Source organism: Streptomyces sp. NPDC053426 (assembly GCF_055585405.1).
Map to the genome: position 1 here is coordinate 112,877 of NZ_JBVJKE010000014.1, position 57,671 is coordinate 170,547.

Annotated in this window: 36 protein-coding genes and 2 pseudogenes (2 of these 38 running past the window's edge); 25 read left to right on the forward strand and 13 right to left on the reverse strand. The window is 73.7% G+C overall.

All coding sequences use genetic code 11. The features are described from left to right. Nucleotides 1–1,488, forward strand: the 3' portion of a protein-coding gene (locus ACZ62B_RS27110) for a galactose-binding domain-containing protein (RefSeq protein WP_469692350.1). Its footprint begins 564 nt before the window's first position; only the last 1,488 of its 2,052 coding nucleotides appear in the window; its start codon lies beyond the left edge, outside the window; its stop codon occupies nucleotides 1,486–1,488. An 8-nt stretch (nucleotides 1,489–1,496) separates the two neighbouring features. Here the strand turns inward: ACZ62B_RS27110 and ACZ62B_RS27115 are convergent, their stop codons facing one another. Both ACZ62B_RS27115 and ACZ62B_RS27120 read right to left on the reverse strand, forming a co-directional pair. After that, nucleotides 1,497–3,077, reverse strand: coding sequence for a glycerol-3-phosphate dehydrogenase/oxidase (locus ACZ62B_RS27115; RefSeq protein WP_469692352.1), 1,581 nt, complete (start codon nucleotides 3,075–3,077; stop codon nucleotides 1,497–1,499). Beyond that, nucleotides 3,074–3,682 (reverse strand): TetR/AcrR family transcriptional regulator, encoded by a 609-nt coding sequence (locus ACZ62B_RS27120; RefSeq protein WP_344560171.1) that lies wholly within the window; start codon nucleotides 3,680–3,682, stop codon nucleotides 3,074–3,076. Before ACZ62B_RS27120 ends, ACZ62B_RS27115 begins: the two co-directional genes overlap by 4 nt. 82 nt (nucleotides 3,683–3,764) lie before the next feature. Between ACZ62B_RS27120 and ACZ62B_RS27125 the strand changes: the two genes are divergently transcribed. Both ACZ62B_RS27125 and ACZ62B_RS27130 read left to right on the forward strand, forming a co-directional pair. Further along, entirely contained in the window at nucleotides 3,765–5,357 is a 1,593-nt protein-coding gene (locus tag ACZ62B_RS27125; protein WP_468723629.1) for an FAD-binding oxidoreductase, read from the forward strand. 55 nt (nucleotides 5,358–5,412) lie between these two features. Beyond that, the gene (locus ACZ62B_RS27130) at nucleotides 5,413–6,294 is read left to right on the forward strand and encodes a YegS/Rv2252/BmrU family lipid kinase (RefSeq protein WP_468723631.1); all 882 of its coding nucleotides are present in this window, start codon (nucleotides 5,413–5,415) and stop codon (nucleotides 6,292–6,294) included. Between the two features lie 7 nt (nucleotides 6,295–6,301). Here the strand turns inward: ACZ62B_RS27130 and ACZ62B_RS27135 are convergent, their stop codons facing one another. Beyond that, the gene (locus tag ACZ62B_RS27135) at nucleotides 6,302–6,733 is read right to left on the reverse strand and encodes a hypothetical protein (protein WP_469692354.1); all 432 of its coding nucleotides are present in this window, start codon (nucleotides 6,731–6,733) and stop codon (nucleotides 6,302–6,304) included. 87 nt (nucleotides 6,734–6,820) lie between these two features. On the opposite strand from ACZ62B_RS27135, the gene ACZ62B_RS27140 reads away from it, so the two are divergent. From ACZ62B_RS27140 to ACZ62B_RS27170, 7 genes are all read left to right on the forward strand, one after another. Then, complete coding sequence (locus ACZ62B_RS27140; RefSeq protein WP_344560434.1) at nucleotides 6,821–7,501, forward strand: helix-turn-helix transcriptional regulator; 681 nt, start codon at nucleotides 6,821–6,823, stop codon at nucleotides 7,499–7,501. A 22-nt stretch (nucleotides 7,502–7,523) separates the two neighbouring features. Beyond that, nucleotides 7,524–8,117, forward strand: a complete 594-nt coding sequence (locus tag ACZ62B_RS27145; protein ID WP_344560175.1) for a DUF488 domain-containing protein — start codon at nucleotides 7,524–7,526, stop codon at nucleotides 8,115–8,117. Between the two features lie 61 nt (nucleotides 8,118–8,178). Continuing rightward, a complete protein-coding gene (locus ACZ62B_RS27150; protein WP_468888823.1) occupies nucleotides 8,179–8,616 on the forward strand; it encodes a Fur family transcriptional regulator in 438 nt (145 codons plus the stop codon). 33 nt (nucleotides 8,617–8,649) lie between these two features. Further along, entirely contained in the window at nucleotides 8,650–10,881 is a 2,232-nt protein-coding gene (katG, locus tag ACZ62B_RS27155; protein WP_344560177.1) for a catalase/peroxidase HPI, read from the forward strand. Nucleotides 10,882–10,996: 115 nt separating this feature from the next. Continuing rightward, complete coding sequence (locus tag ACZ62B_RS27160) at nucleotides 10,997–11,962, forward strand: YihY/virulence factor BrkB family protein (RefSeq protein ID WP_344560178.1); 966 nt, start codon at nucleotides 10,997–10,999, stop codon at nucleotides 11,960–11,962. A gap of 149 nt (nucleotides 11,963–12,111) precedes the next feature. Beyond that, nucleotides 12,112–12,600 (forward strand): hypothetical protein, encoded by a 489-nt coding sequence (locus ACZ62B_RS27165; protein WP_344560179.1) that lies wholly within the window; start codon nucleotides 12,112–12,114, stop codon nucleotides 12,598–12,600. Nucleotides 12,601–12,906: 306 nt separating this feature from the next. Beyond that, nucleotides 12,907–14,562 (forward strand): glucuronyl esterase domain-containing protein, encoded by a 1,656-nt coding sequence (locus ACZ62B_RS27170; RefSeq protein WP_469692357.1) that lies wholly within the window; start codon nucleotides 12,907–12,909, stop codon nucleotides 14,560–14,562. A gap of 63 nt (nucleotides 14,563–14,625) precedes the next feature. On the opposite strand, the gene ACZ62B_RS27175 is transcribed toward ACZ62B_RS27170, so the two are convergent. Further along, on the reverse strand, nucleotides 14,626–15,048 hold the full coding sequence (locus ACZ62B_RS27175; RefSeq protein WP_344560181.1) for a DUF350 domain-containing protein: 423 nt from the start codon (nucleotides 15,046–15,048) through the stop codon (nucleotides 14,626–14,628). Nucleotides 15,049–15,355: 307 nt separating this feature from the next. Between ACZ62B_RS27175 and ACZ62B_RS27180 the strand changes: the two genes are divergently transcribed. Next, nucleotides 15,356–15,712 (forward strand): hypothetical protein, encoded by a 357-nt coding sequence (locus ACZ62B_RS27180; RefSeq protein WP_344560182.1) that lies wholly within the window; start codon nucleotides 15,356–15,358, stop codon nucleotides 15,710–15,712. A gap of 168 nt (nucleotides 15,713–15,880) precedes the next feature. Next, on the forward strand, nucleotides 15,881–17,113 hold the full coding sequence (locus ACZ62B_RS27185) for a ricin-type beta-trefoil lectin domain protein (protein ID WP_469692359.1): 1,233 nt from the start codon (nucleotides 15,881–15,883) through the stop codon (nucleotides 17,111–17,113). A gap of 72 nt (nucleotides 17,114–17,185) precedes the next feature. Here ACZ62B_RS27185 and ACZ62B_RS27190 read toward each other — a convergent pair whose 3' ends face one another. Further along, complete coding sequence (locus ACZ62B_RS27190) at nucleotides 17,186–21,154, reverse strand: metallophosphoesterase (protein ID WP_469692360.1); 3,969 nt, start codon at nucleotides 21,152–21,154, stop codon at nucleotides 17,186–17,188. 140 nt (nucleotides 21,155–21,294) lie between these two features. Continuing rightward, nucleotides 21,295–22,356, reverse strand: coding sequence for an acyltransferase family protein (locus ACZ62B_RS27195; protein ID WP_469692362.1), 1,062 nt, complete (start codon nucleotides 22,354–22,356; stop codon nucleotides 21,295–21,297). A 159-nt stretch (nucleotides 22,357–22,515) separates the two neighbouring features. On the opposite strand from ACZ62B_RS27195, the gene ACZ62B_RS27200 reads away from it, so the two are divergent. Then, the gene (locus ACZ62B_RS27200) at nucleotides 22,516–23,067 is read left to right on the forward strand and encodes a tellurite resistance TerB family protein (RefSeq protein WP_344560186.1); all 552 of its coding nucleotides are present in this window, start codon (nucleotides 22,516–22,518) and stop codon (nucleotides 23,065–23,067) included. Here ACZ62B_RS27200 and ACZ62B_RS27205 read toward each other — a convergent pair. Beyond that, nucleotides 23,044–34,851 (reverse strand): amino acid adenylation domain-containing protein, encoded by an 11,808-nt coding sequence (locus ACZ62B_RS27205; protein ID WP_469692364.1) that lies wholly within the window; start codon nucleotides 34,849–34,851, stop codon nucleotides 23,044–23,046. The genes ACZ62B_RS27200 and ACZ62B_RS27205 overlap by 24 nt on opposite strands. A gap of 131 nt (nucleotides 34,852–34,982) precedes the next feature. On the opposite strand from ACZ62B_RS27205, the gene ACZ62B_RS27210 reads away from it, so the two are divergent. Together ACZ62B_RS27210 and ACZ62B_RS27215 are read left to right on the forward strand one after the other, a co-directional pair. Then, a complete protein-coding gene (locus ACZ62B_RS27210; protein WP_344560188.1) occupies nucleotides 34,983–36,434 on the forward strand; it encodes a WGR domain-containing protein in 1,452 nt (483 codons plus the stop codon). Between the two features lie 134 nt (nucleotides 36,435–36,568). After that, nucleotides 36,569–37,294 (forward strand): FAD binding domain-containing protein, encoded by a 726-nt coding sequence (locus ACZ62B_RS27215; protein ID WP_344560189.1) that lies wholly within the window; start codon nucleotides 36,569–36,571, stop codon nucleotides 37,292–37,294. A 65-nt stretch (nucleotides 37,295–37,359) separates the two neighbouring features. On the opposite strand, the pseudogene ACZ62B_RS27220 reads toward ACZ62B_RS27215, so the two are convergent. Together ACZ62B_RS27220 and ACZ62B_RS27225 are read right to left on the reverse strand one after the other, a co-directional pair. Continuing rightward, a pseudogene (locus ACZ62B_RS27220) lies at nucleotides 37,360–37,539 on the reverse strand (hydrogenase expression/formation protein HypE); the annotation flags it as partial. Next, nucleotides 37,530–37,838: pseudogene (locus tag ACZ62B_RS27225) on the reverse strand (hydrogenase formation protein HypD); the annotation flags it as partial. The pseudogenes ACZ62B_RS27225 and ACZ62B_RS27220, both read right to left, overlap by 10 nt. Nucleotides 37,839–38,178: 340 nt before the next feature. Between ACZ62B_RS27225 and ACZ62B_RS27230 the strand changes: the two are divergent. Continuing rightward, the gene (locus ACZ62B_RS27230; RefSeq protein WP_469692367.1) at nucleotides 38,179–38,565 is read left to right on the forward strand and encodes a hypothetical protein; all 387 of its coding nucleotides are present in this window, start codon (nucleotides 38,179–38,181) and stop codon (nucleotides 38,563–38,565) included. Between the two features lie 39 nt (nucleotides 38,566–38,604). On the opposite strand, the gene ACZ62B_RS27235 is transcribed toward ACZ62B_RS27230, so the two are convergent. Next, on the reverse strand, nucleotides 38,605–40,083 hold the full coding sequence (locus tag ACZ62B_RS27235; protein WP_468725719.1) for a glutamate-cysteine ligase family protein: 1,479 nt from the start codon (nucleotides 40,081–40,083) through the stop codon (nucleotides 38,605–38,607). A 486-nt stretch (nucleotides 40,084–40,569) separates the two neighbouring features. On the opposite strand from ACZ62B_RS27235, the gene ACZ62B_RS27240 reads away from it, so the two are divergent. After that, nucleotides 40,570–41,013, forward strand: a complete 444-nt coding sequence (locus ACZ62B_RS27240) for a DNA-binding protein (protein ID WP_344560191.1) — start codon at nucleotides 40,570–40,572, stop codon at nucleotides 41,011–41,013. Here ACZ62B_RS27240 and ACZ62B_RS27245 read toward each other — a convergent pair. Beyond that, nucleotides 40,971–41,684 (reverse strand): lysophospholipid acyltransferase family protein, encoded by a 714-nt coding sequence (locus ACZ62B_RS27245; protein ID WP_468884416.1) that lies wholly within the window; start codon nucleotides 41,682–41,684, stop codon nucleotides 40,971–40,973. The two genes, ACZ62B_RS27240 and ACZ62B_RS27245, sit on opposite strands and share 43 nt — an antisense overlap. A 205-nt stretch (nucleotides 41,685–41,889) precedes the next feature. Here ACZ62B_RS27245 and ACZ62B_RS27250 point away from each other — a divergent pair, with 205 nt between their 5' ends. From ACZ62B_RS27250 to ACZ62B_RS27270, 5 genes are all read left to right on the forward strand, one after another. Further along, the gene (locus ACZ62B_RS27250) at nucleotides 41,890–42,084 is read left to right on the forward strand and encodes a DUF2795 domain-containing protein (RefSeq protein ID WP_469692369.1); all 195 of its coding nucleotides are present in this window, start codon (nucleotides 41,890–41,892) and stop codon (nucleotides 42,082–42,084) included. Nucleotides 42,085–42,154: 70 nt separating this feature from the next. Continuing rightward, nucleotides 42,155–42,568, forward strand: a complete 414-nt coding sequence (locus ACZ62B_RS27255) for an SRPBCC family protein (RefSeq protein WP_344560194.1) — start codon at nucleotides 42,155–42,157, stop codon at nucleotides 42,566–42,568. Between the two features lie 28 nt (nucleotides 42,569–42,596). Then, complete coding sequence (locus ACZ62B_RS27260; protein ID WP_469692370.1) at nucleotides 42,597–43,136, forward strand: (2Fe-2S)-binding protein; 540 nt, start codon at nucleotides 42,597–42,599, stop codon at nucleotides 43,134–43,136. Beyond that, nucleotides 43,137–44,156, forward strand: a complete 1,020-nt coding sequence (locus ACZ62B_RS27265; protein ID WP_344560196.1) for an FAD binding domain-containing protein — start codon at nucleotides 43,137–43,139, stop codon at nucleotides 44,154–44,156. Beyond that, a complete protein-coding gene (locus tag ACZ62B_RS27270) occupies nucleotides 44,153–46,282 on the forward strand; it encodes a xanthine dehydrogenase family protein molybdopterin-binding subunit (protein ID WP_469692372.1) in 2,130 nt (709 codons plus the stop codon). Before ACZ62B_RS27265 ends, ACZ62B_RS27270 begins: the two co-directional genes overlap by 4 nt. Here ACZ62B_RS27270 and ACZ62B_RS27275 read toward each other — a convergent pair. Together ACZ62B_RS27275 and ACZ62B_RS27280 are read right to left on the reverse strand one after the other, a co-directional pair. Then, a complete protein-coding gene (locus ACZ62B_RS27275) occupies nucleotides 46,260–47,093 on the reverse strand; it encodes a pentapeptide repeat-containing protein (RefSeq protein ID WP_344560198.1) in 834 nt (277 codons plus the stop codon). The genes ACZ62B_RS27270 and ACZ62B_RS27275 overlap by 23 nt on opposite strands. Nucleotides 47,094–47,160: 67 nt before the next feature. Next, nucleotides 47,161–48,108 carry a methionyl-tRNA formyltransferase gene (locus ACZ62B_RS27280; protein WP_469692374.1) on the reverse strand — a complete coding sequence of 316 codons (948 nt, stop codon included), beginning with the start codon at nucleotides 48,106–48,108 and terminating at the stop codon, nucleotides 47,161–47,163. Between the two features lie 255 nt (nucleotides 48,109–48,363). Between ACZ62B_RS27280 and ACZ62B_RS27285 the strand changes: the two genes are divergently transcribed. The 3 genes from ACZ62B_RS27285 to ACZ62B_RS27295 all read left to right on the forward strand — a co-directional run. Beyond that, complete coding sequence (locus ACZ62B_RS27285) at nucleotides 48,364–49,713, forward strand: lysine N(6)-hydroxylase/L-ornithine N(5)-oxygenase family protein (RefSeq protein WP_469692376.1); 1,350 nt, start codon at nucleotides 48,364–48,366, stop codon at nucleotides 49,711–49,713. A gap of 97 nt (nucleotides 49,714–49,810) precedes the next feature. Further along, entirely contained in the window at nucleotides 49,811–50,866 is a 1,056-nt protein-coding gene (locus ACZ62B_RS27290) for an iron-siderophore ABC transporter substrate-binding protein (RefSeq protein ID WP_469692378.1), read from the forward strand. 102 nt (nucleotides 50,867–50,968) lie between these two features. Beyond that, nucleotides 50,969–57,671, forward strand: the beginning of a protein-coding gene (locus ACZ62B_RS27295) for an amino acid adenylation domain-containing protein (protein WP_469692379.1). Its footprint extends 7,439 nt past the window's final position; the window shows 6,703 of its 14,142 coding nt (coding positions 1–6,703); it begins with the start codon at nucleotides 50,969–50,971; the stop codon falls past the right edge of the window.

The following is a 57,671-nucleotide window of genomic DNA, read 5'->3' on the forward strand; positions in this document are numbered from 1 at the left end:
ACCTCCATCCGGCTGCAGGCGAAGCTGACGTACGACATGCAGGCCTACATCGACGGGATGTACGGCGGGCCGGGCAAGGGCTGGTTCCGGATCGTCACCGACAGCGCGCAGGCCCGTGACGTCATCGCGCAGGGCAAGCTCGCGGTCGTCCTCGGCGTCGAGACCTCCGAACCGTTCGGCTGCAAGCAGGTCCTGGACATCGCGCAGTGCGACAGGGCCGACATCGACGCCGGACTGGACGAGCTGTACGCACTCGGCGTGCGCAGCATGTTCCTGTGCCACAAGTTCGACAACGCGCTGTGCGGCGTGCGCTTCGACGAGGGCGCGCTCGGCACGGCGATCAACGTCGGGCAGTTCCTGTCCACCGGCACCTTCTGGCAGACCGAGACGTGCGCCGGGCCCCAGCACGACAACCCCATCGGTCTGGCGTCCGCGCCCCAGGCCGAGCAGAAGCTCCCCGCGGGCGTCGAGGTCCCGTCGTACGACGAGGACGCCCGGTGCAACGTGCGCGGGCTCACCGAACTCGGCGAGTACGCCGTGCGCGGCATGATGGAACGCAACATGATGCTCGAGATCGACCACATGAGCGTCAAGGCGACCGGGCGGGTGCTCGACATCTTCGAGGCCGCGTCCTACCCCGGCGTGATCTCGTCGCACAGCTGGATGGACCTGGACTGGACCGAGCGGGTCTACGGCCTCGGCGGGTTCGTCGCCCAGTACATGCACGGCTCGGAGGGCTTCGTCGCGGAGGCGGACCGCACCGAGGCGCTGCGCGACGAGTACGGCGTCGGCTACGGCTACGGCACGGACATGAACGGCGTCGGCGGCTGGCCGGCCCCGCGCGGCGCGGACGCGCCCGACGCCGTCACCTACCCCTTCCGCAGCGTCGACGGCGGCTCCGTGCTCGACCGGCAGACCACCGGCGAACGCACCTGGGACCTGAACACCGACGGAGCCGCGCACTACGGCCTGGTCCCCGACTGGATCGAGGACATCCGGCGCGTCGGCGGGCAGCACGTGGTGGACGACCTCTTCGAGGGCGCCGAGTCCTACCTCGACACCTGGGGCGCCTCCGAGCGGCACCGGGCCGGGGTGAACCTCGCCGACGGCGCCCCGGCCACGGCCAGTTCGGCGGAGTGGAACCCGTTCACCAGCTACGCGCCCGGCCGGGCCGTGGACGGCGACCGGGGCACCCGCTGGGCCAGTGACTGGAGCGACGACCAGTGGCTGCGCGTCGACCTCGGCGCCACCCACCAGGTCGGGCGCGTCACCCTGGACTGGGAACGCGCGTACGGCACGTCGTACCGCGTCGACCTCTCCACCGACGGCACCAACTGGCGCACCGCCTGGTCCACCACCTCCGGCGACGGCGGCCTGGACACGGCCGTGTTCACCCCCGCGCCGGCCCGCTACCTCCGCGTGCGGTTCCTGGACCGGGGGACCGAGTGGGGGTACTCGGTCCGCGAGGTCGGCGTCCACGGCCGCTGACGCGGAGCTCAGCCGCCCTGCGACAACGCCCCGTCGACGAGCTCGCGCACCGCGTCGAGCGCCGTGGCCCGGTCGGCGGGGACCAGTCCGATGCGGGTACGGCGGTCGAGCAGGTCCTCCTCGTCGAGCGCACCCTCGTGGCGCAGGGACCAGAGCAGCTCGGCGCCGGTGACCGGATACCCGGGCAGCACCGGCTCGCCCAGCCGGGCATCCCGCGCGCCGAGCGCGTGCACGGCCGGTGCCTCGGTGCCGTACCGCCGGACGAGACGGCGGGGCGCGGGCAGTTCGGCGAGCACGTGCGGCGGCGCGGCGCCCACCAGGGGCAGGGACGCGGTGGGGGACGGGCCGGCCGGCAGCCCCCGGACGCGGACGGCGGTGTCGACGGCGTCCTCGGCCATCCGCCGGTACGTGGTGAGCTTGCCGCCGACGACGGTGACGACGCCCTCGGACGAGGTGAGCACCGCGTGGCGCCGTGAGAGGTCGGCGGTCCTCGGTGCCGTACCGGAGTGTGCCGCCGTCGTGTCCAGCAGCGGCCGCAGTCCGGCGAAGGCGCCGACCACGTCGGTACGGCGGACCGGCGCGTGCAGGACGGAGCACAGGACGTCGAGGAGGAAGCCGATGTCCGTCTCGGGCGCCCGGGGGACGTCGGGGATGTCGCCGTCCACGGGATCGTCGGTGAGGCCGACGTAGACCCGGCCGTCGTCCTGGGGCAGCACGAGGACGAAGCGGCTGCTCTCCCCGGGGATCGGGATGTGCAGTCCCGCGGGCAGGGGGCCGAGGCTCTCGGGGCGCAGGACGAGGTGGGTGCCCCGGGAGGGCCGTATCCGGACGCCGTCGACGAGTCCGCCCGCCCAGACGCCGGACGCGTTGATCACCGCGCGGGCGCGGATCCCGCCCTCCTCGCCGGTGAGTTCGTCACGGACGCGGGCGCCCGTCGAGGTCAGCTCCAGGGCCCGGACCCGGGTCAGGATCCGGGCGCCGCGCCCCGCGGCCGTACGGGCGAGGGCGGTCACCAGGCGGGCGTCGTCGGTGAGCCGGCCGTCCCAGGACAGCAGGCCGCCGCGCAGACCGTCGCGCCGCAGCGCGGGCGCGAGATGACGGGTCTCCACCGCGGAGAGCCGGCGCGGCGGGGGCAGGGTGGCCCGCGCCGTGCGGGCGGCCAGGCGCAGTGTGTCCCCGGCCCGGAACCCGGCCCGCGCCAGGGCGGCCTGAGCGCGCGAGACCAGCGGGGTGAGGGGCAGTACGAACGGCTGGGCCCCTACGAGGTGGGGCGCGGTGCGCTCCATCAGCACCCCGCGTTCGACCGCGCTCTCGTGGGCGACGTCGAGCCGTCCGGAGGCGAGGTAGCGCAGTCCGCCGTGGATGAGCTTGCTGCTGAAGCGGGAGGTGCCGAAGGCCAGGTCGTGGGCGTCGACGGCGACCACATCCAGCCCGCGGGCCGCGGCGTCCAGGGCGGCCCCCGCGCCCGTGGCGCCGAGGCCGACGACCAGCACGTCGACGACGGGTCCGCCCACGGAGTCGGCCAGTTCACGCGCGCGCCGGCCGGCGGACAGGGAGAAGGCCGAGGCGGGGCCACCGGGGGAGTTCATGGTGTGAGGGTCCTCTCCAGGATGTCGCGCAGCTCGCCGAGGAAGGCCTCGGAGGCGAGCTCGGGGTCGTCCTCGTCGGTCATGGTCCGCAGGGACAGGGTGAAGGACTGCACGATCAGCAGCACCGACCGCGCCTGCCGTCCGGGATGGACGGCGCGCACCGAGCCGTCGGCGTGTCCCTCGCGCAGCGAACCCGTCAGCAGTTCCAGCAGGGCATCCTGGCTCGCCCCGCGACGGTCCAGCACATAGGGCAGGAGCAGTTCGGGGTCCACGTCGAGGATCTTCCGGAAGAGGGGATGGGCGCCGAAGGCGCGGACCGCCGCCACCAGCCCCTCGGTGATCAGGTCGCGGGCGGGCACTCCCGGCTCGCGTTCGGGGATCGCCCCGGTGGCCACCGCGATCCACTCCCGGGTCATCAGGTCACCGACCAGCGACCGCACGTCGGGCCACCGCCGGTACAGCGTCATCCGGGAGACCCCGGCGCGGCGGGCCACGTCGGTGAGCGTGGTGCGACGGACCCCGACGGCCAGGACGCAGTCCCGCACCGCGTCGAGCACCGCGTCGTTGTCCGAACCGCCGGAACCGTTGTGACGAATAGGCGTCATGTGTCACAGTGTAACGCCACGGCGGCCGTCGGGCGACCTCGACGGCCCCGCTCATTCCGACCGACCGGTGAGGACGACAGCCATGGACATGCTGTGGAGCGGCTGGGGGGACCCGGCCGAGGCGACGCCGCTGCCCGACACGGTGATCGGGCTGTTGCGCGATCTGCTCGGCGTGAAGCCGCGCGAGGCCGGACCCGTCGCCCTCGAGGACCTGACCGTCCCGGAGAGCCCGCTGGCACCGGCCGCCCGCCGCGCCCTGACCGCGGCCCTGGGCGGCGGGGCCCATGTGCGCACCGACGCCGAGACGCGCATCCGGCACACGCGCGGCAAGTCCACCCCCGACCTGCTGCGCATCCGCGAGGGCGACCTCGCCGCCGTCCCGGCCGCCGTACTCCTGCCCGGCGGCCACGACGAGGTGCTCGCCGTCCTGCGGGTGTGCGCCGAACACGGCCTGCCACTGGTGCCGTTCGGCGGCGGCACCTCCGTCGTCGGCGGCCTCGCCCCGGAACCGCGCGGCGCCTTCGTCGCCCTGGACCTGCGGCGCATGGACGGTCTGCTCGCCCTCGACCCGGTCTCCCGCACCGCCACCCTGGGGCCCGGCCTCCGGGCCCCGCGGGCCGAGGCGCTCCTCGCCGGACACGGCTTCACCCTCGGCCACTTCCCCCAGTCCTACGAGTGGGCCACCATCGGGGGCTTCGCCGCCACCCGCTCCAGCGGCCAGGCGTCCGCCGGCTACGGTCGCTTCGACGAGATGGTGCTCTCCCTCACCCTCGCCACCCCCGAGGGCACCCTCGACACCGGCCGCGCCCCGCGCTCGGCCGCCGGACCCGACCTGCGCCAGCTCGTCCTCGGCTCGGAGGGCGCGTTCGGCGTCATCACCTCCGTGACCGTACGCGTCCGGCCCGTCCCGCGGACCCGCGTCCACGAGGGCTGGCACTTCCCCTCGTTCGAGGAGGGGACCACCGCCCTGCGCCGGCTCGCCCAGGACGGACCGCGGCCCACCGTGCTGCGCCTGTCCGACGAGACCGAGACGCTGATCGGCCTGGCGGACCCGGACGCGATCGGCTCCGGCGCGCGACAGGCCACCGGCTGCACGGCGATCGCGGGGTACGAAGGCACGGAGGAGGACACGGAGTACCGCAGGGAGCGCGCGGCGGCCGTCCTGCGCGCGTGCGGCGGCACCCCCCTGGGCGAGGAGCCGGGCCGGCGCTGGGCACACGGCCGCTACTCGGCCCCGTACCTGCGCGACGCGCTCCTGGACGCCGGGGCCTTCGCGGAGACGCTGGAGACGGCGGCCTTCTGGTCCCGCCTCCCCGGGCTGTACGCCTCCGTCCGCGACGCGCTCACCGCCACCCTCACCGAAGCCGGCACCCCGCCGCTGGTCATGTGCCACATCTCGCACGTCTACGAGAACGGCGCCTCGCTCTACTTCACCGTGGTCTCCGCCCAGGGCGAGGACCCCGTGGCGCACTGGGCCCGCGCCAAGCACGCCGCGGGCGAGGCGATCCTCGCCGCCGGCGGCACGATCAGCCACCACCACGGGGTGGGCACCGACCACCGGGACTGGTACGTCCGCGAGGCGGGCCCGCTCGGCGTCGACGCCCTGCGCGCCGTGAAGCGGCGACTGGACCCGGCGGGACTGCTCAGCCCCGGCGTCCTGCTGCCCGCTGACTGACCCGCAACCCCCGACCGCCCGTCCCCGTCCCGTCGGCCCGCCCGGAGGCACCCCGATGCGCCAGTTCACCGCCGTCGTCAACCCCACCGCGGGCGCGGCCACCGCAGCGGCGGCCCTGCTCGCCCTGGCCCGGCACCTCCGCGAGGAGGGCGCCGACCTGCGGACCGAGTACAGCCGCAGCCTGGCCCACGCGCGGGAACTGGCCCGCGAGGCCGGACGGCAGGGGCGGGTCGTGCTCGCCGTCGGCGGGGACGGCATCGCGGGAGGCGTCGGCGGCGCCCTCAGCGGAACGGGCGCGACCCTCGGCCTCGTCCCGGCCGGCCGGGGCAACGACTTCGCCCGCGCGCTGGGACTGCCCCGGGATCCGGCGGACCTGGCCCGCGTCCTGCTCCACGCCGAGCCGCGGCGGGTCGACACGATCGAGGTCACCTCGGCCGTCCACGACCGCACCGTCGTCCTCGGCAGCGTGTACGCCGGTGTGGACGCGCTCGCCAACCGCCACGCCAACCGGTCCAGGCTGCTCAAGGGCTCCGCGTCCTACTACGCGGGCGGCCTGCGGGCCGTCACCACCTGGCGGCCGGCCCGCTACCGGGTCACCGTCGACGGCGAGGAGCACCCGCACACCGGGTACACGGTGGTGGCCGCCAACTCCGGCTACTACGGCTCCGGCCGCGTCATCGCCCCCGACGCCCGCGTGGACGACGGACTGCTGGACGTCGTCATGATCCGTCAGGCGCCCCGGCGGCTGTTCTTCGCCCTGATGAACGAGCTCAGGACCGGCACCCACGTCCGCCGGCCCCAGGTGCGGATCCTGCGGGGCGAGGAGGTCCGCATCGAGGCCGACCGGGAGATCCCCTACGGCACCGACGGGGAGGTCGACGCCGTCCTCCCCGTCACGGTCAGGGTCCTGCCCGGAGCCCTGCGCGTCCTGTACTGACCGCCGGTCAGGACTCGGTGCCGTGGTAGCGCTGGGCCAGCCGGGCGAGCGCCACAGCGCCGAGCAGCAGTCCGAAGTCGCGCAGCGCGACGTCGTAGTAGCCGGACAGCGTGAGCAGGTTGACGATGATCCCCGCGAGCCAGCCGGCGACCAGCCAGCCCCCGAAGCGCGGCGCGATGCCCACGACGAGACCGGCCACGATCTCGATCACCCCCACCGCGTACATCGCCGACTGCGCGCTGCCCGGGACGATGCCGTCGATCCACGGCGCGAGGTAGGCGGGCCAGTCCACGAGGAGGTTCGCGAACTTGTCCAGTCCGAACAGGACCGGCGCCACGGTGAAGCCGGTGCGGAGGACGACGTACGCCTGGTAGCCGGGGTCGCTGAGCGCGGCCCGCCGGGGCGTGACCGACGTGCCGCTCGTGGTTGTGGAGGCCATGGCCTGCACCCTTCTTCTATTGACAACTCTCATTAACGATAGAAGCGCGGATCCTCTCTTTAGTCAATGGCTGTTGCTTTTACACTGGTGTTCGTGGATGACACGGAAGAAGTACGCGACAAGGACATCTCGGCCATCGCCGCCCTCGACGAGCCCACCCGCCGGCGGCTCTACGACTACGTGGTGGGCCGGCGCCACCCGGTCGGCCGGGACGAGGCGGCCGAGGCGCTCGGACTGGCCCGGCAGACCGCGGCCTTCCACCTGGACCGGCTGGCCGCGGAGCACCTGCTCGACGTGCTCCACGTCCGGCGCAGCGGACGCACCGGACCGGGCGCGGGCCGCCCGGCCAAGCTCTACCGCCGCTCGGCCGCGCAGATCGCCGTCAGCCTCCCGGACCGGCGCTACGAACTCGCCGGCCGGCTGCTGGCCCAGGCAGTGGAGGAATCCGCCGCCGGCGGGGAACCCGTGCGCGACGTACTGCACCGCAGGGCGCGGGAGCTGGGCGTAGGACTGGGGACGGACGGCGACGGGAGGGAGGTCTTCCGCGTGCTGGAGCGGTACGGCTTCGAGCCGCGCCACGACGGCGGGTCCGTCGTCCTGGGCAACTGCCCCTTCCACGCACTGGCCCGCGCGCACACGCAGACGGTGTGCGGCATGAACCTGCACCTGATGCGCGGAGTCCTCGAAGGACTCGGTGAAACGGGGTTCGAGGCCCGTCTGGCACCGGAACCGGGTCAGTGCTGCGTCCGCCTGGAGCCCGCCGCCTGAACCCGCCGCGAGGAGGCGCGCCATGACCCCGCGTGAGCTGTCGACCTTCGGCCACGGCACCGCCGGCCGGGACGCTCTGGTCCGGCTGCTGGACGACGCGGGGATCGCCGCCGTCGTGGACGTCCGGACCGGCCCCGGCAGCCGCCGCGATCCCGACCTGGCGCGAGCACGGCTGGCCGCATGGCTGCCCGAGGCGGGTATCGCCTACCGCTGGGAACGGGACCTGGGCGGCTTCCGCAGACCGCCGCCCGACTCACCCGACACCGTCTGGCGCAACGACTCCTTCCGCGGCTACGCCGCCCACACCCGCACCCCCGGGTTCGTCACCGCGATGGACACCCTGCTGGAACAGGCCGCCCGCGAGCCGACCGCGGTGATGTGCGGCGAATCCGTGTGGTGGCGGTGCCACCGGCGGCTCATCGCCGACTTCGCCGTCCTGGCCCGCGACGTCCCCGTACGTCACCTGATGCACGACGGACGCCACACCCGGCACAGCCCCACACCGGGCGCACGCCTGCGCGACGACGGGCTGCTGGTCTACGACGACACCGAAGCCGCGGCACGTCGGACGGCGGCGGGACGCAACTCGGGAGCCACCCGCCGTTACCGGACGTGACCCAAGACTGGACCCATTCGTTCTCTGGAATTATTCGCGTCTCGGGCTATAGGTTCGGCGCATGACCGCATCCCGGCCGCCGACCACCGCCGAGGAGCTCCGCGGAGCGGGCCTGCGCGCGACGGCCGCCCGCGTCGCCCTCCTCGACACCGTCCGTGAGGGCGGCCACCTCGGAGTCGAGGCGCTCGCCTCCGAAGTGCGCCGGCGCATAGGGCAGGTCTCCCTGCAGGCGGTGTACGAGGCGCTGAACGCGCTCACCGGGGCGGGGCTGGTACGCCGTATCGAGCCGGCCGGCAGCCCCGCCCGCTACGAGGGCCGGGTCGGGGACAACCACCACCACGCGGTGTGCCGTTCCTGCGGCGTCGTCGCCGACGTCGACTGCGCGGCCGGTGACGCGCCCTGTCTGACCCCGCCCGACGGTCACGGTTTCACGATCGACGAGACCGAGGTCGTCTTCTGGGGCCTGTGCCCCGGCTGTTCCACCTCCCGCAGTAGCTGAACTGCGCGAACGTTTCCGCCCGGAAGGACTCCCATGACCGAGAACCATGACGCGATCGTCACCGAACCCAAGACGGAGGAAACGGGGGGCTGCCCGGTCGCGCACGGGCGCGCCCCGCACCCCACCCAGGGCGGCGGAAACCGCCAGTGGTGGCCCGAGCGCCTCAACCTGAAGATCCTCGCCAAGAACCCGGCCGTGGCGAACCCGCTCGGCGAGGACTTCGACTACGCCGAGGCCTTCTCGGCCCTCGACCTTCCGGCGGTGAAGCGGGACATCGCCGAGGTGCTGACCACCTCCCAGGACTGGTGGCCGGCCGACTTCGGCCACTACGGCCCCCTCATCGTCCGCATGGCCTGGCACAGCGCGGGCACCTACCGCATCAGCGACGGCCGCGGCGGCGCCGGGGCCGGCCAGCAGCGCTTCGCCCCGCTCAACAGCTGGCCGGACAACGCCAACCTCGACAAGGCCCGGCGCCTGCTGTGGCCCGTCAAGAAGAAATACGGCAAGAGCCTGTCCTGGGCCGACCTGCTGATCCTCTCCGGCAACGTCGCCCTGGAGTCGATGGGCTTCACGACCTTCGGCTTCGCCGGCGGCCGCGCCGACGTCTGGGAGCCGGAGGAGGACGTCTACTGGGGCCCCGAGTCCACCTGGCTCGGCGACGAGCGCTACACCGGCGACCGGGAGCTGGAGAGCCCGCTCGGCGCCGTCCAGATGGGCCTCATCTACGTCAACCCGGAGGGCCCCAACGGCAATCCGGACCCGATCGCCTCGGCCCGCGACATACGCGAGACGTTCCGCCGCATGGCGATGAACGACGAGGAGACCGTCGCCCTGATCGCGGGCGGCCACACCTTCGGCAAGACCCACGGCGCCGGCCCGGCCGAGCACGTCGGCGACGACCCGGAGGCCGCCGGCCTCGAGGAGCAGGGCCTGGGCTGGAAGAGCACCTTCGGCACCGGCAAGGGCGGTGACACGATCACCAGCGGTCTCGAGGTGACGTGGACCAACACGCCGACGACCTGGGACAACAGCTTCTTCGAGATCCTCTTCGGCTACGAGTGGGAGCTGTTCGAGAGCCCCGCCGGCGCCCACCAGTGGCGGCCGAAGGACGGCGCGGGAGCCGGCACCGTGCCCGACGCCCACGACCCGTCGAAGAGCCACCAGCCGACGATGCTGACCACGGACCTCGCGCTCCGCTTCGACCCCGTCTACGGCCCGATCTCCCGGCGCTTCCTGGAGAACCCGGACGAGTTCGCGGACGCCTTCGCCCGCGCCTGGTTCAAGCTCACCCACCGCGACATGGGTCCCAAGTCGCTCTACCTCGGCCCGGAGGTGCCCGCCGAGACCCTGCTGTGGCAGGACCCGCTGCCGGAGCGCACGTACGACCTGATCGACGCCGCGGACGTCGCCGACCTCAAGGAGCGGGTCCTCGCCTCGGGCCTGTCGGTGTCCGAGCTGGTGTCGACGGCGTGGGCGTCGGCCTCGTCCTTCCGCGGCAGCGACAAGCGCGGCGGCGCCGACGGCGCGCGCGTCCGCCTGGAGCCGCAGCGCGGCTGGGAGGCCAACGACCCCGACCGGCTGGCGGCGGTGCTGCGCACCCTGGAGGACGTCCAGGAGTCCTTCAACTCCGCGCAGACCGGCGGCAAGCGGGTCTCGCTCGCCGACCTGATCGTGCTGGCCGGCGCCGCGGGCGTCGAGAAGGCCGCCAAGGACGGCGGCTTCGACATCGAGGTGCCGTTCACGCCGGGCCGCGTGGACGCCGCGCAGGAGCAGACGGACACGGAGTCGTTCTCCGCGCTCGAGCCGACCGCCGACGGCTTCCGCAACTACCAGGGCAAGGGCAACCGCCTGCCCGCCGAGTTCCTGCTGCTGGACAAGGCCAACCTGCTGACGCTGAGCGCCCCCGAGATGACCGTCCTCGTCGGCGGTCTGCGGGTGCTGGGCGCGACCCACCAGCAGTCCTCGCTCGGCGTGTTCACCACGGCCCCCGGCACCCTCACCAACGACTTCTTCGTCAACCTGCTCGACCTGGGCACGACGTGGAAGCCGACGTCCGAGGACCGGACCACGTTCGAGGGCCTCGACGCGGCCACCGGCGAGGTCAAGTGGACCGGCACCCGCGCCGACCTGGTGTTCGGATCGAACTCCGAGCTGCGCGCGCTCGCGGAGGTCTACGCGAGCGACGACGCCAGGGAGAAGTTCGTGAAGGACTTCGTCAAGGCGTGGGACAAGGTCATGAACCTCGACCGGTTCGACCTCGTCTGATCCCCCCGCCCCGCTGATCCGGGCCGGCCCTCCGGGGCCGGCCCGGAGGTGTGAAGGCGGGGAAACGGGCCATCCATGAGAGGGCAGAGCCGCTCGACGCGAGGAGGGCCCGCGCATGGGAACCGCCGTCCACGTCCCGCAGACCCGGGACATGATCGGAGAGGAACTCTCCGGAGACGAGGCGTTCGCCGCGCTGCGGCACTACGGGGGCCTGCGGCTGCTGACCGACTCCTTCGCCCGCTTCCGCTACGCGGACGGCTTCTCCAACGCGCGGGCGCTCGCCTTCCAGGTCGTCCTCGGCCTGGTGCCGTTCACCGTGGCGCTGGTCGGCCTGGCGACCTCCGTGCACACCGAGAGCGTGGGACGGGTCATCGAACTCACCCTCGGCCGGATCGTGCCCGGCGCCAGTGCCGACATCGTCGAGGACGCCTTCGAGGGGACCCGGCGCAGCGCGCACGACGACTTCGGGAGCACGCTGGCGCTCTGGCTCGGCCTGAGCTTCGCCCTGCTGAACCTCGCCTCCGCCATGGGCCAGATCGAGCGGGGCGCCAACCGCATCTACGGGATCGAACGCGACCGCCCCTTCCCCCGCAAGTACGGCAGGGCCGTCCTCCTCGCGCTCACCGCGGGCCTGCCGCTGGTCCTCGGGTTCGTCGTGCTCGTCGCCGGTGACGCGGTGAGCGACGCGGTGGTCCGGGTGGCCGGGGGATCCGGCGGCGGCACGGGGTGGTGGACCGCGCTGGAGCTGCCGGTGGGGCTGGCGCTGGCGTGGGTCGCCTCGGCGGTGATCTTCCGCTGGTCGCCCCGGCGGACCCAGCCCGGCTACACCTGGCTGGCCTTCGGCTCGGCCGTGCATCTGCTGCTGTGGGTCGCGGCGACGTGGCTGCTCGCGCTGTACGTCGAGGGCAGCGGGGCGTTCGGTGCCCTGTACGGGCCGCTCACCGCGTTCGTCGCGCTGCTGCTGTGGGCGTACCTCACCGCCGTCGCCCTCCTCCTCGGCATCGCGTTCGCGGCCCAGCTCGAAGCGGCGCGCGCCGGTGTCGACGAGGCGGTCCGCCCGGACCCGGGACCGGGCGCCTGACCGGCCGGGACGAACACGCCGGTGGGGAACTTGGGCGTGGCGTACGCGCGTTGTCGGTGTGAGGTTGCACAATGATCGGAAAAGGAGATCAACTCCGGCGCCGCGCTGGGTAGACGGTCTCGTGTCCCGGCTCCGGAAAGGTCCTGCTGATGCTCGCCACCGTCGACCGCCCCCACACCCTCGTCGCCCTGCCGACCGCGCGCCGCCGACCGGATCACCGTCGCGGCGGACCGATAACGACCGAGTTCCCGGCCGCCCCCTCCCGCCCGCGCCCCCCGGCCGGCACCACCCGCACCGACGTGCTGCGCATCATCTCCGACCCCCGCACCCCCACGTACGTCACCGAGTACGCCAACGGCCGCCGCAGGTACAGCTACTGGCGCCCGCTCGACTCGGCCACCGGCACCGGGGGCTGCTACGCCGCCCTGCCCACCGCCGAATGCGACGCGCTGCACGCGGCCGGGCGGATCACCCTCGGCGAGCCCGTCGTGGACCCCAACCGCACGACGTACCGCGTCCGCACCGCCGCCCGCGCCCAGTCGGCCGCCCGCGCCCAGTCGGTCACGCGCGCCGAGCCGGCCCCCCGCGTCCGGCCCGAGCCGGTACGCCCGGTACGGGAGCGCGCCCGCGTGGCCTGACCGGGACGTGGGGCGGCCGCACCCCGGTCCGGCCGTGCCGCGGGCGTGCGCCCGTGGCCGATTCATGTCCCGCTGCCGATCGGGGCGGCAGTGCGGTCGCAAGTCATCCGAAACTTTCGCTCGCGGCGCCCTGTGCCGACATGGTGTTTTGAGGTGAGGACTTCGGCATCAGAGCAGATCGCGCGCGTCTTCCGGCTTTCGGTAGGGGGTCGAAAGAGTCAACCTGAAACGACCCTGTCGGTGTTGTTGTCATGCCCCTGAAGGCTTTTCTAGCCTGGGAGCGCTCCCACCCCTCTGGAGGTACCGATGCGCTTCCCCCGACACCGGGCCTGGGCCTGGGCCGCCGCGGTCTTCGCGGTGGCCGTGAGCCTGGCCGTCGCCGCTCTCTTCCCACGGCCGGGCGCCGCCGACACCCTCGTTCCCGTCGCGGCGGAACCCGGTGTCGAGGACGACGGCGCCGACTGCGCCGTCCCCGACACCGGACCCCTCACCTCCGACTCCAAGCTCCCCGACCCCTTCCGGAAACTGGACGGCACGCGCGTCTCCACCCGGTCCGACTGGCGCTGCCGGCGCGCGGAGATCCGGGAGCTGGCGGAGAGACACGTCTACGGGCAGAAGCCCGCCAGGCCCGAGAGCGTCACGGGCACGGTGTCGCGCACCGGCATCACGGTGCGGGTGACGCACCAGGGCAGGAGCGCGAGCTTCTCCGCGAGCGTCGACCTGCCGAGCGGTACCGGCCCGTTCCCGGCCGTCGTGGTGCTCGGAGGGCTGGGCGCGGACACCGCCACCATCAAGGGCGCGGGCGCGGCCGTCATCTCCCTCGACCCGTACGCGCTCGGCAAGGAAGGCACGTCCCGCGGCAACAAACAGGGCGCGTTCTACAGCCTCTACGGCTCCTCCAGCAGCACCGGCCTGCTCATGGCCTGGTCGTGGGGGGTGAGCCGGGTCATCGACGTCATCGAGCAGTCCGACGGCGGCGTGCTCCGCGCGGACGCCACCGGTGTCACCGGTTGCTCACGGTTCGGCAAGGGCGCCTTCGTGGCCGGCGCCTTCGACCAGCGCATCGCGCTCACCATGCCGATCGAGTCGGGCAGCGCCGGCACCGGCATCTTCCGCGGCATCCCCGGTGAGAGCGGCGCGCAGCCGCTGAGCAGCGCCTACTCCGAACAGCCCTGGCTGGGCGACGCCTTCGGCTCCTTCACCGGCAGCCCCGGCACCCTTCCGGTGGACACCCACGAGACCGTCGGCCTGGTCGCACCGCGCGGACTCCTCGTCATGGAGAACCCGCACGTCGACTGGCTGGGCGCCCGGTCGGGCAGCGTGGCGGCGCTGGGCGGCGCGGAGGTCTACAAGGCGCTGGGCGCGGGCGGGAACATCAGCTACTGGTCCGACGTACAGGACGGCACCCACTGCGCGGCCCGGCCGGAATGGCGCACGCCGCTGCAGCAGAACATCCAGAAGTTCCTGCTGAAGTCCGGCAGCTCCTCGGGGGTGTTCAGGATCTCCCCGGCCAAGTCGGGTGACCTCTCCGCCTGGCGGGACTGGCAGACCCCGAACCTCGCCGACGGCGGCACGAGCGGCGGCGGCACAGGAGGCGACACGGGGGGAGACGGCGGCGGCAACGGCGGCGACACGGGCGGCGATCCGGGCACGCCGGGCGACTACTGCACCGCCACCTACCGTACGGTCAACAGCTGGTCCGGCGGCTTCCAGGGCGAGGTGACGGTGCGCAACGACGGCAGCGGCGCCCTCGACGGCTGGTCCGTCGGCATGACGCTCGCGTCCGGCCAGTCCATCAGCAGCCTCTGGAACGGCCGGAACACCGGGACCGGCGGGGCGGTCACGGTGCGCAACACCGACTGGAACGGCTCCGTCGCGCCGGGCTCCACGACCGCCTTCGGCTTCACGGCCACCGGCAGCTCCTCCACGGCGCCGACCACGCTCACCTGCGACCGTCCATGAAACGTCACCGCCCGGCCTCCGCGTCCCGGGACGCGGAGGCCGGGCGGTACGGAGGCACCCGTGTCAGGCGATGGACGCCGAGACGACGGCGGACACCGCGAGGTTGCAGGACGCCGTCACCCAGACCGCCGGGTGGGGTTCGGGCTCGACCAGCGTGGCACCCAGCCGCCCCGGCGTGATGAGATCCACCACCAGGAACGCCACGGCCATCATCACCAGCCCCAGCACGCCGAACGCGGCGGTCGACACCAGCCCCTTGCCGAAATCCTCGTACGTGGTCCAGATCGACGTGAACACGATGCCGCCGATGCCGAGCAGCGAGGAGCTCAGCACCACCGAGGCGTTGCGGTTGCGCTCCTGCCAGATCTGCCGGCCGAGCTTTCCGGGCGTCAGCACGTCGACCAGGACGATGCCGAGGACCAGCAGGACCAGGCCGAGTGCGCCGTAGGCGGTGGCCCGGCCGAGTCCGTTGACGATGTCGCTCATGGGGTTGCCGGCTCCGTAGCGTGAGAGATCGTGAGTGATCGCGGTCAAGGGCGAGCAAAATGTAGCGCACCCGTTCGACGCCCTGGTCCGGTGCCCTGCCATGTCCTCCGGCCGAGCTCTTCCCTCCTCCCGCCCGCGCACCCCCGACGGCCGGTCTCCCCGCGGGCGGTGTGGCGCACGGTGGCGTGGTCGGGCCGCGACTCGACCGCGCACAAAGGCACTTGCCCGGTTCGTCGCCGAGGAGTCATGCCCGCGCGCATCCGGGGCATCAGAAGTCCATCGGACGGACCGAGAAGGAGAACCAGCCATGAGCAGGGGCAGTCGCGCTCTCACCGCCATGTACATCGCCGTGGCCCTCTGGCTCTCCTTCTGCACCGTACGCACCTGGGGCACCGTCCCCCTCTGGACCACCCTCGCGATGGCGGTCGCCTCGCTCGCTCCCGTGATCGGTGTCGTACGGGAGACCGTCATCGCCGACGAACGGCGCGCCGTCGCCGTCCTGTGCGAACGGGAGGGGCGCCGGGCGGCGTGGCGCGACGCGGCGGCCGCCGCGCTCGCCCGGGCCGAGGTGGAGGTCGCGTGCTGCGAACGCTGGTGGACGTCGTGCGCGACCGAGCACGACCCCGGCTGCGCACACCGGACCTCGTGGGGCACAACGGCCTGAACGGAAACCCGGGGAACGGCCCGGGTGTCGCGGCCATCGAATCCTGGTCCGTACCAGGGTCTTGACGCCCTCTTATCTCACTTCTTAAATCAAGTGGTTGCACATTCACCCCCACAACCTCGGTCGGCGCACCCGTACACCCGGGTCGCCGTACGGAAAGGGAGAGCCATGTCCTCTCCGCGCAGACTCCGCAGATGGCTGATCGCCGCCGTGTCCGCCGCGCTGGTCGCGTCCGGTGCCGCAGGGACCGCGAAGGCGGAACCGGCCGATGCCACCGCCGCGGCGGCCGTGACGTTCTCGGACACCTTCGACGGGCCCGCCGGCGCGGCGGTCGACTCCTCGAAGTGGCAGATCGAGACCGGCGACAACGTCAACAACCACGAACGGCAGTACTACACGTCCGGCAACAAGAACGCCGCCCTGGACGGCCAGGGCCATCTGGTGATCACGGCCCGCAAGGAGAACCCGGCCAACTACCAGTGCTGGTACGGCACCTGTCAGTACACCTCGGCACGGCTCAACACCTCCGGCAGGTTCACCGCGCAGTACGGGCACGTCGAGGCGCGGATGAAGGTCCCGCGCGGACAGGGCATGTGGCCCGCGTTCTGGATGCTGGGCACACCCGTCAACTGGCCGGACTCGGGCGAGATCGACATCATGGAGAACGTCGGCTTCGAACCCTCCACGGTGCACGGCACGATCCACGGCCCCGGCTACTCCGGCTCGGGCGGCATCGGCGCCGGCTACACGCTGCCGGGCGGCCAGGCCTTCGCGGACGCCTTCCACACCTTCGCCGTCGACTGGGCACCGGACTCGATCACCTGGTCCGTGGACGGCAACGTCTACCAGCGGCGCACCCCCGCCGACCTCGGCGGGAAGCAGTGGGTGTTCAACAAGCCGTACTTCCTGATCCTCAACCTGGCGGTCGGCGGCTACTGGCCCGGCGACCCGGACGGCTCCACCGTCTTCCCGCAGCAGCTCGTCGTGGACCACGTGTCGGTGACGACCGGTGACGCACCGGCCGGCGGCGCGATCCGCGGCCTGGCCGGCAAGTGCGTCGACGTCGCGGGGGCCAACACCGCCAACGGCACCCCCGTACAGCTCTACGACTGCAACGGCACCGCTGCCCAGAACTGGACCGTGGGCTCCGACGGCACCGTCCGCGCCCTCGGCAAGTGCCTGGACGTCGCCTCGGGCGGCACCGCCGACGGTACGCCGGTCCAGTTGTGGGACTGCAACGGAACCGCCGCCCAGAAATGGGTCGTCACCGCCGCCCGCGACATCGTCAACCCGCAGGCCGACAAGTGCCTGGACGTGACCGGCAACAGCTCCGCCAACGCCACCCGCCTGCAGATCTGGACCTGCACGGGCGCCGCCAACCAGAAGTGGACGGTCGGCTGAACCCTCGCCCGGGGCCGGACACACCGCCGCCCCGGACCGACCGGTCCGGGGCGGCGGGTGCGTCTCAGCCGGTCACCGCCGGGCTTCGGCGGACGTGAACCACGGGTGGACGGGTACGCCCGGGCCCCACGTGCCGGGCCGGCCGCCCGCGTCCTTGGTCACGAACACGCTCGGCTCGGAGGCGGTCACGCCGCCGCCCGCCGAACGCGCCGTGACGAACCACGCGTGGGCCGTGCCCGGCTTGAGGTTCCTCCAGGTCACCGAGGCGACCTCACCGGAGTCGGCCCTGTCCCTGCCGATGACGCGCACCGGGTCGTACAGCGCCAGCGAGTCCGTCCTGAACGACGTGGTACGGGTGCTGAGGTCCACCGGCAGCACCATGTTGTCCTCGGTGCCGTCGTAGCGGTGGTCCGCGTCGTACTCGGTGGCGCCGAACTCGTCGAGCAGCGGCGAGTAGGTGTCCACGGTCAACTCGGCCCGGTCGACGTCGAACTGGAGCATCCGGAAGAAGCTCGAACCGAACCGGAGCTGGTCATCGGGCCGGTAACCGCCCACTTCGGTCAGTCCGAGCCGGTCGGCGGACACGGTGTAGAACTGGTAGTCCGCGAGCAGTTCCACCACACCGTGGGAGACCTCGCCCACCTTGGGCTTCACATTGGTGCCCACACCGTGCTCATGACCGGCGAGGATCAGGAACACGTTCGGGTTGTCCTGCACCACCGTCTTGTACAGCATCGACCCGTCGGGCGCGGAGAACGGGGCGCCGCGTCCGTCGGGGCTGCTGCTCGGCGCCAGGTAGTCGTGCGAGAGCAGGATGCCGTTGCGGTCGGGATAGCGGGCGAACACCGAGTCGGCCCATGCGGCCTCCTCCTTCGTCACCCCGTACGACAGGCCCACCACGACGAAGTCGACACCGCCGGCGGAGAACAGGTCGTAGTGGTTCTGGTTGTCTCCCGGCCGCCAGGGACCGCCGTACTCGGCGTGCCGCCAGCCCTCGGACAGCGCCTGGTAACGGTCCGGCCCGTAGTACTGGTTGTAGAGGGCGTCCGGCCCGTTCTCGGTGCCCGACCGGTTGTCGTGGTTGCCCGCGATCACACCGTTGGGCACCCCGGCGTCGTCGAGGATCCGCTGCTGCTCGGAGGACACCTCCATCTCGCCCACGGCCTGGCGCCGGGTGGCCTCGTCGGCGGGCTTGCGGATGTTGTTCTCGATGATGTCGCCGGTGTGCGCCACGTACGAGATCTTCCGCTCGTCCTTGTTGGCGGCGATCCAGCGCGTGACGTCCCCGTACGCCTTCTCCCACACCGCGCGTTCCGCGGCCGTCTCCTGCTCCACCGCGCCCTCGGAGAGGTACTGCGTGTCGGTGAAGTGGACGATCGAGAAGTCGTACGCGTCCGGGTCGGCGAACCGGTCCGGGTCACCGGCGTCGATGTCGTCGGCGAAGGGGTCCTCGCCGGTCACCATGACGTGGACCTGCTGCCGGTCGATGTACGCCCGGTCGACGACCGCCGTCAGCACGGTGTCGCCCTCGGCGGCGCCCCGGGCGCTCGTCAGGACGTCCCACCGCTCGGTCGCGGTGTTCCACACGCGCAGCGCGGCGAGCCGTTCGGGGTCGATGACACCCTCCCAGCGCAGCACCGGCGCGTCGGTGCGGCCCTTCACGCGGACGTCGAACCGCTGGTACGTGACGTCCTGCGCGGCGGGCGCGTCGAGTGTCCTGCCGTCGGCGGGTGCGAGGCCGGCGGCCTTCACCCGGCGCTCGCCCGGCACCCGCAGCGTCGTGGGGACGGAGTCCGCGGTGCCCTCGTACACCTGCCGCGGCGTGAGGATCTCGGCCTCGGAGAACGTGGCGCTCACCTCGCCCCCGTCGGGCTCCGCCACCTCGGCCGACAGCCGGACGCTGCGGCCCGCGTCGGTCGTGCCGGCCTTCGGGGCGAGACCCGTGGGGGTGTCCGGGACGCCGGCGGAGGCGAACGTCACCTCACGGGTGCCGGTGTTGCCGAGGCCGTCGGTGCCGGACACCGACAGGGTGTGCCGGCCGGCGGACAGGCCCGGCCCGATGGGCGTGCCGGGCTCGACCGGCTTCCCGTCGAGCTTCACCTCCGGTCCGTCGACCACGCCGGACGCGTCCTCCAGCCGTACGTCGAGCACGACCGACGCGGTGATCCGCTGCCCGGCGGCCGGGACGCTGGTGGTGACCCGGGGCGCCGAGTTGTCGGTGACCAGCGTGCGCGTGGCCTTCTCACCGGACCGGGAGGCCGCGGCGAGAGTGTGCTCGCCGTCGTCGATCCGCCGGGTGTCGAGGTCGGCGCGCAGCCCCTGTGCGGGGCCCTCGACGAAGAACTCGAGGTCGATCTCGGTCAGCGGGTTGACGTTGTCGCCGCAGTTCCCGTCCCCGAGGCCGTACGAGCCCTTGAGCATCCGCCCGGTGGCGGTGCCGCTCGCCGGGGTGAGGGTGATGCCGGAGACGGCGAAGTCGTCGCGGTTGTCCCCGCACGAGGTGGGGTACGTGCCGGCGACGAAGTCGACGGTGTTCCAGCCGGGCTCCAGCCACTCGTTGGGGAAGGCCAGGTCGACGTGGCGTCCGGCGAAGTCACTCTCCAGCACCTGCTTGCGGCCGTTCACCAGGACGTGGTTGCCGTAGCGGGCCTCGATCGAGTTGCCGCCCACGGTGAAGCCGAGGGTCGCGGTCCCGGCGCCGAGGGTGTCGCTGACGTGCACGGCCGGGGCGTCGATCGAGTAGTGCAGCTCGACCTCCCGCAGGCGCGTGTCACCGCTGCCGCAGGAACCGTCGCCCAGGGCGTAGGAGTCCGCGATGTCCCGGCCCGTGACGGTGCCGCCGTCCAGGGCGAGTCCGAGGTCCGCGATGTCGAAGTCGTCGCGGTTGTCGCCGCAGCTTTCCCGGTAGGCGCTGGTGACGACCTTGACGGTGTTGTCCCCCGGCACCAGGTGGCGGGCCGGGACGGCGATCTCCACCCGCTGGTTCACCCAGGTGCCGCCCAGGTCGATCCGCTTGCCGTTGACCAGCAGGTGGTTGTCGTACTTGTCGTCGATGGAGTTCGAGCCGACGTCGAAGGAGAAGGTGGCCGCGCCGCTGCCGAGGTGCGCCTCGGTGACGGGTGCCGCACCGTCCACGGTCAGCGACCCGACGCCGCCGTCGGTTCCTGCCGGGAGGCTCGCGGACACCGTCTGCCGGCCGGCCACCAGCGTGCCGTCCTCGGGCAGCAGCCGGGGCGCGCCCGCGGGCGCGTTGTTGACGGTCACGTCGTTCTCGACCGTCTTGCCCGACGCGGTGGTCGCGCCGATGACGTGCGCGCCGTTGCGGAGCTTCGTGGTGTCCAGCTCGGCGCGCAGACCGGTGGTGCCCCGCGGATCGCCCAGGACGAAGAAGGTGAGTGCCGCCTTCGTCCGCAGCGTGGGGTTGGAGCCGCAACTGCCGTCGCCGAAGGAGTAGGTGTACTCGTTCTCCTCGCCGTCGGCCCTCTCGCCGAGCAGCTCCAGGCCGATGTCCGAGAGCACGAAGTCGTCGTGGTTGGCGCCGCACGAGCTCTCGACGGTACCGGCGACGACCTCGATCGTGTTCTCGCCCTTGACCAGGTGCTGGTTCGGTATCTCGATCGTGCCCCGTTCGTTGACGAGGTCGCCGATGTCGGCCCGGTAGTCGCCGTTGACCACGATGTGGTTGCGGTAGCGGGCCTCCGTCGAGTTCGAGCCGACGTCGAAGGTGAGCCGGGACACCCCGACCGTCCGCTCCGCGTCGACCTCCTTCCCGTCGACCGCCAGCCTCGTCACGGAGTCACCGGCGAGCGTCGGCGTGGCCGCGATGTGCTCGGTGCCCTCCAGATAGGTCCCGTCGCGGGGGACCAGCGCCGGCAGGCTGGTCCCCTCCGCCGAACCGGCTCGCTCCGCCGGCCGCTCCGGGTCGGCCCGGGCCGCCGTCGTGTTCCCGCTCACCAGGAGCAGCGCCGCGAGCGCCACTCCCGTGAGACGCCGCGCCCTGGACCCGCCGCCCGGCCGTCTTCGCCGCTGTCCTGTCCGCATCAGCAGCCGCCCTCCCTGATCGCCGCACGATGAAGGGCACACCGGCAGTTACGGGCATGCCCATGGCGAATCCTGGGCGGCGCGGGTGAACGCGGATGAAGCAGCCGTGAACGATCAGCGGAAGGAGGCGCGCGACCCGGTCAGCGCCTGAACACCCAGGTGGTCCTCGGCTCCACCGCCCAGCGGAAGACCCGCCGCACCGGCGGTGTGCACAGCACCGTCACGACCACGGCGGCGACCAGGGTGACCGTGATCCCGCCGAGCGGGCGGTACAGCCAGTCCGGGTCGTACCAGCCCCAGTACTTGCTGACCTGCGCGACGAAACCGTGCAGGAGATAGCCGTACAGCGTGGCCGCGCCGAGCGCCGTGAACCAGGTCCGCCGTCCCGGCACCCAGGCGAGGAAACAGGCGACGAGGAGCAGCGAGCAGCCGAACAGGACCAGGGTCACGACGGGGCCGTACCAGGCCGGGGCGGACAGTTCCTGCGCGCTGTCCCCGTGGTAGAGCCAGCCGGACGTCACCCGCGGGACCGCCCAGTACGCCGCGGCCGCCGCCACCGCGAACACCGGTACGGCCAGCATCCGCACCCGGCGGCGGCGCACCATCCGGAAGTGCTCGGGCCGCAGGACGAGACCGAGCACGAAGTACGGCAGGAACTGCAGCATGCGCTGCACGTCGAGGTCTTCGCCGAGCGACGGGGACACCGTCGCCAGCATGGCGATGACGAGCGCGACGGGAACCGGCCACCGCACGAGCTTCCACAGCGGCGTGGTGAGTCGCCACACGAACAACGCGGCCAGGAACCACGTCAGGTACAGCGGCTCCAGCAGCGTGATCGGCCGGTCGGGGACGCCGTCCGTCCACCGGGTGAAGAAGGTGTACGCCGTCTCGAACACGATGTACGGCAGGACGACGCCGGTGACCAGGCGCTTGACGCGCTCCGGACTGCCGTCGAAGCCGCGCGAGTGGTAGCCCGCGACGACGATGAACGCGGGCATGTGGAACGCGTAGACGAGCATGTACAGCGCGCTGACGGCCCGGCTGCCGTCGCGCAGCGGCTCCCAGGCGTGTCCCACCGCGACCAGCACGATCGCCAGGTACTTGGCGTTGTCGAAGAACGCGTCACGCCGCGGCGCCCGCCGGGACGTGTCGTCCTGTCCGGTACGGGGGACGGCGGCGGCGGGGATGCTGGGCGACGACATCCCAGCCGCCTCACCCGTCCCGCGGGTGGCTAAACCTGTGATCTGCCGGTGTGAGCGCCGCCCGTCCGCTTTGCTTTTCTTTTGCCGTTCGGGAACATGGTCACGGCCGCGTCCGTTTGACCGGACGGACCGTGACAGCGACAGAAGAGGTGGCACCAAGTGGCGATGTTTGACCGGCTCAAGGAACAGGCCAGGGCCCTCCAGCAGTCCCAGGGCGCACGGGCGGGGAGCGGACAGCAGCACGGGCACGGTTCCTCCTCGGGCGGCGGCTCCAAGGCCCAGCTCATGGGGCTGTTCAAGTCCCAGCTCGCGTCGGCCAAGGCGGAGCTCAAGAGCGGTGCCTACCGGGACGCCAGCATGGCGATGTGCGCGCTGGTCGCCGCGGCCGACGGACGCGTCGACCCGGCCGAGCGGCAGCGCGTGGAGGAACTGATCGTCTCCAACGAGGTGTTGCAGAACTTCCCGGCGGACCAGCTCCGCAAGCGGTTCAACGAGCACGTGGACCGGCTCACGGCCAACTTCGAGCTGGGCAAGGCCCGGGCGCTGGAGGACATCGCCAAGGCGGCGAAGAAGCCGGTCGAGGCCCGGGCCGTCGTCCAGACCGGCCTCGTCGTCGCCGGAGCCGACGGCAGCTTCGAGCCGGCCGAGCAGTACGCCGTGCGCGACGCCTGCTCGGTCCTCAACCTCTCACCGGCGGAGTTCGGTATCTGACGGCGGCTCGGGGAGAGCGGCGCCCGACGCCGGGCCGACGGTGTGACCGAGCAGGTGCAGCGGTGCCGCCGTGATCCCGGCCTCCTCCATGGCGTCCCAGTGGGCCCGCGCCACCGCCGCGTCCACCAGGCCGTGCACCAGCGGCAGCCGGTCGTCCGAGGCGCGCAGCAGGGACTCGGCGCGGCAGGAGGCCAGGGTTCCCTCGATCCAGGGCTGGGCGAGGTAGCCGGCCGCCGCCGCGGCCGGGAGGTCGTCGGCGACCTCCCGGCCGGTGCCGCCGACGTGCAGCAGTCCGCCGCCCAGGACCAGGACGTCGCTCCGTTCCCGCATACGGGCGAGGGCCCGTCCGGTGTCGAAGCAGTGCGGGAAGGAATCGTCGACCACGACGGCACCGGGCCGGAGCCGGTCGACGTCGAGCACCGCCGTCGCCCCGCTCACCGCCGTCACCAGCAGATCCGCGGCGTGCACGGCGTCCGGCAGCATCCGCTGCGCCTCGACGGCCTCCACCTCACCGGCCAGCCCGCGCTCCCTCAGCCGGCGGCCGAGCTCCCTCAGCCGGGCCCCGCTGCCGCGCACATCGCACAGCAGCAGACGCCGGGGCGGGCGGGCGGCCAGCGACAGCAGCAGCTCCAGTGACGACGCACCGATCGAACCCAGCCCGGCGAACGCCACCTCCAGGTCGGCGAGATCCCGGCCGGTCGCGTCCAGCGCCGCGTGCACGGTCCTGACCACCGACACCACCGTCGCCGCGTGCCCCGTCGTCACGGCCGACGGGTACCGCCGGTGCCGCAGCACGTCGAAGCCGTATCCGGTCAGCGACGGGATCATCCCGGCGAGGGACACACAGCGCGCGCCCAGGGAGGCGGCCAGCGACACCGCGCGAGCGGTGTGGTCCACCAGAGAGGCCCCCCGCCCGAGTTCGTCGGCGAACAGCGGCACGCACACGAAACCCGACCGGCCCAGCGGTGTGCGCACCGTCTCCAGCAGCCTCGGGCCGCCGTCGGGGAACAACAGGGCGCGCATCTCGGCCCGGGGCAGCGCCGCCTCGGGCAGGCCAGCCAGCCGGGCGAGGTGCTCCGGCGCCGGCAGATAGCCGACGAGAGCCGCGTCCGTCGTCCCCCGCCGCCTCCTCGGCGGGGGCACCACGACCCGGCGGTTCCCGGCCGCCCGCACCAGACGGCCGCGCACCGAGCGGACGAAGCCGTCGAGCGCGTCCGGCGAGAACGCGGCGGCGCTGCCCCGGACGGTGACCCGCAGCCCGTCACCGTCCGGCCGTACCGCCATGAACAGATCCGTCGCCGACGACGGCGGCAGGAACACGCTGTCCCCCGCCTCCCACGCCACCCGCAGCGCACCGTCGCCCCGCGGGGCCAGCGCGGCGAAGTCGAGGTGGGTGAAGAAGAACTGCGACGTCACGGGCAGACCGTCGGCGTGCCGGGGCACCACGTCCTCATGGGCGCGCGCCTCCTCCGCCTCCGCCACGATCCGGCGCAGCGCGTCACCGAACTCCCCTTCCGCGAGGGGCGCGTCGGCCGCGCCGGCCGGCCGCACGGGTACGGCGCCGGCGAACGGCCCGAAGACCCGGTGCGCGTCGGGCAGCGCACGGTCCCGGCCGCTGACCGCCAGTCCCACCACCAGATCGGGCCGGCCCGTCACCGCCGTCAACTCCTGGTAGTAGGCGGTCAGCAGCGGGGCGTACAGCGTGGTCCGCGCGGCCGAGGCGACCTCGCGCAGGGCGGCCGTCAGCGTCGCGTCGAGCGTGAACCCGGCCGACTCGAAACGGTGGTCGCCGCCCACGGCGGCGGTACGCAGCACCGGCGGCCGGTACGGGGCGTTCAGCCGGCCGGTCCGGGCCCGGTGCTCCGCCGTGGCCGGTGCGCCGGCGGCGGACCCGGCCACCGCCAGGGCGTGGTCGCGGAAACCGGCCCGCAGCGCGGGCAGTGCGGGCGCGGCGCCGCCGGCCAGCCGGTCGTACACCTCGATGAGTTCCCGTATCAGCAGCGCCGAACTGTAACCGTCACCGATGAGATGGTGCGCGTGCACCAGCAGGACGTGCTCCCGCGGCTCCAGGGTGAGCACCCGCAGGCGTATCAACGGCCACGCCCAGGGTTCCAGACGCCGCTCCGCCTCGGTCGCGGCCCGCTCGTCCACCTCGGCGGGATCGGCGACCGTCTCGAAGCCGACCGGCAGCCGCAGCGACCGGGGCAGCTCCTGCTGCACGGGCGGCCGGGCACCGGAGGGAAAGACGGTGCGCAGCATGCCGTGGCGCTCCACCAGCACGTCCACCGCCCGCTGGAAGAGGTCCGGATCCAGCGGCCCGGACAGCCGGAGCCGCGCCAGCCACGTTCCGACGCCCGGCGAGAGCGCCTCGGCGAGGAGGAACCCGCGCTGGCCGGGAGTGACCGGGAACGGGCCCGGATCCCGGTCACCGGACGGAGCGGGCGCGGCGTCCGTGACGTCCCCTTCCGCGGCGCCGTCCACGGCCTCCGCCAGTGCGGCGAGGGTGCGGTGACGGTAGACCACGGTCGGCCGGGGCAGCGGCCCCGCCCGCTCCGCGAGCCGGGCGAACACCTGGAGGACGAGCAGTGAATCGCCGCCCAGTTCGAAGAAGTCGTCCTCCCGGCACACGGCGGCCACCCGCAGCACCTCGCACCAGATCGCCGCCAGCCGCCGCTCGGTCGCCGTGGCCGGGGGAGTCCTCCCGTCACCGGACGGTGTGCCCGGACCGGCGTCCGTCGTCAGCAGCGCCGGCCGGTCGACCTTGCCGGTTCCGGTCAGCGGCAGCACGTCGACGAACGTGATCCGCGCCGGGACCATGTACGACGGCAGCAGCCCGGCCAGATGCCGGCGCACCTCACCCGCGACCGGCCGTTCGGCCCCCGCCCGGGTGGTGACGAAGGCGAGCAGCCGTCCCTCGTGCGCGAGCACCACGGCCCGCCCGACACCGGGACAGGTCTGCAGCGCCGCCTCCACCTCTCCCGGCTCCACCCGGTTCCCGCGGATCTTCACCTGGTCGTCGACCCGCCCCAGGAACTCCAGGACGCCGTCCGCCGACCGGCGCACCCGGTCCCCGCTGCGATACCAGCGCCGCCCCCCGCGCACCGTGAACGCCCGCGCGGTCAGCTCCGGTTCGCCCAGATAGCCGGAGGTCAGACCGACACCCGCGATGAGCAGCTCCCCGGCCTCACCAGCCCCGCACACGGCACCGTCGGCGTCGACCACCTCCAGCAGGGCACCGGCCGCGGGCCGCCCGATCGGCAGCCGCCGCACCTCGTCACCCGGGCGTGCCTCGATGATGTGGCAGGTGGCGTTGACGGTCGCCTCGGTCGGCCCGTACAGGTTCGCGACGCGCGTGCCGCCCCCGAACAGGTCGAACCAGCGGCGCACATGCTCCACGGGCAGCGCCTCACCGCCGACGTGCACCCAGCGCAGCGCCGACAGGTCCACCGGTGCCGCACCCCGCCCCGCCCGTGCCTCGGCGGCCGACAGCAGCTGCTCCCACAGCGTCGGAACGGAACTCCACACGGTCACCCGCGCCCGCTCCACCCGCGCCAGCAGCAGCTCGGGGTCCCGCAGCAGGTGCCTGGGCACGGTCACCACGGTGCCGCCCACCATCAGCGGCGCGAGCAACTGGCGCACCGAGGCGTCGAAACACGGCGACGCGGTCTGCGCGAGACGGTCGTCGGGGCCGTAGCCGAAGGTGTCGACGGCCCAGTCGAGGTAGTTCTCCATCGCCCGGTGGGTGACCGGCACCGCCTTCGGGCGTCCCGTCGACCCGGAGGTGAAGATGACGTACGCGACCGCCCCGGGATCCGGCGCGGCGGCGGCAGGGCCGTCGTCGTCCGACGGGCCGTCGGCCGCCACCGTCCGTACGCCGTTCAGGCCTTGGGCGAGGCCCAGGGTGGGGGAGTGGCACACCACCGTGGAGGCGCCCGTACGGGTCAGCTGATCGGTCAGCCGCGCCCGGGGATGCTCCGGATCCAGCGGGACCCAGCCGGCCCCGGCCCGCAGGATGCCCACCACACCCACCACCGTGTCCGCACCCGGCTCGGTCAGCAGCCCGACCAGACCGCCCGGACGGACGCCCTGCGCACGCAGCCGCGCCGCGAGGGCGGCGGAGGCACGGTCGAGTTCCCCGTACGTGAGGGACGCCTCCCCGGCGTCGACGGCGGTCGCGCCGGGACGCGTACGGAACCGGTCGAGCAGCCGGGTGATCAGAGGAAGGCGCCCGTCGGGCAGCGCGGACGGTGCCGGTCCGGGCACGGGCACGAGCGCCGCCAGCTCCTCCCGGAACTCCCGGTCCAGACGGGCCACGGTGGCCCGCTCGAACAGCGGCGCCGGGAAGTTCCACGACACGCGCAGCACCGGACCGTCCGCCCAGCACAGCAGGGACAGCCGGGTCGTCGCCGACCCGGTGCCGGCCGCGGTCGCCCCCACCTCCACCGGGCAGCCGGGTGCCGCCGCGGCCGGGAACCGGGCGAAACTGAAGCCCGCCGGGCTCACCGTACGGGGCCCGGCACCGGCGCCGGGCAGCATCCCGGCCAGGTCCAGACTGCTCACCCCGGCGTGCCGCTCGCTCTCCAGCCACAGCCGGCGCAGCCGCTCCGCCAGCGCCACGACCGGCTCCCCGCCGTCCACCTCGCACAGCAGCGGCAGGGTGTCGGCGAGCGGACCGACGAGCCGGTCCATCCCGTCGAAGCGGTCGTCGCGGCCCGCCCTGGCCACGTTCACGGCGACGTCCCGGCGCCCCGTCCACCGCGCGAGACAGCGCACGTACGCGGCGAGGAGCAGATGGAACAGGGACACGCCGTGCGTGGCGGCGAGCCGTTCGAGACCGGCGCTCGACTCCGCGTCGAACGCGCCGTGGTGCTGCACGATCGGGCCGGTCGCGGGAGCGTCGGGATCACCGTCGTAGGGCAGCCGCAGTGGCGCACCGCGCGCGGCGAGACGCTCCGCCCAGTAGCGCCGGACGGCATCCGGCACACCGGGGTGCCGCGTGCTCGCCGCGTACCGCGCGAAGTCCGGCGCCGCCGGCACCGGCTGTGGCGTGGGCTCTCCGTGCCACAACGCGGTGTACGAGGTCCACAGTTCCTCGGCGAGGACGTTGAGGCTGTACCCGTCGGCGGCCGCGTGGTGCACGACCAGCAGCAGATGGGCGAGTTCCGGCTCCTGGCGGAGCAGCACGGCGCGTACCGGCGGACCCGCCGTCAGGTCGAAAGGCCGGTTGCACACGGCGGACTCGGTGCCGGCCAGGTCCTCGGCCGCGCAGTCCCGCACCTCGTACCAGTCCGCCACCGGAACCGGCGCGGCCACCCGCTGCGTCGGCCGCGCGCCCGAGGTGTCCACCCGCAGCCGCAGCATGCCGTGCCGTTCCGCCAGGTGCGCCAGCGCCCGGCCGAGGACGCCGGTGTCGAGCGGGCCGCGGATCGTCAGCCGCAGATGACCGCGCGCCGGGACGTCCGGGTGGAGCAGGCTGCTGGTGTGGAGCGCGAGCTGGACGGGCGTCAGCGCGAAGGGCTCGCCGTCCAGGTGGTCCGGGCGGTCCGGGACCCGGTCGTCGAGGTGGGCGGCGAGTTCGCGCACGGTCCGGTGCTCGAAGAAGAGCGTGGTGGGCAGGTCCCGCCCCAGCTTCCGCTCCAGCCGTTTGACGAGGTCGACGGCGCCCAGCGAGTCCAGGCCGAGGGTCAGGAACGGCGTGTCGTCGTCGACCGCCGCCGGCGGGACCTCGAGGGACCGCGCCAGCAGCTCCCGCAGTACGGCGGCCGTACCGGAGGAGGCCGGGGTTCGATCGCTCGTTCCGCCGGCCATGGGCGGCGGTGCCGGGCTGGCCGGGGGTGTCGTGGGCGTCAGATCGGCGAGCACCAGCTGTGCCGCGTCCGTGCCGCAGGCCGACCGCAGGGCCGCCAGTGCGGGCGCCGTCGCCAGCGGCCGGCCCGCGGCGGTCGCGAGGCCGCCGACGCCCCCGGCGGCGAGGCCCGTCCCGCCGAACGGCCCGAGGTTCACCGACAGCCACGGGCGGCCCGCCCGCCGTTCGGCCCCGGCGAAGGAGTCGAGGAAGGCGTTCGCCGCCGCGTACGCGCCCAGGGCGCCGGCCAGGCCGGGCAGCACCGACGACACCGACGAGAACGCGACACGCACTCCGGGGTGCTGCCCGTGCCGGTCCAGCGCCTCGGTCAGCAGGACGGTGCCGAGCGTCTTCGCGCCCAGCGCGTCGACCGTCTCCTCCGCGTCCGTTCCGCGCAGACTGCCGGGCCGGGCGACTCCGGCCGCGTGGAAGACGGCGTCCAGCGGGGGGAGGCCGGCGACGAGCCGTTCGACGTCGTCGGGGACGGTGAGGTCGGCCGTGACGTAGCGGGCGTCGGCGCCGAGTGCGGTGAGTTCTTCCAGGAGACCCCGGGGCGGGTGGGGGGAGCGTCCTGCCAGTACGAGGACGGGGCGGGCCCGGTTCGCGAGTTGCCGGGCCAGCGCGGAGCCGATGCCTCCGGCGCCGCCCGTGATCAGGTAGGCGCCGTCGGCGGGCAACGGGGCCGTGCGGGCCGTGTGTTCCCCGGTGCGTGGCACGACGGCCCGTACCGAGCGCTGCCCGGCCCGCCAGGCGACGGCTCCTTCCGCCTGCGGCGCCGATGTCTCGGCGAGCAGTGCCCGCAGGTGCTGCTCCTCGTCGTCGAGGGAGGAGAGGTCGATCCAGTTCGCGATCACCCCCGACTCCTCGGGGACGGCCAGGGCCAGGCCGCCGAGGATCGCCTGGGCGGGGTTCGGGTTCTCCGGGCCGTGGCCTGTGACGTGTGCGTCCTGGGTCACCACCAGCAGGCGGCGGGCGCCGGTTCGGTCGAGCAGGGCGAGTGCTTCATGCAGTGCCGTGACTGCCTGGTGCTGGTGTTGTCGCAGGTCCGGCAGCGTTAGGGGGCGGGCCGTGTCGGCGAGCAGGATCACGGTCTCCGGGGTCTCGGCGTCATCCGCCCCCTGGGCGGCGAGTCGGTCTGTCAGCCGGCGTACCGCTGTCAGGTCCGCACCGGTCACTGTGACGGCGGGGTGCGTCGGGGTGGGCCGGGGGTGGGGCTGCGCTGCTCGGTGCTTGCGAGGTGCCGCTGCACCCACCCTCCCCCACTCCCGGCTCCGCTCGAGCGGGGGGACCCCCATCGCCCTGGGGGTACCTCCCAGGCCCTTTCGGGCTCTGAGGGAGGTACGACTGCCCGCGGTGGGCGACGAGTTCTGCCACACGATGTCGTGCAGCAAGCCCTGTGTCGTGGGTTCGGACCAGTACCTGCTTCGCTGGTACGGGTAGGGCGGGAGCGGTATCCGTCGGTGCCCCTCGTCGAGGGTCGTACGGTCCACCGGTACGCCTCGGGTCCACAGTCGGGCCACGGTCTCCAGCAACTCCCGTGCACCGCCCGGCGCTTCGACCGCCGACACCACGAAGACATCGCCGTCTGCCGCTACCGTCCGGGTCGGGCCGAGGTCCACGAACGTGTCGTAGCCCTCCTCCACCAGGCGCGTCACCGCGCGGTCGAACCGCACCGGACGCAAGGCGTGTTCGCGTAGGTGGTCCGGGGTCATCGGGGGCTGCCACGCGGCGGTGAGTGTGCTCATCACCGGTGTCGTGGGTGCCGTCGGGGTCAGTTCGCGGGCCGCGTCCGACAGGGCCTGGGCGACCGGCTCCATCAGCGGGGAGTGGAAGGCGCGCGACACCCGCAACGGGCGTACGGCCGCGCCCCGTTCGGCGAGCCGCCGTGACGCCTCGCGGACCGCGTCGGGGGTGCCGGAGATCACCAGCCGCCCCGGCCCGTTGTACGCCGCGACCGCCAGTTCGCCCCCGGAGGCGTCCACCAGGGCGGACACCTCCCGCTCCTCGGCGCCCAGTACGGCCGCCATGGCGCCCGGTGCGGTCGACCCGCCCATGAGCCGGCCCCGTTCCGCCGCGAACGTCACCGCCTCGCGCAGGGACAGCGTCCCGCCCACGCAGGCGGCCGCGAGTTCGCCGACGCTGTGTCCGACGACCGCGTCGGGCCGTACGCCCCAGGCGGTCAGTTGCCGGGCGAGGGCGACACCGTGCGCGACCAGCAGCGGCTGCGCCACCTCCGTCGCGGCCAGGTCGTCCTCGGCCACGTCGCCGTCGACGCACCAGTCCGTCAGCTCCCGCCCGCACACCCTTCCGACGGCCGCCGACGCCTCGTCGAGCGTGGCGCGGTACACCGGCGCCGTGGCGTACAGCGCCGCGCCCGGACCCGGCCGCAGGCCGCCCTGGCCGGGCAGGACGAAGACGGTCCGGGGCCGGTGCGTCACCGTCCCGGTGATCGCGCCCCGTCGTGCCGTGCACGCCGCGGTGAGCCGTTCCGGCAGGTCGCCGTCGGCGACGATCGCGAGACGGTGGGGCCGGTCGTCCCGTGCCGTACCGGCCGTCGCACAGACGTCGGCCTCGTCGAGCCCCGGGTGCTCGCGCAGATGCTCCGCGAGCCGCGACGCCCACGCCTCCAGCCCCTGTGCGCTGCCCGCCGAAAGGGTCAGCAGACGAGGGCCGTCGCCCGCCCGGCGCGCGGTGCGCACCGGCGCGGGCGGGGCCTCCTCCAGGACGGCGTGCGCGTTGGTGCCGCCGAAGCCGAAGGCGTTGACGCCCGCCCTGCGCGGCCCGTCCGACTCCCAGTCGGTCTCCCCGGTGACGAGGGCGAACCCGGACCGTTCCACCGCGGGGGAGGGCGGGGTGTGGTGCAGCGAGGCGGGCAGCCGGCCGTGGCCGAGGGCCAGGACGACCTTCACCAGCGAGGGCAGCGCCGCCGCGTTCAGCAGATGCCCGATGTTGGTCTTCACCGAGCCGAGCAGCCGGGGCCGGCCGTCCGGGCGGGGCGGGAAGGCGTGTGTCAGGGACCGCAGTTCGACCGGGTCGCCGACGGCCGTGCCCGTGCCGTGCGCCTCGACGTAGGTCACCGACGCCGGGTCGACGCCGCAGTCCTCGTACGCCCGGGTGATCACCTCCCGCTGGCGCAGCGGATTGGGCGCCATCAGACTCAGCGACGTACCGTCGTTGTTGACGGCGGTGCCGCGGACGACGGCGAGCACCGTGTCGTCGTCACGGTGGGCCTCCGCCAGCCGCCGTACGACGAGTGCCGCCCCGCCCTCGCCCGGTACGAACCCGTCGGCCGCAGAGCCGAAGGCGCGGCCGCGCCCGGTCGGCGACAGGGCCTGCGCCGCCTCCAGGGAGCGGTGCGCGGCCGGGGTCAGATGCAGGTTGACGCCGCCGACGACCGCGAGGTCGCACTCGCCGTCCGCGAGGCTGCGCCGGGCCAGGTGCAGGGCCACCAGGCCCGAGGAGCAGGCGGTGTCCACGGCCAGCGCCGGCCCGTCCAGGTCGAGACAGTGCGCCACGCGGGCGGCGACGAGGTTCGGGAGGTTGCCGGTCAGGGCGGCCTCGACCGGCGGCGTGTCGCCGGGGGCGGCGTCGGCGAGGATCTGCCGGTAGCCGCTGTCGCCGACGGCGGCGAAGACGCCGATCCGCAGGCCGCGGCGGCGCGGCCCGGCGTATCCGGCGCGTTCCAGCGCCTCGTGGGCGAGTTCGAGGAAGATCCGTGCCTGCGGGTCGAGCGCGCGCGCCTCCTCGGCACCGATCCCGAAGTGCCCGGCGTCGAAGGCGGCGGGGTCGTCCAGGAAGGCACCCCACCGCCCGTCCTCCGCCGCCGCCCCGGCCGTGCCCCAGCGGCCCGCGGGCACCGCCGTCACGGCATCGCGGCCGGCGGTGAGCAGCTCCCAGAACTCCTCCGGCGTACCCGCGCCGGGGAACCGGCAGGCCAGCCCCACCACGGCGGTCTCCGGGCCCCGGGACGACGCACCGTCCCCGGTCCCCCTTCGCCCGGGCGCCTGCCGCCCCGCCGCGTCCAGGAGGTGGTCGGTGAGGGCGGCCACCGTGTCGTCGCGCATCACGGCCGGCCCGAGCGTCACGTCCAGCGCCCGCTCCAGCTCGGCGAGCGCCTCCATCGCCTTGAGCGAGCCGCCGCCCAGCTCGGCGAACCGGTCCCGGTCCCCGAACGACGGCTCCGGTATGCCCAGCACCTTCGCCCAGACCTCCCGCACCACGCCCCGCACCTCCGTGCGGGAGCGGGGCACCGGCGCCGGGTCCCCGGACGGCCGCGGCGGTTCCTGGCTCGCCACGGCCACCCCGGAGGCGGCCGTGGGCCGGTACGCCCCCTCCTCGAACCGCGACCGCATCCGCTGCCGCCGCACCTTGCCGCTGGTCGTGCGCGGGAAGGCGGACGGCGGCAGCGCGAACACCCGCACGTCGTCGTGGCCCAGCGCCGCCCGCACCCGCCCCGCGACCCGGTCCAGCACCCCGGCCGCCGAACGCGGCGGCCGGGCCCAGGCCACGAACACCACCACCCGCTCCCCGCCGGTCACCGGGTCGGTCGACCCGACCACCACCGTCGTCCCCGGCGGCACCCCGGGCGTGGCCGCCGCGACCTCCTCCATGTCCGGGGCGTGGAACGTACGGCCGTTGACGAAGAGCACGTCCTTGTGCCGGCCGCTGACACACAGCCGTCCGTCCCGCAGGAAACCGAGGTCACCGGTGCGCAGCCAGCCGTCGGCGAAGGCGGCCGCAGTCGCCTCCGGCAGACCGTGGTACCCGCGGGCCACCTGTGGACCACGCACCTCGACATGCCCCACCCGCCGGTCGCCCAGCGGACGGCCCCGGTCGTCGGTGACACGCACCGAGCACCCCGGCACCGGCAGCCCCACGTCCATCAACTCCACGGCGTCGCCGCCCGGTTCCCGCTCCACCGCCCGCCCCCGGCTGAGCGCGGCACGCTCCAGGGCGACGGGCACGGCCACCTCGCCCGGCGGCGGGAACGCGACGGCCAGGGTCGCCTCGGCCAGCCCGTACACGGGCGTCGCCGCCCGGGGGTCGAGCCCGGACGGCCGGGTCCGGGCGGCGAAGTCCCGCCACACCGTCGCCGAGATCGGCTCGGCGCCCACCAGGAGCAGCCGCACCGTGCTCAGATCGAGCCCGGCGAACACCTCCTCGGGAACCCGGCGGACGGTCAGCGCCAGGGCGAAGTTCGCGGCGGACAGCAGGGTGGCCCGGTGCGCGGCGGCCACCTCGAACCACAGCCGGGGGTTCTTCGCGAACGACAGCGGGGCGATCCGCACCTGCTTGGCCCGCGCGGCGAGCGGCGCCAGATGGGTGCCGATGAGCCCCATGTCGTGGAAGTACGGCATCCAGCTCACCACCACGTCCCGGTCGGTGAGCGCGGCGGCCCCGGTCAGCTGGCGCAGGTTGGCCAGCACGGCGGCGTGGGTCAGCTCCACGCCCTTGGGCGCCCCGGTGCTGCCGGAGGAGAACTGCAGGAACGCCAGGCCGTCCGGGTCGGCGGTGGCGGGCGACCCGACGGCGGAGGACGTCCGCAGCTCCTCCAGCCGCAGGACCCGGGCGCCGTCCGGGAGTTGGCCGGCCACGTCCGCGCAGGCCTCGTCCACCGCGACCGGGGGACGCCCGAGGTGCTCCCACACGGGGCGGACCCGCCGCACGTCGGGCGCCAGCGGCACTGGCACCAGACCGGCCGCGAGCGCGCCCCAGAACAGGGGCTGGAAGTCCTCACCGCGGTCCGCGACCACCGGCACACAGGTGCCCGGCGCGACTCCCGCGTCACGGTAACCGCCCGCGACCCGCAGGGAGTCCTCCAGCAGCCGCCGGAAGGTGACGGGCGTCTCCCCGCCGTCCCCCCGGACATGGACGACCACCTGGTCGGGGGCACGGCGGGCGGCGTCCAGCAGGACGTCCAGCAGCGTTACGGCGTTCATGGGTCCGTTCGTTCGTGCGGGGGCGACCGGTCGGCGACGACGACCGACCCCATTGTCAGTGGCTGCCCCTACGGTTTGATCAGTAGGACCCGGCGGAACGGCCGCGGGTTCCGTCTGGGGAGGGGTTTGTCATGTCTGCCGGTTCCACGGTGTCGACGACGTATCTGGAGCTGTCGCAGGAGGACGGCGCCGCGCACAAGTTCTACGAAGTGACGGTCGACGGCCAGACGGTGACGGTGCGCTACGGCAGGATCGGCGCGACGGGACAGACCCAGACGACGACGTTCCCCACGGTCGCGAAGGCGCGGGCCGCCGCGGCGAAGAAGGTGGGGGAGAAGGTCCGCAAGGGCTACGAGCCGGCGGTGCCGGGGCAGCGGGCCCCGCGCGCGGTGACCCGTCGTCAGGTGGCCTCGGCCCCGTCCACCGCGCGCGCCGTGGCCCCCGTGCTGTGGCGGTTCGGCACCGGCTCCTCGGCGTTCGGCATCCACGTCGACGACGACCGCTGCTGGGTCGGCAATCAGTCCGGAGACGTCTTCACCCTGGACCACGAGGGCGAGGTACTGGCCCGCTTCAGCCTGCCGGACGGGGTGAAGTGCCTGGTCGCGGACGACTTCTGGATCTACGCGGGCTGTGACGACGGCCGGGTCTACGACCTCTCCTCGAAGCTGCCGTTCGCCGCCTACGACATCGCCGCGGACGTCGACATCTTCTGGCTGGACATCCACGAAGGGGTGCTGAACGTCTCGGACCGCGCCGGCCGCCTCACCGTCATCGACCACGAGGACGAGCACCAGTGGACCCGCCGCAGCCAGGGCGAGCACGCCTGGATGGTCCGCGCCGACGACCGGGCCGTCTACCACGGCCACCAGGGAGGTGTCACCGCCTACGCGCCCGACGGCGGCGGCGAGCTGTGGCACACCCCCACCCGCGGCGGGGTGCTGTTCGGCTGGCAGGAGGACGACACCGTCTACGCCGGTACGGCGCACCGCGTGGTGCAGCGGCTGTCGAAGGCGACCGGCGCCATCGAGGCCACCTACGCCTGCGACAGCGCCGTCTACTCCTGCGCCACCTCCCCGGGCGGACGGTTCGTCTTCGCCGGTGACGCCGCGTCGTCCGTCTACTGCTTCGACCGGGACGGCACGCGTCTGTGGAAGCTCGGCACGGGCGGCGGATCGGCGCTGTCCATGCAGTACCGGAACGAGCGGCTCTACCTGGTGACCACGGACGGTTCGCTGGTGTGCGTGGACGCGAGCGAGGCGGCCGTCTCCGCGGCGCAGCAGGGCACGGTGCCGGTCGCGCGGGACGTCAAGCTCGCCGCGGCCCTGCCGACCTACGCGCCGGCCACGGCCGCGACCGCGGTGGCGACCGTCGCCCAGGCCCCCACCGGTGCCGTCGTCGTCGAATGCGTCCAGCAGCAGGGCCGGCTGCGCGTCCACGTCGTGTCCGAGGGCTACGACGGTTCCTGGAACGTGCAGTTCCCGCGGGCGATACGGGTGCCCGGCGCACGCTATGTCGTGGACGCGCTGCACCCGGCGGCCGGCGGCTTCTACCGGGTGCGCGGGGAGATCCGCCGGCTCCAGTGACCGCCGGCGGGCGCACTCGGCGAACCCGTGAGCCCTGTTTGCGCCCCCGCATGGGCAAGGACAATGCAGTGCTCGTGATCACCCCGTGAAACACCGTGGTTTCCGGCCCCGTTCAGGAAAGCAGGTCGACCGTCGTGCTGTTGCGTCTGCCCACATCCCTGTCCGAAGCTCAGCGGTATCTGGCCGAAGGAGCGGTGCCCGTCGGCGGAGCCACCCTCGTGTGGGCCCTCTGGCAACGCGACGGCTTCCCCGAGCAGGCCATGTCCCTGCGCAAGCTCCCCCAGGCCACCCTCATAGAACGCGAGGCGCTGGGCGCCGCCGTCCTGCTGCACCAGGTGGACGACCGGGTGCCGGACGTGCTGCGCCGGGCGGCCTCCACCGTGGGCACCGGAGCCGTACGCCGGACGGCCACCGTCGGCGGCAACATCGTGGGCAGCACCCTGCGCTGTCTGCTGCCCGCGGCGCTGGTCCTGGACGCGCGGGCGACCGTACTGGACCGGGACGGCACCTACGAGACCGACCTGGCCGAAGTGGTGGCCAAGCGCCATCTGCTGCTCGGTATCCGCTGGCGCGACCCCGTGGCCAGCGGATACTACAAGGCGGACGGCGAGGCGGGCGGGCCGCCGCCCCTCGTCGTCGCCACCGCCGTGCACACCGGGAGCGACGGCGCCCGCAGCCTCTTCGTCGCCGTCCGGGACGGCTACGAGGTGATCAGCGAGACCACGCCCTGTCACAACACCGGAGCCGAGGAGGTGCTGCGGGCCCTGGACCGTACGGACCTGGGGTCACTGCCCGCCGAGGCACGGGACGAGGTGCGCCGTGAGGTGACCGCGCTCCTGGACCGCACCGACGACCGCTGACGCCGGCCGTCGGCGCCGGTGCGCCACCCGGACCGCCCGGGTGGCGCACCGGCGCGCACCGTTCGGCAGATCCGCGGGAGCCGTTCGCCCATCGGCAGGTCCACCACCCGGGTCCCCCCGAGCCCGGTCCGCGCGACCACCATGCCGGGGTGCTCCGCGACCACCTCGCCGATGACGGCGGCGTCGGCACCCAGGTGATGTGCCGTCATCGCGGCCAGGACCGCGTCCGCGTGCTCGCGCGGCACTCGGCGGGTTCCAGGGTGGCGATGTCCCCCACCTGGAAGCCGTGCTCCCGGTAGCGGGCCGGCAGCCGCCGGCCGCTGTCCGGGATGACCCCGATACCGCGCCACGCCCGGTCGGCGACCTCGAACACGTCGTCCAGCACGGCCCGCGCGGCCGGGCTGCCCTCGGCCCGCACGGCGCGCCGCACGCCCTCCAGGATGTCCAGCGGCTCGAACCCGGTCACCACGATCGGCACCCGGAGCCGTTCGGCGAGCGCCGGGTACTCCTCCGTACCCATCACGCTGCACACGTGCCCGCAGGCGCGCGGGACGCCCGGTCCGGTACGGGCCCGCGGTCCGGGGATCCACATCGCGCCGTCGACGGTGGGCCGGCGGACGGCGCCCACCCGGGTCGCCGGCGGTTCGCCGGGGACGACGGGACCCGGTGCGGCCCGGCTGACTGTGATGGTCAAACACACCGGCCCGTGAGCGTCGGCATGGATCCCGTTCCTCATCCTCGTGGGTGGCACTTCCGTCCGCCGGGCAGGCCGCACGACCGGCTCCAGGTCACCCGATATGCCCTGAGATGCGACGAGTGGGAGGCTTTTACTGCCGGGGCGCTGAGGGACGTGCCCCCACGAGAGCGGACAGGTGGGCCGACACATGCCCGAGGATCGCAAGTCGTCGCGGCCGTCACGGGGCCGCGGGGCCGGCCGTCACCAGGGGAGCGGGCACCACGGCTGGTCCCCGGACGTCGACGAGACGCGGCAGGAGGAGAACCCGAGCGCCCGCCGCTCCTTCCACGCGGAGGAACAGGCGCCGTCGCACGGAGCGGGACGCAGGCACGTCGAGGACGAGCGCACCTCCGTCCCGGGCGACGTCGCGCGCAGTGACGTGCGGCGGGGCGAGGAGTACGCGGACCGGGGTGAGGAGGGCAGGCGGGGCACGGGCCGCCGGGGCCGCTCCGCACGCCCCGGCGGCACCAAGGACGAGTCCGCCTTCACCGGGGTCGACCCCGACGACTCCGGCACCGGACGCCGGCCGGGCTGACGGGCGGACGTACGGGCCCGGCCCGGACGCCCGCCCGGATCAGTCGACGGGCCAGGTGTGGACCGGGGCGTTGAGGTGCATGTAGTCGATGTACTGCTGCGTCATGCGCCGCAGCGCCTCGTGCCGGCCGCAGTGCGCCGAGGCCTCGACGTGATGGAACATCTCCTTCTGCCACACCGCCCCGTTGCGGCCGGTGACACAGCGCTGCTCGACGACGCCGAGCAGCGGCTCCCGCCAGGCGTCGTCCATGCCGGAGAGCTCCAGCCCGCGGTGCGCCAGCGGCAGCAGCCGCCGCAGGACCAGTTCGGAGGCGGGCACCTCGCCCATCCCGGGCCAGTACAGCCGGGCGTCGATGCCGTACCGCGCCGCCGTCCGCAGATTGTCCTCGGCGGCCGAGAAGGACATCCGTGACCACACCGGGCGGTCCTCCTCCACCAGGGCGCGGGTCAGCCCGTAGTAGAAGGCGCCGTTGGCGAGCGTGTCGGCGACGGTCGGACCGGCGGGCAGCACCCGGTTCTCCACCCGTACGTGCGGTTTGTCCTGGGCGACGGCGTAGACCGGGCGGTTCCAGCGGTAGATGGTGCCGTTGTGCAGGGTCAGCTCCCCGAGTTCGGGGATGTCGCCGCGCTCCAGCGTCTCCGCCGGGTTCTGCTCGTCGCACAGCGGGAGCAGGGCGGGGAAGTAGCGCAGGTTCTCCTCGAAGAGGTCGAAGACGCTGGTGATCCAGCGCTCCCCGAACCACACCCGGGGCCGCACCCCCTGCACCTTGATCTCCTGCGGGCGGGTGTCCGTGGCCTGCTCGAACAGCGGGATCCGGGTCTCGTGCCACAGCTCCTTGCCGAACAGGAAGGGGGAGTTGGCGGCGAGCGCGACCTGGACGCCGGCGATCGCCTGTGCCGCGTTCCAGTAGTCGGCGAACCGCTCCGGGGACACCTGGAGGTGGAACTGCGTGCTGGTGCAGGCGGCCTCCGGGGTGATCGTGTCCGCGTAGGTGCGCAGCCGGTCGATGCCGGTCACCTCGATGTGCAGGTCCTCCCCGCGCGCCGCGAAGATCTGGTCGTTGAGCAGCCGGTAGCGCGGGTTCTCCGACAGAGCTCCCTCGCCGACGTCCTCCTGGCGCAGGGTGGGCAGGATGCCCGTCATGATCAGACGGGTGCCGATCGACCCGGCGCGCCGCTCCGCGTGGTTCAGCGCGGCGCGGATCTCGGCCTCCCAGGAGTCGGGGCCGCCCGCGGTGAGCCGCCGCGGCGGGATGTTGATCTCCAGGTTGAACCGGCCCAGCTCCGTCGCCCAGGCCGGGTCCGCGATCGCCTCCAGCGCATCGGTGTTGCGCATCGCGGGCTCGGCCCGGTCGTCGACCAGGTTCAGCTCGATCTCCAGCCCCACCCGGGGCCGCTCGGCCTCGAAGCGTGACTCGCGCAGCATCTGCGCGAACGTCTCCAGGCACTCCTGCATCTTGATCCGGTAGCGGCGGCGGTCCTCGCGGGTGAAGGTGAGCGCCGGGACGTCCCGTCCCATGGTCTCCCTCCAGGGTTCTCGTCCTCGGAACCTGTCCACTTCAGCGTCGCACCGGCGGCCGGGTCCGACCACGCGAGCCCGGTGCGTCGTCCGGACGCTCCCGGCGAGGAAGGCGGTCAGGCTGTCGAGGAGCATGGTGCCGTCCTGCCCGGCCGTGTCGCGTTCCTCCGCCGTGTCGCACGTCCGGCGGAGCGCGATCCGCGTCCGGCCGCCGTCCTCGTCGAGTTCCACGGCCGTCACCGACGGCTCGGCCTCCCGGGCGCGTCCGTCCCCATCACCAGCAGGCGGTTCTCGGCGACCTCCGGGCAGGGCCCGGTCGGCTGTCGGTGGTGGTCCGCTCGGCGCTCATGGTGTCGTCCCCTTCTGTCCCGCGTCTCGGCGGGCGGGCCTCGCTCAGGTGCGGACGTGCGGGGGCGCGCGGAGTCATCGGCCGTCAGGGGGTGTTTTTCGTTGACAACGAATCGTTCATTCTGTGATGCTCGTTCCATGCCATCGACCACCCCCGCACAGCCCGACGACCCCTTCGTCCCGCCGAGTTCCGACGCGGCGCGCGTCCAACGGGTGCACGCCTCCCTGTTCCGCATCGCCGAACGGCACGCGGCCACGGACGCACAGCGCCGCCGCCAGATCCACCCCGGCGTGATCGGCCCGCACGAGGCGGTCAGGCTCGTGGCCTTCCTGCTCAGCGGCGCCGCGCTGCCCGAGGACGGCGAGCCCGAGGTGGACCACGCCGACATCACCGCCGCGCTGAGCCTCGTACCGCGTGCCCGCGCGGAGATGGACGAACTGGAGGCCGGACTCCTGGAGATGGCGCGCGGACGCGGCATGACCTGGCCCGAGATCGCCTTCGGCCTCGGCCTGGGCAGCCCGCAGGCAGCCCGGCAGCGTTACGAACGCCTGGCCGACCGCACCGACGCGGGCGACCGGTAGCCGCTCGGCCGGCCGTCGCGGGCCGCCGGCTCGCCCACCGCTCGGGCGGCCCGCCACCAGGCGGCACTGACCGCCCGGTGCGCCGTCGCCGTCCCGGCCGCCGTGCCGGGCGGCAGACGCACGGGACGGCCGATGTGGACATGGAGACGCGGACGGCGCAACGGGGCGGTGAGCACACCGGCCAGCTGCTTCGCGACCGGACCGGAGGCCAGCCGCCGGGCCCCCGCCTGGCCCACGGGGACGACCGGCGCGCCGGTCGCGGCCGACAGCCGTGCCGGCCCCGTACGGAACGGCCGGGGCGCGGCACACCCCGCGTCCGGGCGCGACGGCAGGCCCCCTTCCGCGTAGATGAGCACGTGGCGTCCCGACCGCACCGCCTCCGCCGCGGCCTGAAGCGCGTCCGCCGCGCGGGCCGACCCCCGGTGCACGGGGACATGCCCGCCCTTCGACAGGGCGCGCCCCAGCACCGGCACCCGCCACAGCCCCGCCGTCGCCAGGACGACCGGTGTCACGCCCACCCCGCGCAGAGCGGCCAGCACCAGCGCCGGATCCGCCATCGAGTCGTGGTTGGCGACGAAGACACTGCCCGCGGGGAACGGCCCGTCGGTCTCACGGGTGACGGTGAGCCGCCCGAACAGCGGCAGCAAGGCGGCGGCGGCACGGCTGAGCAAGGGACGTCCTTCCGGCAGAGTGGATTCCTGCCGGTCAGCTTCGGGCGCGGCGGGCTCCCCGCGCCTGAGTACGCGTACTCGGAACCGGTGGCGCCGCCTGCTCGGTCCAGGGCCGGGGACCAGGGCTGAATCACCCCCGGGTGCCCTGGGTACCCGCCACTTCCCCGCGCGGACACGCCGCGCCGCTCCACCACGGGAGGCCGCCATGGCCGACCTCGACCCGATCGGCCTGCAGAAGGCCCTCAAGGGCGCCGACCACCCCGCCGGCGAGGACGACCTCGTCTCGGTGGCGAGGAGCAACGGCGCGGACGACACCTTCGTCAAGAAGCCGGGGCAGACCGGCACCAAACGGTTCGACGGCCCCGACGAGGTGCAGAAGGCGGTCTTCGGCAACGAATAGCCCTGTTCCGGGGCCGCCCGCACGGCGGCCCCGGCCCTGCCGGACAAGCGAGACGAGGGACGGTACCGCGATGACCGAGTACGAGCGTTCACACACGATGCCCGCATCACCCGAGCACGTCTTCGACCAGGCGGCCAACGTCGAGCAGATGGGCGACTGGCTGCCCGAGGCCCTGCACGTGCACGCCGAGGAGCTGCCCGCCGTCACCGTGCACGAGGACCGCTCCGACGAGGACACCTCCGCGCTGCTCCGCGCCCAGCGGGACCAGATGCGGCTCGAATGGGGCACGCGCGAGCAGGGCAGCTACACCGGCTGGCTCCAGGTCGCCGGCATCGGCAGCGGGGCCAGCGAGGTCACGGTGCACCTCTCCTTCTTCGACGACAGCCACGACCCGGGCGAGAAGGCCGTCGGCGACGCCCTGGACTCCAGCCTCCGGCGCCTGGAGGAACAGGTGCGGCTCCGTGTCGACAACGCCGCCGGCTGACCGTCCGCCCCGTCCGGAAGGCCCCACCATGAGCAGTGAGCCCACCCCCGAGCACCGCTCGGACACCGCACTCAGGGTCAACGGCAAGCCGCACACCCTCCGCCTCGACCACCGGCAGGTCCTGCTGGACGTCCTGCGCGAGGACCTCGGCCTCACCGGTGCCAAGAAGGGCTGCGACCACGGCCAGTGCGGGGCCTGCACGGTCCTGGTCGACGGCCGCCGCGTCAACAGCTGCCTGCTCCTGGCCGTGTCCCTGGACGGCCGCGACGTCACCACGGTCGAGGGCCTCACCGACGGCGGCGACGACGGTCTGCACCCCCTGCAGCAGGCCTTCCTCGACCGGGACGCCTTCCAGTGCGGGTACTGCACGCCGGGACAGATCTGCTCCGCCGTCGGCGCCCTCGCCGAGGCCGCGGCAGGCCATCCCTCCCACGTCACCGACCCCGCCGCCCCCTCCAAACGGCCCGTTCCGCTGGACGCCGCCGAGATCCGCGAGCGGCTCAGCGGCAACCTGTGCCGCTGCGGCGCCTATCCGCACATCGTCGAGGCCGTCGAGGACGTGATCTGAGTGAAGCCCTTCGGATACGTGCGGGCCGCCACCGTGGAGGAGGCGGCCGAGGCGCTCGCCGCGCATCCCGGCGCCCGCTGCCTGGGCGGCGGCACCAACCTGGTCGACCTGATGAAGCTGGGCGTGGAACGCCCCGACGTCCTCGTCGACGTCAGCCGGCTGCCGCTGGACACGGTGGAGGAACTGCCCGACGGCTCCGTGCGCGCCGGCGCCACCGTCCGCAACAGCGACCTCGCGGCCCACCCCCTGGTCCGCGACCGCTACCCCGCCCTGTCCCAGGCGCTCCTCGCCGGCGCCTCCGGACAGTTGCGCAACGCCGCCACCACCGGCGGCAACCTCCTCCAGCGCACCCGCTGCCCCCACTTCCAGGACCTGTCCAAGCCCTGCAACAAGCGCGCACCCGGCAGCGGCTGCGGCGCCCGGGAGGGCACCCACCGCGACCACGCGGTCCTCGGCCACTCCGAACACTGCATCGCCACCCACCCCTCCGACATGGCCGTCGCCCTGGCCGCCCTCGGCGCACGCGTGGAGCTGTACGGCGACGAGGGCGCCCGGGACGTCCCGGCGGACCGGTTCCACCGGCTCCCCGGCGACCACCCGGAGCGGGACACCGGGATCCGGCCCGGCGAGCTGATCACCGGCGTGGTGCTCCCGCCCGCCACGGCGTCGCTGCCCTCCGCCTACCGCAAGGCCCGTGACCGCGCCTCGTACGCCTTCGCCCTGGCGTCGGTCGCCGCCGTCCTCGACACGGCGGACGACGGCACCGTCACCCACGTGGGGCTCGCCTTCGGCGCGCTCGCCCACAAGCCGTGGCGGGCCGAACGCGCCGAGACGGCACTGCGCGGCGCCCCGGCGACCCCGGACTCCTTCGCCCGCGCCGTCGACCTGGAACTCCAGGCGGCCCGGCCGCTGCGCGACAACGGCTACAAGGTGCCCCTCGCCCGCGGTCTCGCCGTGGACGTCCTGACCCGGCTCGCGCCGGCCGCCCGGCGCCCCCGACACCTCACGGAGGACTCATGACCGGCACCGGTACCGCGCTGGGTGCCCCGGCCGAGCGCCGCGAAGGACGCCAGAAGGTCACCGGCGGCGCCCGCTACGCCGCCGAACACCCCCTGCCGGACCGCGCCCACGCCTGGCCCGTCCTCGCGGCCGTCGCCCGCGGCCGGGTGACGGCCACGGACACCACGGCCGCCCTGGGGTCGCCCGGCGTCCTGACCGTGCTCACCCACGAGAACGCCCCCCGGCTCACCGAGCCCGACGACCCCACCCTCGCCGTGCTGCAGGACCCCGGCGTGCCGCACCGCGGCTGGGTCGTCGCGCTCGTCGTCGCCCGCTCCCCGGAGGAGGCCCGCGCCGCCGCCGCGGCGGTCCGGATCGAGTACGCCGAGGAGAAGCACGACGTGACGCTCACCGCGGACCATCCCGAGGCGTACGAGCCGGAGACCGCCAACGCCGGCTACCCGGCCCGCCGTGAGTACGGGGATCCCGACGGCGCCCTCGCCGCCGCCCCCGTCCGGGTCGACGTCTCCTACCGCGTACCGCCGCTGCACAACCACCCCATGGAGCCCCACACCAGTACGGCGCGGTGGGAAGGCGACCGCCTCGTCGTGCACACCTCCAGCCAGGGCGGCACCGCGGTGCGCGCCACGCTCGCCGCGCTGTTCGGGCTGCCCGAGGACCGGATCACCGTCCACACCGGCCATGTGGGCGGCGGCTTCGGCTCCAAGGGCACCCCGCGCCCCGACGTCGTGCTCGCCGTCATGGCCGCCCGGGAGACCGGCCGGCCCGTCACCGTCGCCCTGCCCCGCCGCGACATGCCCGCCCTCGTCGGCCACCGGGCCCCCACCCTGCACCGGCTCCGCCTCGGCGCCGACGACGACGGCCGGCTGACCGCTCTGACCCACGAGATCGTCACCCACACCTCCCGCATCAAGGAGTTCGTGGAGCAGGCGGCGGTCCCCGCACGCGTCATGTACGCCACCCCGAGCAGCCGTACGCTCCACCGCGTGGTCCGGCTCGACGTGCCGACCCCGTCCTGGATGCGCGCACCCGGTGAATGCCCCGGCATGTACGCCCTGGAGTCGGCGGTGGACGAACTCGCCACCGCCCTCGGCATGGACCCGGTACGGCTGCGCGTCCTCAACGAACCCGAGCGGGAACCGGACAGCGGCAAACCGTTCAGCAGCAGGCACCTCACGGAGTGTCTGCGCGAGGGCGCCCGCCGCTTCGGCTGGGACCGCAGGGACCCCCGCCCCCGTTCCCGGGCGGAGGGACCGCTGCTCGTCGGCACGGGCGTCGCGGCGGCCACCTACCCCGTCCTCGTCCAGCCGTCCACCGCCGAGGCGCGCGCGCTGCCGGACGGGACCTTCGTCGTCCGCGTCAACGCCACCGACATCGGCACCGGAGCCCGTACCGTGCTCGCCCAGGTGGCGGCGGACGCCCTCCGCGTGCCGCTGGACCGGGTACGGACCGAGATCGGCGACAGCGACCTGCCGTCCGCGTCCCTGGCCGGGGGATCCTCCGGAACCGCCTCCTGGGGATGGGCCGTGCACGACGCCTGCACCAGGCTCACGGGCCGGCTGGGCGGCCTCACCGGCCGGCTGCCCGACGAGGGCGTCACCGCCCACGCCGACACGGCGGGCCGGGCGGACGCAGAGAGCCCCTACGCCCGCCACGCCTTCGGGGCGCACTTCGCCGAGGTCACCGTCGACTCCGTCACCGGCGAGGTGCGGGTGCGCCGGATGCTCGGCGTCTTCGCCGCCGGACGTGTCCTCAACGCCCGTACCGCACGCTCCCAGTTCATCGGCGGCATGGTCATGGGGCTGGGCATGGCGCTGACCGAGGGCAGCACGATGGACGCCGCGTTCGGCGACTTCACCGAGTCCGACCTGGCGTCCTACCACGTGCCCGCGCACGCCGACGTGCCCGCCGTCGAGGCGCACTGGATCGACGAGCGCGACGGCCACCTCAACCCGATGGGCGGCAAGGGGATCGGCGAGATCGGCAACGTGGGCAGCGCGGCCGCCGTCGGCAACGCCGTCCACCACGCCACCGGCGTCCGCTTCCGCGACCTCCCGCTGACCCCGGACAAGGTGCTCGCCGGACTGTCGGAACCGCCCGTTCCTACCAGTGGGCGGGGCGGCTGAGCCCGGGAGGCAGCACGGTGGCCGCGTCGCCCCTGGCCGCGTTGAGCTGCGCCTGGGTGAGGAAGAGGGCGCCGGTGAGGTCGGCGCCGCCGAGGTCCGCGTCGCGCAGGTCGGCGCCGATCAGGTCGGCGTCGCGCAGATCCGCCCCGCTCAGGTCCGCGGCGACGAGGAGGGCCCCGCGCAGGCTGGCTCCCCTGAGGCCGGCGCCGGACAGCTTCGCGCCGATCAGATCGGCTCCGCGGTGGTCCTTCCTGCGGCCCGGGACGCGGGCCCGGGCGAGTTCGCTGGCGCGCAGCAGCAGCGGGTTGACCTCGCCGCGCAGCGCGTTCACGTCCAGCGCGGCGACCGCCTCGGCGCTGCCGCGGGTCAGGCCGTCGATGCGGGCCAGCGCCCGCCGCAGCTCCTTGTGGACGGGCCGGGCCGCCGCGAGGTCGAGGGCCTCGGCGACGTACCGGAGCAGCTCGTGGAGCTGCCGCATCACGGGGAAGACCTCGAACATGGCGCGCGCCGACTCCGGCGCCCGGCGCCAGTCGGTGCCGCCGAAGGTGACCTGCGACACCTTCTGTCCGGCGCCGAAGCAGTCGAAGACGGTGCAGCCGGGGTAGCCCCGGTCGCGCAGCCGCTCGTGGATGCCGCAGCGGAAGTCCGCCCGGAGGTGGGAGCAGGCCTGCCCGGCGGCCTTGTCGACGGCGAAGTCGGCGGAGCGGGCGAAGGGCAGGGCCACACAGCACAGGCCGAAGCAGTTGGCGCAGTCGGCCTGTAGGTCCTTGCGGCCCCCGGGGGTCACGGGGGCTTCGTGCTGGGGTGACACCGTGCGGGCTCCCGTTGTGCGACGAGCGGTCGGCGCCCATTCTCGCAGACGGTTCACCCGGGGATCCTCAGGGACGGCCGGTGAGGTAGCCGCCCATCGAGGTGAAGTACTCGGTCGCGCCCAGTTCCCGGCCGTCCTCGGTCCGTACGCGGGTGATGGCCAGGCCGTGGTTGCGGCCGGTACGGGCGTCGGCGCCGGCGACGATCACCACGCCGTCGCCCTCGCGGTAGAAGATCCGGCCGGGCGTCCCGCCGTAGCGTCCCCGGGACACCACGGCGGCCAGGACCTCGATACGCCGGCCCTTGTGGAAGGTGAAGGCGCTCGGGTACGGGTCCGACTGGGCGCGTACGAGGCGCTCCAGGTCCTCGGCGGGCCAGTTCCAGTCGATCCGGATGTCCTCGAGGGACCGCTTGTGGAAGAAACTGGCCTGCGAGCGGTCCTGCTTGGTGAACTCGGTCCGCCCGGAGGCGATCAGGGCGAGGGCGCCCGTGGTGACGGGGGCGATCAGGTCGACGGTCTTGTGGAAGAGGTCGGTGGCCGTGTCCGTCGGCCCGACCGGGACCGCCCGCTGGAGGACGATGTCCCCGGCGTCGAGTTCCTCGTCCATCAGGTGCGCGGTGACGCCGACCTCGGACTCGCCGTTGATGAGGGCCCAGATCAGGGGGGAGAAGCCGGCGTACTTCGGCAGCAGCGAGTCGTGGACGTTCAGCGTGCCGTGCCGGGGCAGGCCGTAGATGTGCGGGGGGATCCAGGTGCGCCAGTTGTTGGCGACGATGATGTCCGGGTCGGCGTCCTTGAGCCGCGCGAACAGCTCCTCGTCGTCGGGGCGGTTGCGGACGATGACGGGGATGCCGTGTTCCTCGGCGAGCTCGGCGACCGAGTCGCTCCAGATCCGCTCGTAGGCGTGCTCGCTCCTGGGATGTGTCACCACCGTCATCACGTCGTGCTCGGAGTCCAGCAGGGCCCGCAGGGTGCGGTGGCCCCAGGTCTGATAGCCGAACATGACGACCCGCATGCGGTTCCTCCTCGGGCAGGGAATGGCCGCCGCCAGTAAAGCAAGGCTTACCTAACGCTGCAACGCCGCCCGGGTGAAAGCGGTTTGATGACCGGTCAGAAAATCGAACTCGTGAACTGTCCTTTTTGTCCAGTCGACAGCTTCACGACATAAGCTTAGGCTTCCCTAAGTTTTGCGGGCCGCTGTTCCGCCGGCGCGCCCCTCCTCCCGTAACCCCGACGCCGGACAACCGGCCGCCCGCACGATGGGAGTGACATGGCTCAGGTTCTTCCTGGCGACCCACCTCCGGTCCACGACCTCATCGGTATCGGCTTCGGCCCGTCCAATGTGGCCATGGCGATCGCACTCAGCGAGCACAACGCGCGTGCCGGCAGGCAGGAGACGGTCACCGCCCACTTCTTCGAGCGGCAGCCGGCGTTCGGCTGGCACCGGGGCATGCTGATCGACGACGCGACGATGCAGGTGTCCTTCCTCAAGGACCTGGTGACCCTCCGCAACCCGACCAGCGAATACAGCTTCCTGAGCTATCTCCAGAGCAAGGGACGCCTGATCGACTTCGTCAACCACAAGAACTTCTTCCCGCTGCGGACGGAGTTCCACGACTACTTCGAATGGGCGGCGGCGAAGGTCGACGACATGGTCTCCTACGGCCACGAAGTCGTCGCCGTCGAACCCGTCTTACGTGACGGAACGGTCGAGTACCTGGACGTGACGGCCCGCTCGCGGGACGGGCTGGTGGTCCACCGGGCCCGCAACCTGGTCATCGGCACCGGGCTGCGCCCGCGGATGCCGGAGGGGATCGAACGCTCCGACCGCATCTGGCACAACTCCGACCTGCTGGCCAAGGTGGACGCCCTGGAGGGCACGGATCCCTCCCGGTTCGTCGTGGTCGGCGCCGGCCAGAGCGCCGCCGAGAACGTCGCCTACCTGCACCGCCGCTTCCCCGGCGCCGAGGTCCACGCCGTCTTCTCCCGCTACGGCTACAGCCCCGCCGACGACAGCAACTTCGCCAACCGCATCTTCGACCCCGATGCGGTGGACGAGTACTTCACCGCCCCCGAGGACGTCAAGCGCAAGCTGATGGACTACCACGGGAACACCAACTACTCCGTGGTCGACACGGACCTCATCGAGGATTTGTACCGGCGCGTGTACCAGGAGAAGGTGCTCGGCACCGAGCGGCTCCACTTCCACAACGTGTCCCGGCTCACCGAAGTCGTCGAGACCCCGGAGCGGGTCCACGCCACCGTCGTCTCCCTGGTCACCGGCGAGCGGACCGCCCTCGACGCCGACGTCGTCGTGTACGGCACGGGATACCTGCCCGCCGACGGACTGGCCCTCCTCGGCGAGACGGCCGGGCTCTGCCACCGCGACGACGAGGGCCGCGTCCGCGTCGAGCGGGACTACCGCGTGGTGGCCCGCCCCGCACTGCGCTGCGGAATCTACCTGCAGGGCGGCACCGAGCACACCCACGGCATCACCTCGTCCCTGCTGTCGAACATCGCGATCCGGGTCGGCGAGATCCTGGACTCGATCCTCGACCGGACCCCCGCGTCCCCCGACGCGCACCGTCCCCTCACCGACGGGATCGGCACCGCTCGTTAGCCGGCCCGAGGTCCAGCCCCCCACACCGCCGCGCACTGCCCGGTCGTCGTACCCGGCAGGCGCGGCACCCCTGTGAAACCCCGTGAAAGGAACCAACGTGTCCACTGGAACACGCCCCGCGCCGGCGCGGATCGCCGGACTCATTCCCAGGGTGGTCGTGGCCGCCGTCGCCGCGCTCGCCCTGACCGCCTGTGGGGGCGGGACCGACGACTCCTCGTCCGACAAGGACTCCTCTTCCCCGGCCGGTGCGGGAGCGCGGTCCGCGGCGTTCCCGGTCACGGTCGAGCACAAGTACGGCAGTACGACCATCGAGGAGGAACCGAAGAAGGTCGTCACGCTCGGACTGTCGGACCAGGACGCGGTGCTGGCGCTCGGCGTCAAACCGGTCGGCGCCGTCGACTGGTTCAAGGAGAAGCCGTACGGCAAGTGGCCCTGGACCAAGGAACTCTGGGGCTCCGACACCCCCGAGATCGTCGGCGAGCGCGACGAGTACAACATGGAGAAGATCGCCGCGCTGCAGCCGGACCTGGTCATCGCCCAGTACTCGGGCATGAAGAAGGAGCAGTACGACACGCTCTCGAAGTTCACCAAGGTCGTCGCCCAGCCCAAGGACCACCCGGACTACGGGGCCCCCTGGCAGGAGATGACCCGCCAGATCGGCAAGGCGCTCGGCAAGGACGACCGGGCCGAGAAGCTGATCTCGGACATCGACGCGCAGTTCAAGACCGTCCGTGACGAACACCCCGAGTTCGGCGGTCTCACACTGGCCGTCGCCGACAGCTTCGAGGCCGGCAAGTACTCGGCGTTCACCAGGACCGACCCCAAGGCCATCTTCTTCAAGGAACTGGGCTTCCGGCTGAAGCCGCAGATCGACGAGCTGGCCAAGCCGGGCTGGAACGTGGCCGAGCTCAGCGCCGAGAAGCTGAACGTCCTCGACGTCGACCGGCTGGTCTGGGTCACCTCCAGCACCGACGCCAACGACCGCATCAAGGCGGAGCCGCTGTACCGGAAGCTGAAGGTCAGCCAGGACGGGCGCGACCTGTTCGTGCCCTACCAGGACCCGGACATCGGCGCGGCGTTCTCCTTCAACACGGTCCTGTCGATCCCGTACGCGATCGAGGAGATCACCCCGCTGATCACGGCCGTCGAGTGAGACCGGCGGGCGGCGGACACCGACAGGCCCGCCGCCCGCCGCACCGGTCCGACACCTCCACGGCCGCTCACCGACGCACATCAAGGAAGGGTCCTTCTTACGATGCCTGACGCCGAGTCGGACCGGACCACAGGGTCCGGGCTGTGGCCCCTGACCGGAGCGCAGTCCGGTATCTGGCTCGCCCAGCAGATCGAGCCGGACAGTTCGGTCCACACCCTCGCCTTCGTCCTCGAACTGCGCGGCGCCGTCGACCCCGGCCGCCTCGCCGCCTCGGCCCGCCGGGCCGTCGAGGAGGCCGAGGCCCTGCACGTCCGCGTCACCGCCGGCCGGGACGGGCCGCGGCAGACGGTCGTACGGGCCCCCGTCGACGTGCCCGTCCTCGACTTCCGGGGCGAGACCGACCCGGACCGGGCGGCCGCCGCCTGGATGGACGCCGACCGCGACCGGCCCGCCGACCTCGCCGGCGGCCCGCTGTTCGCCCAGGCGGTGCTCCGGCTCACCGACGGCCATGTGCTCTGGTACCAGCGCTACCACCACATCGTCGTCGACGGCATGGGCGCCGCCCTGATCACCCGCAGGGCCGGTGAGCTCTACACCGGGGGCGAGCGGGCACCCGCCGCCCCCGACGGGACGCTCTCCCGTCTGGTCACCGCCGACCGGGAGTACCGCGCGTCCGCACGACACCGCACCGACCGCGCCTACTGGCTCGACCGGATGTCCGGCCGCCCGGAGCCCGTACGCCTCGTCGAGCGCGCACCGGCGCCGATGACGCGGCGGGTGCGGCGCTCCACGGTGCTCGGCGCGCGGGACACCGCCCGGCTGGAGGCCGCCGCCCGCGGCGCCGGTGTCCGGCTCTCCCGGTTCCTGATCACCGCCGTGGCCGCCTACCTGCACCGGACCAGCGGCGCACAGGACCTGGTCCTCGGACTGCCGGTCACCGCCCGCGGGGACGACGGGGCGGCGGCCGTGCCCGGCATGGTGTCCAACGTCGTCCCCCTGCGGGTGCCGGTCCGACCGGGCACCACCGGAGCCGAACTGGCGGCGGAGACCGGGCACATCGTCGCCGAGGCCGTCGAGCACGGGCGCTACCGGGCCGAGGACCTGGCCCGGGAGCTGGGACTGGCCGACGGGCTGGCCGAACTGGTCGGGCCGACGGTCAACATCCTCCCCGGCACCGCCGACCTGCCTTTCGACGGCCACCCGGCCGAACTCCACCCGGCCTGGCTCGGCCCGGTGAACGACCTGGCCTTCACCTTCTCCCGGGCACGGGACGGACAGGGCGTCCGCCTCCACCTCGACGCCGACGCCGACGTCTGCGACGAAGCCGCCCTGCGCGACCACGAACGCCGCTTCCTCGCCCTGCTGGACTCCCTGGCCGAGGCCCCCGACCGGCCCCTCGGACACATCGACCTCACCGACGCCGCGGAACGCGGCCGGCTCCTCGGCGAACTGGGCGTGTCCCCGCGCGAGGTGCCCGAGCTGACCTGGCCCGCGGCCTTCGAGCACCAGGTCCGCGGGGCGCCCGACGCCGTGGCACTGGTCTGCGAGGACCGGGAACTGACGTACGGCGAACTGAACGCCCACGCCAACCGGCTCGCCCGGCTCCTGATCTCCCGGGGCGTGCGGGCCGAGGACGTCGTCGCCGTGGCCCTGCCCCGCTCGCCCGAGCTGGTGATCTGCCTGCTCGCGGTACTGAAGACCGGCGCCGCCTACCTTCCGCTGGACGCCGACCACCCGAAGGACCGCATCGCCCACATGCTGTCCGACGCGGGAGCCCGCACCGTCGTCACCGTGCGCGACCTGGCCGGGGAACTCCCCGCCGTACCCGGCGCGGGCCACGTCCTGCTCGACGACCCGGCCACGGCGGCCGCGTACGCCGCACAGGACCCCTCCGACCTCTGTCTGCCGATCCCGCTCGACCGGGCCGCGTACGTCATCTACACCTCGGGCTCCACCGGCCGCCCCAAGGGCGTCGTCGTCACCCACGACGGCGTCGGCAGCCTCATCGCCACCGCCACCGACCGCATCGGCGTCGGCCCGGACAGCAGGGTCGTGCAGTTCGCCTCCGTCGGCTTCGACGTCACGGTCTGGGACCTGATCATGTCGCTGTGCGTGGGCGGACGGATCATCGTCGTCCCCGAGGGGCGCCGCGTCGCCGGACCCGCCCTCACCGAGTACGTCGCCGGGCACCGCGCCACCCACATGATCCTGCCGCCGTCGCTGGTCTCCGCGCTGCCGCGGGACTGCGCACTGCCCGACGGCGCCGTCCTCGTCGTCGGCACCGAGGCCGTGCCGAGCGAGCTGATCGCCCGCTGGGCCGGGCGGCTGCGGGTCGTCGTCGCCTACGGGCTCACCGAGGCGAGCGTCAACTCCACCCTGTGGCTCGCCGACCCCGCCCGGCCGGGCCCCGCGCCCATCGGCCGGCCCGATCCCAACACCCGCGCCTACGTGCTCGACTCCGCGCTGCGCCCGGTCCCGGTGGGCGCCGAGGGCGAGCTGTACGTCGCCGGCCGCGGTCTGGCCCGCGGCTACCTCGGCCGGCCGGGGCTCACCTCCGAGCGGTTCGTCGCCGACCCGTTCGGCGCGCCCGGCACCCGCATGTACCGCACCGGCGACCGGGTGCGCTGGGCCCCCGACGGCAACCTGGAGTTCCTCGGCCGCGCCGACGGCCAGCTCAAGATACGGGGCCACCGGATCGAGCCGGGCGAGATCGAGAGCGCCTTCATGGCCTGCCCCGGCATCTCCCAGGCCGCGGTCCTGCCACGGGACGACCACCGGGGCGTCACCCGCCTGGTCGCCTACCTCGTGGCGGAGACCGACGCCGCCGTGACGGCCGCGCGGGCCCGAGCGGCCGACGTCCTGCCCGACTTCATGGTGCCGTCCGCCGTCGTCGTCATCGACGGCCCCCTTCCGCTGACACCCAACGGCAAACTCGACAGGCGCGCCCTCCCCGCCCCCCGATGGACCTCCCTGAGCGGGACGGACGCACCCACCACCCCCGCCGAGACCACGCTCGCCGGCCTGTTCGCCGACGTGCTCGGCATGCCGTCGGTCGGCGTCCACGACAGCTTCTTCGAACTGGGCGGCGACAGCATCGTCGCGATCCGGCTGGTCGACCTCGCCCGGGCGGCCGGGCTCACGATCACCCCCCGCGACGTGTTCCGCCGGCGGACCGTGGCGGCGCTCGCGCAGGCCGCCGACCAGGCCGGCCCCGGCACGCGGCCCGACACCCCGGCGCACCTGGACGAGGACGCCCTGCCGGTCTCCCCGCTCCAGGAGGGCTTCTTCTTCCACGCCCGGTACGACACCGACGCCGCCGACCCGTACCTCGTGCAGCAACTCCTCGACCTCACGGGCCCGGTGGAGCCCGACCGGCTGCGCCGGACGCTGCAGCACCTCCTCGACCGGCATCCGCTGCTGCGCGCCTCGTTCCGCCAACTGCCCGACGGCCGCGTCGTCCAGCGGCTCGCGGAACACGCCGTCCTGCCGTGGCGGGAGACCGGCACCCGCGCGAGCGGCGGACTGGACGCCCTGCTGGAGGCGGACCGGGCCGAAGGCTTCGACCTCGCCCGGCCACCGCTGCTGCGGGCCACCCTGATCCGCGACGGACACCACCACCGCCTGCTGCTCACCCTGCACCACATCGTCGCCGACGGCTGGTCGCTCGCCGTCCTCCGGCGCGAACTGCTCGCCGCCCACCGGGGCGAGGACCTGCCGGAGCCCTTCGCCCTGCACCGCCACCTGGCCTGGCTGGCCGGCCGGGACCGCGACGCGGCGCGCGAGGCGTGGCAGCGGGCGCTGACGGGACTCCCCGGGCCCACCCTGCTCGCCGGCTCCCTCACGACGGCGGACGGGCACCGGGCGCCCGCCCGGCCGGACCACCTGGACGTCCCGCTGCCCGACGACGGCCTCACCGCGTACGCCCGCACCCACGGAATCACCCTGAGCACCGTCGTCCACGGCCTCTGGGGCCTGCTCCTCGGCGGCCTGACCGGCACCCAGGACGTGGTGTTCGGCACCACGGTGTCCGGCCGGGGCCACGGGACCGGCGACCTGGACCGTGCCGTCGGCCTGTTCATCAACACCGTCCCGGCCCGCGTACGCCTGACGCCCGACGAGTCCCTCACCGACCTGCTGCGGCGCGTCCAGGACGAGCACGCGGCCCTGCTGGACCACCAGCACCTCGGTCTCGCCGACATCCAGCGGACCGCGGGCGGCGGCGAACTCTTCGACACCCTCGTCGTGTTCGAGAACCACCCGACCGCCTCCGACGACGGTGCGGACACCCTCCGCGTCACCGGCTCCGAGGTGTACGACACCGTGCACTACCCCCTCGCGCTGATCGCCGAGCCGGAGGACGGCCGGCTGCGGCTGCGGTTCACGTACGACGCAGCACGGCTGGACCGGCCGGCCGTGGCCGGCCTCGCCGGCCGGTTCGTGACCCTGCTGCGCACCCTGACGTCCGACCCCGGCCGCCCGGTCGCCCGCACCGACCTGCTGACCCCTCAGGAGCGGCGGCGCCTGACCGGCCTCGACACCACCGCGCACCCGGTGCCCGACGCCACCCTGGCCTCGCTGTTCGCGCGGCAGGCGGCACGCACGCCGCACGCCACGGCGCTCGTCTTCGAGGGCACCACCCTCACCTACGCGGAACTCGACCGGCGCGCCGAGGCCCTGGCCCGCCGACTGCGGGCACGCGGCGCGGGCCCCGAACGGTTCGTCGCGGTCGCCGTGCCCCGGTCGGCGGAGCTCGTGATCGCGCTGCTGGCCGTCCTCAAGGCGGGCGCCGCCTACCTTCCCGTCGACCTCGACCACCCCGCGGACCGGGTCGCGTACCTGATCGGCGACTCCGGAGCACGGACCGTCGTGACCACCGCGGAGGCCGCCGCGAGGCTGCCCGAAGTGCCCGGTCTCCGGCACCTGATGGCCGAGGACGACGAGGACGTCCCCGACACCCGGCCGGTGCCGGCCGGCCCGGACCATCCCGCGTACCTGATCCACACCTCCGGCTCCACCGGGCGCCCCAAGGGCGTCGTGGTCACCCACCGGGCGATCGTCAACCGGCTCGCCTGGATGCAGGCCGAGTACCGGCTCACCGAGGACGACCGGGTGCTCCAGAAGACGCCGTCCGGTTTCGACGTCTCCGTGTGGGAGTTCTTCTGGCCCCTGCTGGAGGGCGCCACCGTCGTCCTCGCCCGCCCCGGCGGCCACCGCGACCCCGCCTACCTGGCCGAGCTGATCCGCACCGAACGGATCACCACACTGCACTTCGTGCCGTCGATGCTGGCCGCCTTCCTGCGGTTCACGGAGACGGAGCGGGACCGGCCGTGGGCGGCGGGCCTGCGCCGGGTCTTCTGCAGCGGCGAGGCGCTCCCCGGCGCGGACGCCGCACGCTGGCGGGACCTCACCGCCCGCTCCGGACAGGGCCCCGTCCCCCTGCACAACCTCTACGGCCCCACCGAGGCCGCCGTGGACGTGACGTACTTCCCGTACGACGGCGGCGGCGAGACCACGGTGCCGATCGGCCGGCCGGTGTGGAACACCCGGCTGCGTGTGCTGGACGCCTTCCTGCGCCCGGTGCCCGACGGCGTCCCCGGCGAGCTGTACCTCAGCGGGATCCAGCTGGCGCGCGCCTACCACGACCGGCCGGGGCTGACCGCCGAGCGGTTCGTCGCCGACCCCTTCGGCGCGCCCGGCGCACGCATGTACCGCACCGGGGACCTGATCCGGCGCCGCGCCGACGGCGCCGTCGAGTACCTCGGGCGCACCGACCGGCAGGTCAAGATCCGCGGCAACCGTGTCGAACCCGGCGAGATCGAGGCGGTGCTGGGCGGACTGCCGGGCGTGGACCGGGCGGCCGTGATAGCCCGCGACGGCACCCTGACCGCGTACGCCGTGCCCGCGCCCGACGCCGCTCCGGTGGACGCCGAGAGCCTGCGCGCGGCGCTCGCGGACGCGCTGCCCGCGCCCATGGTGCCGGGTGCCGTCCTGCTGATCGGCGAACTGCCGCTGACCCCGAGCGGCAAGCTCGACGTCAACGCGCTGCCCGTGCCGTCCGCCGCCCCCGGCGCCGGTGGCCGCGCACCCGCCGACGAGCGGGAGCGCGCCCTGTGCGACGTCTTCGCCGCCGTGCTCGGGGTGCCCGGCATCGGCGCCGACGACGACTTCTTCACCCTCGGCGGCGACAGCCTCACCTCCATCACCGTCGCCACCCGGGCCAGGGAACACGGACTGCTCATCGGCCCGCGCGACGTCTTCGAGCACCGCACCCCGGCCGCGCTCGCCGCCGCGGCGGGCGAGTACGCCTCTCGGGACGCGGCCGTCCCCGACGTGACCGTCCCGGCCGCCGAGGCCGGGCAGGCCGCGGCCGCCCTGCGGCTCGTACTGGCCCGGCAGGAGCAGTCCGGCGCGGCGGTCGATCCCGCCCTGCGGGCGCTGCTGGCCCAGCTCACCACGGCAGCCGACACACCCCGGGCCCCCCTGCTCACCCCCGAGGAGACCGCCCGCGTCGAGGCCGCCGCCGGCGCGTCACGGGTCGCGGACATCTGGCCCCTGTCCCCGCTCCAGGAGGGCATGTACTTCCACGCCACCTACGACGCCGGCGACGCACTCGACGTCTATCTCTCCCAGGAGACACTGGACTTCGACCACCGCCTGGACGCCACCCGGCTGCGCGCCGCGTGCCGGACGCTCCTGGAGCGCAACACCGGCCTGCGCGCCGGGTTCGTCAGCGACGGTCTGCCCCGCCCGGTGCAGTTCATCGCGGAGCACGCCGGGGTCCCCCTCGTCGAGCACGACCTCTCCG

Excerpts from the sequence above, each read along its gene's own strand:
- ACZ62B_RS27115 (WP_469692352.1), bottom strand. The coding sequence starts at position 3,077 with ATGAACTCCCCCGGTGGCCCCGCCTCGGCCTTCTCCCTGTCCGCCGGC.
- ACZ62B_RS27120 (WP_344560171.1), bottom strand. The coding sequence starts at position 3,682 with ATGACGCCTATTCGTCACAACGGTTCCGGCGGTTCGGACAACGACGCG.
- ACZ62B_RS27125 (WP_468723629.1), top strand. The coding sequence starts at position 3,765 with ATGGACATGCTGTGGAGCGGCTGGGGGGACCCGGCCGAGGCGACGCCG.
- ACZ62B_RS27130 (WP_468723631.1), top strand. The coding sequence starts at position 5,413 with ATGCGCCAGTTCACCGCCGTCGTCAACCCCACCGCGGGCGCGGCCACC.
- ACZ62B_RS27135 (WP_469692354.1), bottom strand. The coding sequence starts at position 6,733 with ATGGCCTCCACAACCACGAGCGGCACGTCGGTCACGCCCCGGCGGGCC.
- ACZ62B_RS27145 (WP_344560175.1), top strand. The coding sequence starts at position 7,524 with ATGACCCCGCGTGAGCTGTCGACCTTCGGCCACGGCACCGCCGGCCGG.
- ACZ62B_RS27150 (WP_468888823.1), top strand. The coding sequence starts at position 8,179 with ATGACCGCATCCCGGCCGCCGACCACCGCCGAGGAGCTCCGCGGAGCG.
- katG (WP_344560177.1), top strand. The coding sequence starts at position 8,650 with ATGACCGAGAACCATGACGCGATCGTCACCGAACCCAAGACGGAGGAA.
- ACZ62B_RS27160 (WP_344560178.1), top strand. The coding sequence starts at position 10,997 with ATGGGAACCGCCGTCCACGTCCCGCAGACCCGGGACATGATCGGAGAG.
- ACZ62B_RS27165 (WP_344560179.1), top strand. The coding sequence starts at position 12,112 with ATGCTCGCCACCGTCGACCGCCCCCACACCCTCGTCGCCCTGCCGACC.
- ACZ62B_RS27170 (WP_469692357.1), top strand. The coding sequence starts at position 12,907 with ATGCGCTTCCCCCGACACCGGGCCTGGGCCTGGGCCGCCGCGGTCTTC.
- ACZ62B_RS27175 (WP_344560181.1), bottom strand. The coding sequence starts at position 15,048 with ATGAGCGACATCGTCAACGGACTCGGCCGGGCCACCGCCTACGGCGCA.
- ACZ62B_RS27180 (WP_344560182.1), top strand. The coding sequence starts at position 15,356 with ATGAGCAGGGGCAGTCGCGCTCTCACCGCCATGTACATCGCCGTGGCC.
- ACZ62B_RS27185 (WP_469692359.1), top strand. The coding sequence starts at position 15,881 with ATGTCCTCTCCGCGCAGACTCCGCAGATGGCTGATCGCCGCCGTGTCC.
- ACZ62B_RS27190 (WP_469692360.1), bottom strand. The coding sequence starts at position 21,154 with ATGCGGACAGGACAGCGGCGAAGACGGCCGGGCGGCGGGTCCAGGGCG.
- ACZ62B_RS27195 (WP_469692362.1), bottom strand. The coding sequence starts at position 22,356 with ATGTCGTCGCCCAGCATCCCCGCCGCCGCCGTCCCCCGTACCGGACAG.
- ACZ62B_RS27205 (WP_469692364.1), bottom strand. The coding sequence starts at position 34,851 with ATGAACGCCGTAACGCTGCTGGACGTCCTGCTGGACGCCGCCCGCCGT.
- ACZ62B_RS27210 (WP_344560188.1), top strand. The coding sequence starts at position 34,983 with ATGTCTGCCGGTTCCACGGTGTCGACGACGTATCTGGAGCTGTCGCAG.
- ACZ62B_RS27230 (WP_469692367.1), top strand. The coding sequence starts at position 38,179 with ATGCCCGAGGATCGCAAGTCGTCGCGGCCGTCACGGGGCCGCGGGGCC.
- ACZ62B_RS27235 (WP_468725719.1), bottom strand. The coding sequence starts at position 40,083 with ATGGGACGGGACGTCCCGGCGCTCACCTTCACCCGCGAGGACCGCCGC.
- ACZ62B_RS27240 (WP_344560191.1), top strand. The coding sequence starts at position 40,570 with ATGCCATCGACCACCCCCGCACAGCCCGACGACCCCTTCGTCCCGCCG.
- ACZ62B_RS27250 (WP_469692369.1), top strand. The coding sequence starts at position 41,890 with ATGGCCGACCTCGACCCGATCGGCCTGCAGAAGGCCCTCAAGGGCGCC.
- ACZ62B_RS27255 (WP_344560194.1), top strand. The coding sequence starts at position 42,155 with ATGACCGAGTACGAGCGTTCACACACGATGCCCGCATCACCCGAGCAC.
- ACZ62B_RS27260 (WP_469692370.1), top strand. The coding sequence starts at position 42,597 with ATGAGCAGTGAGCCCACCCCCGAGCACCGCTCGGACACCGCACTCAGG.
- ACZ62B_RS27270 (WP_469692372.1), top strand. The coding sequence starts at position 44,153 with ATGACCGGCACCGGTACCGCGCTGGGTGCCCCGGCCGAGCGCCGCGAA.
- ACZ62B_RS27280 (WP_469692374.1), bottom strand. The coding sequence starts at position 48,108 with ATGCGGGTCGTCATGTTCGGCTATCAGACCTGGGGCCACCGCACCCTG.
- ACZ62B_RS27285 (WP_469692376.1), top strand. The coding sequence starts at position 48,364 with ATGGCTCAGGTTCTTCCTGGCGACCCACCTCCGGTCCACGACCTCATC.